A 54777-nucleotide genomic window follows, 5' to 3' on the forward strand; every position below is an offset into this window, starting at 1 on the left:
CGCACCTCGGCCGCGGCCGTGTCGGCGTCTTTTTCGAGCCGAAAGCGCACGCTGATCTGCGCCTGCTCGGGGCGGCTGATGGAAGTCAGCACGTCCACCGCGTCGATGCCGGCAATCGAGTCTTCCAGCGGCTTGGTCACCTGAGTCTCGATCACCTCGGCCGAGGCGCCGGCGTAGCGCACGCTCACGGTCACCACCGGCTCGTCGATCTTGGGGTATTCGCGCACCGACAGGCGCGTGTAGCTCACCGCGCCCACCAGCAGGATCAGCAGCGACAGCACGGTGGCGAACACCGGGCGGCGAATCGACAGCTCGCTCAGTTGCATGACGGGTCAGGAGCGGGCCGGCAGGTCGCAGGGGTTCTGGCCCGGCAGTACCGGCGCCATCGGCAAGGCGGCCGCATCGGCGGGTCGCGCCGCCGACGCACCGGACGCCGGCCCATCGGCTGGCGCCGCCACCGGCTCGCTCACGCGCAGCAGCGCGCCGTCGCCCTGAATGCGCTGCTGGCCGGCGGTGACGACCCGCTCGCCCTCAGCCAGCCCGCGCACCACCTCGACCTGCCCGCCCCGGCGCGTGCCCGTTTGCACGTCCACCCGCTCGCTGCGCCAGGCCGGCGCACCCTCGGGCCCTTCGGTCTTGATCAGGCGAATCACGCTCTGGCGCCCGCCCTGCGAGACCACCGCCTGCTCGGGGATCATCAGGGCCTGCCGGTCCTCGCCCAGGCGCGTGGCCACGCGCGCGAACATGCCGGGGCGCAAGTCCAGGCGCCGGTTGTCGATGCAGCCGCGCACGTTCAGGCTGCGGCCGTTGGCGTCGATCAGCGGATCCACCGCCTGCACCACGGCGGCAAAGGCGCGATCCGGCAGCGCCTCGACCTGCACGCGCACCCCCTGGCCCGGCCGCACGCGCGCCTGCCAGCGCTCGGGCAGGCGAAAGTCCACGTACATCGCGTTCATGTCCTCCAGGTTGACGATGTCGGCGCCGTCCTTCAGGTAGTCGCCCACGCTGATGTTGCGCAGGCCCGTCACGCCGTCGAACGGCGCCAGCACGCGCAGGCGCGCCACCGTGGCGCGCGCCAGCTCGGCCTTGGCCTGCGCCACCTTGACGGCGGCCGCGCTTTCGTCCAGGCCGCGCTGGCTGATGAAACCTTGCGCCACCAGCTCGCTGTTGCGCTTGTGGTTGGCCTCGGCAATCGACAGCTCGGCCAGCGCTTGTTGCAACTGCGCCTGTTGCAAGCGGTCGTCCAACTGCACCAGCAGCTGGCCCTTGGCAACCTTCTGCCCATCTCGAAAAGCAATGTGCAGCACGCGCGCGCTGACCTCGGCGCGCACCATCGTCCCCTGGCGCGAGCGCAGCGAGCCCACCGCCTCGACGTCATCGGCCACCGCCTGCCGACGCGCCGCAGCGGCTTCGACCGCCACCGCCGGCCCTGCCCCACGCGCCGACGCGGCGGCGGGTGCGCCCTTGACCTCGGCCGTGCCGGGCGCGCGTGTCCCCACGGGCGCGCGCTGCAGCCACCACGCCGCGCCCACGGCGCCGGCCAGCGCCACCACGGCAATGACAGAAGTCGCAGTCTTCAAGATCGGCTCATCTCCGGCGCGGCGCAGACGTTGCGCCAAAACTTTCAAAATGTAGCATCTGCCGACCCGTCCGAGCCGGTTTTTCAGTTGTAACGCACGCCGCGGTTGGCCAGCGCGTCGGCGCGCTCGTTGCCCTCGTGGCCGGCGTGGCCGCGCACCCAGTGCCAGTCGATGCGATGGCCGCTGCCGGCAACCAGTGCGTCCAGGCGCTGCCACAGATCCACGTTCTTCACCGGCTGGCCGGTGGAGGTGCGCCAGCCCTTGGCCTTCCAGCCCTTGATCCAGCTGGTGATGCCCTGGCGCACGTACTGGCTGTCCAGGTACAGCGCCACCTGGCAGGGGCGCTTGAGCGCCGACAGGCCCTCGATCACCGCGGTCAGCTCCATGCGGTTGTTGGTGGTCAGCGGCTCGCCGCCGCACAACTCCTTTTCGTGGCCGGGCGAGCGCAGCAGCACGCCCCAGCCGCCGGGGCCCGGATTGCCCTTGCAGGCGCCGTCGGTGTACATCTCAATGCGATCCAAGATTGTTTTCCTTGTGCTGGCCGGTCGGCTTCACGCGTCCGGCAACGGAGGGTTGCTTGCCCACGCTGGCGGCCATCTTGCGCCAGCTCTGGCCGATCAGCAGCGGCCCGCGCACGCGCTTGACGGCCACGATGCAGTACGTGGCCCCCAGAATCGGCCACCAGCGCTCGCCCAGCCGCTCCAGCCAGCCAAAGCGCGCCAGCGCGCCGGCGCCGCGCACGGCTGGCTGGTAGCAGCCGAACTCGGCCGACTCCAGTTCGAACTCCAGCAGCCGCAGCCAGTCGCGCAGTCGCGCGGGGCTGATGAACTCGCCGGCGGCAGGCAGGTACGGCCGGCCGCCCAGCCAGCGCGCCCGCCACTGGCGCCAGCCCCACAGGCTGACCGGGTTGAAACCGGTGATCGCCACGCGCCCTTCCGCCACCAGCACGCGCTGCACCTCGCGCAGGCTGGCGTGCGGATCCTCGCTGAACTCCAGCGTGTGGGGCAGCACCACCAGGTCCAGGCTGGCCTCGGCGAACGGCAGGGCACGGCTGTCCGCGACCAGCGCCGGGCGGCGCTCGTCCACGTCATCCGCCGGCAACGGCGTCTCGCGGGCCAGCCAACGGTGCGGCATGCGGTTGGCCCCCAGCGCGTCGATGTCCGCCAGCCCGAGCTGCAAGGCGTGATAGCCAAACACATCCGTCAGTGCCTCATCCAGCCGTGCGCGCTCCCAGGCCAGCACCTGCTGACCAGGGGGCGTCTGAAACCAGTCCTGCAGATCACCCATGGCGGGCCGACCTTGCTTCCTGGCCCCTTCGGGGAGGGGACTGGGGTGAGGTGCCGCGGGAGTTGGATGCACCCTCCGCGCAGGACTGCGCCCGGCTTCGCTCCCTCGCCCCTCTGGGGAGAGGGCCGGGGTGAGGGGCCGCTGGCGTTGGATTGTTCGCTGTTGTTTGCTTCTTCTGTGGTTCTGCATGCGCCTGCTGGCCGGGATATGCGCCCGGCGGCGCACCTACTTTTCTTTTCGTCGCCAAAGAAAAGTAGGCAAAAGAAAGGCGACCCCACTGGCCGTGTCCCTTCGCTTCGCTGCGGGCAGCCTGCGATGCTCGCGCGCGGGGCGGTGCTGCGGAACTCGCTTTGTTCGCTGCGCTCACGCCGCTCAGACAACCGCAGCAAGTCAGATCACGATGCATGGGCATGCTGCGCTGCCCATGCCCGCCCCACGCCCTGCGCTTCTCGGCACGGCCAGAGGGGAGTTGAACTCCAACACGGGCCATCGCTGCGCTCGGCCCCGCGAACAGCCAAACCCGGGGCCGAGCGCAGCGATGGCCCGTGTGGTTTTTCCACCCCCTTGAGGCTGCGCCTGCGGCGCGGCGCTTGCGGGGTGGCGCGTGCACCGCAGGATGCACGCGCTTCGTGGACTGGCTCGCCGCGGTTGTCTGAACGGAGCGCGCCAGCGCGCAGTGAGTTCTGCGGCGCACCCCGCAAGCGTTGCGGCGCAGGTTTGCCCCGCAGCGAAGCGCAGGGGTCGCAGACGTGGGGGTCGCTTTCTTTGGTTCCTTTCTTTGGCGAGTCAAAGAAAGGAACTGCGCCGCCGGGCGCACATCCCGGCCAGCGACAGCATGCAGAGGCAGCCACGAAGCAAACGACGTCGACGATTCCAACGCCAGAAGACCCCTCACCCCCACCCTCTCCCCAAAGGGGCGAGGAAGCAAGACAGGGGCGCAGGCCGGACATGGGCTCGAACCCTGCACCCGCCCGCCTGGCCTCATCCCCGATGGTGAATAAAATCCGCTCTTCATGAATCTGATCGCCCTGCCCGCTTTCGAGGACAACTACTTGTGGCTGCTGCACGACGGGCAGCGCGCGCTGGTGGTGGATCCGGGGGACGCTGCGCCGGTGCAGGAGGCGCTTGGCCGCCTCGGTTTGCGGTTGCACGGCATTCTAGTCACGCACCACCACGGCGACCACACGGGCGGCGTGGCGGCGCTGCGCGAGGCCACCGGCGCCGTCGTGTACGGCCCGGCGACCGAGCGCATCCCCGCGCCGTACCAGGCCCTGCGCGGTGGGCAGACCGTGAACGTGCTGGGCATCGACTGGCAGGTCATCGACGTGCCGGGCCACACCGCCGGCCACATCGCCTACTTCGCCGCGGCGGTGGACGGCGTGCCGCTGCTGTTTTGCGGCGACACGCTGTTTTCGGGTGGCTGCGGACGGATTTTCGAAGGCACGCCGGCGCAGATGCTGGCCTCGCTGGGCGCGCTGGCCGCGCTGCCGCCCGCCACCCGGGTGTGCTGTGCCCATGAATACACCTTGTCCAACCTGCGTTTTGCCCAGGCGGTGGAACCGGGCAACGCCGAGCTGATCGGATACACCCGCCGGTGCCAAGCGCTGCGCGAACAGAATCGGCCCACGCTGCCCTCCACCATCGGCACCGAGCGGGCCATCAACCCTTTCTTGCGCAGCCGCCAACCGGCGATCGCCAAGGCCGTGCGGGCGCATGCGCCGTCCGCCAATGACGAAGTCGCGGTGTTTGCCGCGCTTCGCGAATGGAAGAACACGTTTCGATGAAACTCCTGCATGTGCTGGCGCTGGGCGCCTGCGTCTGGCTCGCCGGTTGCGCGGCCCCTCAAAAACCTTCGGCCGACAACACCGCCGGCGCGCCTGCATCGCCCACCATCGTCAACGGCACGGCCGGCGCCATGCCCGCGGTTGCCGTCACCGAACTGCCGTCCTCCAAGGTTGCCCCGCTGGCCGCGCCCAAGGACCTGTGGGAGCGCATTCGCCGCGGCTTTGCCATGCCGGACCTGGACACCGACCTCGTACGCAAGCAGGAGGAATGGTATGTGGCGCGTCCCGACTACATCGAGCGCATGGCCGAGCGCTCGCGCATGTACATCTTTCACGTGGTCGAGGAGCTGGAGCTGCGCGGCATGCCGACCGAGTTGGCTCTGCTGCCCTACATCGAGTCAGCCTTCAACCCGCAAGCGATTTCGAGCGCCAAGGCAGCCGGGCTGTGGCAGTTCATGCCAGGCACCGGGCGCGACTTTCAGCTGACGCAAAACGTGCTGCGCGACGACCGCCGCAGCGTGCTGCAGTCCACCCGCGCGGCGCTGGACTACCTGCAAATGCTGCATGACATGTTCGGCGACTGGCACCTGGCGCTGGCCGCCTACAACTGGGGCCAGGGCAACGTCAGCAAGGCGATCGCGCGCAACAAGTCCGCCGGCCTTCCCGCCGGCTACCTGGACTTGAACATGCCGGCCGAAACGCGCAACTACGTGCCCAAGCTGCAGGCGGTCAAGAACATCATCGCCCGCCCCGAAGCCTTCGGCACCGTGCTGCCGCTGATCGGCAACCACCCCTTCTTCGACACCGTGGAGATCACGCGCGACATCGACGTCGAGATGGCGGCGCGCCTGGCCGAGGTGCGGCTGGAAGATTTCAAGGCGCTGAACCCCTCGCAGCGCAAGCCCATCATCTTTGCCGCCGGCACGCCGCAGGTGCTGCTGCCCTGGGACAACGCGGCCATCTTCAACAAGAACCTGGCCGCAGCCGACCCGACCACGCTGGCCTCGTGGACCGCCTGGGTGGCGCCGTCCACCATGCCCACGCGCGAAGCCGCCCAGCGCGTGAACATGGACGAGAACGATCTGCGCCAGCTCAACGGCGTGCCCAAGGGCATGGTCATCAAGCAGGGCTCCACGCTGGTGGTGCCACGCAATGGCCAGACGCCCGCCGCGGTCGCCTCCAGCGTGGTCAACAACGCCCAGGTGGCCTTCACGCCCGAAGTGGTGCTGCGCCGCACCGTGGTGCGTGCACGCAAGGGCGACACCATCGCCCGCGTGGCCGCGCGCTACGACTTGCCGGCCGGCACGGTGGCGGGCTGGAACAAGAGCAACGCCGGCGCCGCGCTCAAGGCCGGCCATGCGGTGGTGGTGTACCTGCCGGTGCGCGCCAGCAGCGCCGCGGCCAGCGAATCAGCGCGCCACCGCACCACGTCCCGGGCCTCGGCGCCCCCGTCCCGCAACGCCCATGCCGGCAAGGCCCGCGCCGGCGCCAGTCCCACCAAGGCACCAGCCCGCAAGGCTGCGCCGGCACGCGCCACCGTCAAGGCCGCCCCGGCACGCGCGCCGCAGAAAAAGCACCGTTGAGAGCAGCAGCGCACGTCAAGCGGAAAAGCGCTGCTTGGCCTTGAGCACGAACTCGTTGGTGTAGGTGGCCGCCGGCGCTGCGGCGCGCACGGCAGCAGGCGTGCTCAGTTGCTGAGCCACCAGGCGGTGCGCGGTCTGCACCGCGTCCTCGCTGAGGAGTCCATCCGGTGAAAACGCCTCGCGCACCTTGTCCAGCGCCGCCAGGTAGATGGCCCGGTCACCCGTCATGGCGCTCTCGGGAACCACGCGCACGATGTCGCTGGGGCCGGCGGTCTGCAACCACTTGAGCGCGCGCACCACGGCGTTGGCGAGCGCCTGCACCGTGTTGGGATAGCGCAGCACGAAACCCTGCGGCGCGTACAGGCAGCCGCCGGGCATGGGCCCGCCATACAGTTGCTGCGTGCCGCGCAGGGAGCGGGCGTCGGCGACCACGCGAATCTGCGCGGCAAATTCCAGCTGGCTGATCACCGGGTCCACGTTGGCGATGGCGCCGATGCGTCCCTCGCGCAACGCCGCGACCGCACCCGCGGCGGTGCCCACCCCGACCCACTGAACATCATCAGGCCCCAGGCCGTCACGCGCCAACACCAGGCGGGCAAACCACTGGGTGGCCGAATCGGGCGCCGAGATGCCCACGCGCTGGCCGCGCAGGGTGCGCAGCGTGCGTCCATCGGTCAGCACCTGGTTGCCGACGCCAAACACGGCTTGCGGCGCACGGCCCAGCAACGCGAAGGCACGGCAATTCACGCCCCGCTGGCGCAGCAAAATCGTATGCTCGTAAGCCCCGGCTGCCACATCGGCGTGGCCGGTGGTCAAGGCCTGCTCGGCGAGCCCGCCACCGGCGTGGTCTTGCAGCTCGACGGCAACACCCTCCTCGTTGAAATAGTTCAGTTGCGCCGCCAGGATGACCGGCAGGTAGTACAGCGTGTTCTTGCCGCCCAGCGCCAGCGTCACGCGCGCACGCTCGGGCCGCGTCTGCGCCCGCAGCGGTGTGCTCGCCAGCAGACCGAGCGCCGCTGCCGCTGCGAGAACGTCCCGGCGGCCGGGGTCGGGCAAGGGATGGAGGGCAGACACGAGGGTTCGGCAAGCGGGCTTCACAGACCTCACCGTACCCAAGCACGCCGCCCGGCGCATCGGGGCGAGCCCGCATCGGGTTTTCATTGTTGCATTGCAGCAAAAGTCGTGCAATGCAGGCTGGAGAACCGCGATTTTCTTAAGTCAAATCGGGCGTTTGCGATTTGCTGTCAAGCGCAACCAGCTATCAAAAAAAGAGTGACAAGACTCAGCGGCGATCCACCAAGGCATGCGCGATGGTGCCCAGGTCCACGTATTCGAGCTCGCTGCCCGCGGGCACACCGCGCGCCAGCCGCGTCACCATGAGGCCGCGCGCCTTCAGCACCTGGCCGATCACGTGCGCGGTGGCCTCGCCCTCGGCGGTGAAGTTGGTGGCCACGATCACCTCCTGCACCTGGCCATCGCTGGCGCGCGCCAGCAATTCATCCAGGCCGATGTCCCCAGGGCCTACACCGTCGAGCGGACTCAGGCGCCCCATCAGCACGAAGTAGCGCCCCCGGAATGCCCCCGTGCGCTCCAGCGCGGCCTGGTCAGCCGGGGTTTCGACCACTGCCAGCTTGCTGGCGTCGCGCCGCGGGTCCAGGCAGGTGGCGCACACCTCTCCTTCGGTGAAGGTGTGGCACAGCGCGCAATGGCGCACCTGCTGCACGGCGGCGTCCAGCGCCTGCGCCAGCGCCAGCGCACCGGGCCGGTCGTGCTGCAGCAGATGAAAGGCCATGCGCTGCGCCGAGCGCTGGCCCACGCCGGGCAGGCGACGCAGGGCCTGCACCAGGGTGTCGAGGCTGTGGGTGTCGCTCACGGCTTTCCGTGCGCGCCGGGGGGCCTTGAGGTAGCCTTGGCTCGCACGCGTGCGCGTATGCCGCCGGCAGCGCACCGCCCCCCAGGAAGCGACCGGCCGCGGAGCAGGCCATGCCAGCGGGCGCCGCGCACGGGCTTGCACCGGGCGCTGGCGTCGTCCCCTCGGGGGAAGGCGGCCGCAGGCCGACTCAGGGGGGGCGTCATCAAAACGGAAACTTCATGCCCCCCGGCAACCCCGGCATGCCCGCCGGCATCAGTTTGCCCATTTTCTCGTTGGAGACCTCCTCGGCCTTGCGCACGGCGGCGTTGAAGGCGGCGCCCACCAGGTCCTCAAGCATGTCCTTGTCGTCGGCCAGCAGGCTGGGGTCGATGGTGACGCGCTTGACGTCGTGCTTGCAGGTCATCAGCACCTTGACCATGCCGGCGCCGGACTCACCCTCGACCTCCACGCTGGCGAGTTCGTCCTGCGCCTTCTTCAGGTTGTCCTGCATGGCCTGGGCCTGCTTCATCAGGCCGGCCAGTTGTCCTTTGTTGAACATCGAATTTCCTTTGTGTCAAAAGCAAAACATTTCAGCGATCCATGGCACCGCACGCCACCCGCGTGGCACAAGACCGGCGCGGCCCCCGCGCGGACAGCCGCGCAAGGGCCGCCTCGCCGCGCTGGCTGCGTCCCCCTGCCCGCATTGCGCAGCAATGCGAGAGCGGAGGGAAGGCGCGAAGCGACTCAGGGGGTGTTTCATTTCAAAGCGGCTTGACGCTGCCCGGCACGATTTTCGCGCCAAAGTCGCGCATCATCGTCTGCACGAAGGGGTCGGCCATCAACATGGACTCGGCCGCCTTCTGGCGCCGGGTGTTGGCGATGGCGTTGCGCCGCGCCGGGCTGTCGTGCACGGCGCCGATTTCCACCGTGAGCTGCACCGGATGGCCGGCTTCGGCCAGCACCGCTTGCAGGCGCTCACGCGCGCCGGCGGACTGCGCCAGCGCGCTGCTCTCCACCCGCAGCGTCCAGGCGGTGTCGCTGCGGGCCACCAGCTGCGCCTGCAAGGCAAGCTCACGCGTCAAGGCGGTGATGGCCTCGGCGCCGACCAGGCGCTGCACCAGTTGATGCCACAGCTCGCCATCGGCGCTGGGCGGCAGCGCGGCGGGCGCGGGCTCCAGTGCCGGCATGCGCGGCCGTGGATGTGGCACATCGGCGCCATCGCCTCGCACCGCAACCGGCATCAAGGCCACCGGTGCCGGCCCGGCAGGCGCTGGCGCGACCGTCGCCTGGGGTATCTGGCGCACCGGCAAGGCCTGCACGGGCGGCGCGCTGGGCGTGGCGCGGACCGGCGCGGCTGGCTCCAGCGGGGCCGCCGCGGGGTCATCAAACCCGTCTTCGGGCTCAACGGCGGGGGGCAAGTCGTCCGTGCCCGCTTCGTCCCGGCGCTCATCGGCGCTGGCGGCGGCCGGCGGTTCTGGCGTCGGCGCCAATTCGGGCTCCGGCGCGGGGACGGCCGATGCAGGTGCCTCAGCCTGTGCGGGCTTCAGAGTTTTTTTTTCAGCCGGGGCACTGGCCGCATTGCCTTGCTTGAAAGGCAGCAACCGCAGCAGCACCATGGTCAGGCCCACGTACTCGTCGGGAGCAAGCCCCAGTTCGGCACGGCCGTGGATGCACAGGCTGTAGAGCAGCTGGGTTTCATCGGCGGCCAGACGCTGCGCCAGCCGGGCGATGGGTGCTGCCTCGGGGTCGGTGTCATCCACCGCCATGCCGGGCACGGCCTGGCGCACGGCCATGCGCTGCAGCACGCCGGCCATGTCCTCCAATGTGCTGGCGGCCGACTGACCGGCCGCGCGCAATTGATCGACCTGCGCCACCACCGCGCGGCCGTCGCCGTCGGCCAGCGCCTCGATCAGGCTGAACACCACGCCGCGGTCGACGCTGCCCAGCATCTGGCGCACCGCCGCCTCGTGCAACTGGCCGCTGCCAAAGGCGATGGCCTGGTCGGTCAGGCTGAGCGCGTCGCGCATGGAGCCGCGGGCGGCGCGCGCCAGCAGGCGCAGGGCGGACGGCTCCGCTGGCACGCCTTCGGTCGCCAGCACCCGCTGCAGGTGCTCCAGCACGGTCTCAGGCGCCATCGGCCGCAGGTTGAATTGCAGGCAGCGCGAGAGCACCGTCACCGGCACCTTCTGCGGGTCGGTGGTGGCCAGCACGAACTTGAGGTATTCGGGCGGCTCCTCCAGCGTCTTCAGCATGGCGTTGAAGGCGTGGCCGGTCAGCATGTGCACTTCGTCGATCATGAAGACCTTGAAGCGGCCCTGCACGGGCTTGTAGACCGCCTGCTCCAGCAGGCCCTGCACCTCGTCCACGCCGCGGTTGCTGGCGGCGTCCAGCTCGGTGTAGTCGACAAAGCGGCCGGCGTCGATCTCGGTGCAGGCTGGGCACACACCGCAGGGCGTGGCCGTGATCCCGCCCTGCCCATCAGGGCCGGTGCAATTGAGCGACTTGGCCAGGATGCGCGACACCGTGGTCTTGCCCACGCCGCGCGTGCCCGTGAAAAGGTAGGCGTGGTGCAGTCGCTGCTGCGTGAGCGCGTTGCTGAGCGCCTGCACCACGTGCTCCTGGCCGACCAGCTCAGAGAAATTGCGGGGCCGGTATTTGCGCGCCAACACCAGATAGGACATGGCGCGAATTCTACGGGCGCATCGGGCCGGTCACGGCGGGCCCGCTTTTAGAGTCCGGACTCTGAAACTGATGCATTCAGGCAACAACGACAGTCACGAGTCGCCAAAGCGCGTTATGCTGCACTGCGACATAGCTCATGATCCAACGTTTCAAGGATCGCGACCGCCTCCCCATGCTGCACCACGTCGATAGCCCCGATTTCGCCGATTCCGTGACGGCCTTGATCGAAGCCAGCCCCGAAGCTTGCGCCCTGATTCAGGCGCTGCGCGGCTGCCAGCACCCGCGCAGCGGGCGACTGATGGCGCGGCTGCGCGACTGCCAGGACGAAACGCGCATCAACGACTTGCGCGCCGAGGTTTTTCAGCTCCTGGCGCTCAGTTTTGGCCGCGCCGAAGCCGAACGCCGCCTGCAAACAGTACAATAGACGGCGACGGGCCTTCCCGCATGGTGAAGGAGCCAACCGGGTCAGGTGGGGAACCAAGCAGCCCTCACTCTGAAGTCAGTGCCGGGGTCAAGGCTCGTCACCTTTTTCACGCACCTCCTGCTCATCGGCGCCTTCGGCGCCGATTTCACTTGAGCAGATCCGGGGGCGTCCAGTCGGTCGAAGGCTGCACCACGTCGGGCCGGTCAAAGCCGTTGACGTCGCGCGCCGGGCGCGCCAGCATCAGCGTGAGCGCGCTGCTCAGCATCAGCATCACCCAGAAGATCAGGAAGGTGACGGAATAGATCGCCTCGCGCGACCAGTTCACCGTCTCGCCAAACAGGCTGAGCGATTGCGGGTCGAGCACCGCAAAGACCATCATCTCCAGCACACCCGCCACCAGGAACGCGGGCCACGCCACCCACATCCAGCTGCGCCCGCGCGCCGCTTGCGGCAGCCGAGGGATCTGCTCGCCGCTCACGGCTTGCTCGCGCCCGCGCCGCCGGTGGCCGCATGGTTGCGCACCTGCATGGCCGGAGCCAGATGCGCGTCGGCGCGTGTCACGGCGGCGCGCTGAACGCTGGGGGCGGCGTCGGTGTAGACCGGGTCGGGCCGAGTGATGGCCAGGTAGAGGGTGAAAAAACCCGCCACCACGACGATGGCCGGGCCGCTGATCACCAGCCACACATAGCCGAATTTCCACCACGGGCCGGACGTTGGGGTTTGGGCTGCACTCATCTCATCACCTTGGAACCATGAATACGGATTTCTCGCGAACTTCGCCCACACCCGGGGAGTCGACGCGGAAGTGGATCTCATGCGAGCCCGGCTTGGCACCATCATAGGGCAGGCGCAGGCGCACCGGTACCCACAGGGCGCCGGCGGCATCGATGGTGACCTTCGGGTCGCTCACCAATTGCAGGCCCGGCAGGCCTTCGACCGACAACGTGAACTCGCGCGCTTGCTCGGTCGCGTTCATCACCTGGATGCGATAGATGTTCTCGATCTGGCCGCCTTCGACGATACGCGCCAGCGTGGCGCGGTCGCGCACGATATCGACCTTGAAAGGGGTGCGCAGCACCAAGCTGGCGACGAATGCCATGGCCACGGCCGCCAGGATGGCGCTGTAGATCAGCACACGCGGGCGCATCACCTGACGCAGGATTTCGCGTTTGCCCCAACCCTGCTCCAGCGCGCGTTCGGTCGAATAGCGAATCAACCCGCGCGGGTAGCCCACCTTGTCCATCACCTCGTCGCAGGCGTCGATGCAGGCCGCGCAGCTGATGCACTCGTACTGCAGGCCGTCGCGGATGTCGATGCCGGTGGGGCACACCTGCACGCACATGGTGCAGTCGATGCAGTCGCCCAAGCCCAGGGCTTTCGGGTCGGCCTTTTTTGAGCGGCCGCCACGCGGCTCGCCACGCGCCGCGTCGTAGGTGACGATCAGCGTGTCCTTGTCGAACATGGCGCTCTGAAAGCGCGCATACGGGCACATGTACTTGCACACCTGCTCGCGCATGAAGCCGGCGTTGCCCCAGGTGGCAAAGCCATAGAAGAAGACCCAGAAGGTCTCCCACGGGCCCAGGCGCCAAGCCAGCACGTGCGCGGCCAGCTCCCGAATGGGCGTGAAGTAGCCCACGAAGGTAAAGCCCGTCCACAGGCCGATGGCAATCCATACCAGATGCTTGCCGCCCTTGCGCCACAGCTTGCCCAGTGACATGGGTGCGGCGTCCAGCCGCATGCGCGCCTGGCGATCGCCCTCGAAGCGCTTTTCGACCCACAGATAGATCTCGGTGTATACCGTCTGCGGACAGGCGTAGCCGCACCACTGGCGCCCCGCCACCGCCGTGAACAGAAACAGCAGCATGGCCGAGATGATCAGGATCGCCGTCAGGTAGATGACGTCCTGCGGGTACAGCACCAGCCCGAAAATATAGAAGCGCCGAGCGTCCAGATCAAACAGCATGGCCTGGCGCCCACCCCACTGGACCCACGGCATGCCGTAGTAAAAAATCTGGGTGGCAAAAACAAAGAACCAGCGCCAGCTGGCAAACAGGCCCTTGATGCTGCGCGGATAGACCTTCTTTTGCGCCGCGTACAGCGACACCATCACCGGGCCGTCGGTGGCCGGATCAGGAGCGGGTGCAGGGGTTTTCATGACCAAAAAAACGGCAGGTCAACCCAGCTTGCGCGGATCGACCCAGAGCCAGCCCATCAGTTGGCGGCCGGTGGCGCCACGCCGCCACCTTTGCCCCACACATAGGCCGTCAGCAGCTTGATCTGCTCGGGCGTGAATTTCTTGTCCCACGCGGGCATGACGCCGGTCTTGCCGTTGGTGATCATGGCGACGATGTGCGACTCCACCGCCGGGCCGTGCATGAACACGCCGCTGGTCAGGTTGGGCGCGCCCAGGGCCGGGTTGCCCTTGCCGTCGGGGCCGTGGCAGGCCGCGCACACCACGAACTTGGCGCGGCCCAGATTGGCACGCACCGAGTCATTGGGCGCGCCAGACAGGCTGAGCACGTAGTTGGCCACGTTGCGCACGTCCTCGGGGGAGCCCACCGCAGCAGCCATCGGCGGCATCATGCCGGTGCGGCCCTTGGTGATGGTCTCCTCGATCTGATCCGGCGTACCACCCCAGTTCCATTGCTTGTCGGTCAAGTCCGGAAAGCCCTTGCCGCCGCGTGCGTCCGAGCCGTGGCACTGGGCGCAGTTGTTCATGAACAGGCGATCGCCGATGGCCATGGCCGGTGCGTCCTTGGCCAGCTCCGGCACGCTCTTGCCGGCAAAGGCCGCATAGATGGGCGCCACCTGCTCGTTGCCCTTGGCCATTTCCTTGTCGAGCTGACCGATCTGCGTCCACTTGAGCGAGCCCTCGTAGGAGCCCAGGCCCGGGTACAGATACAGGTAGGCAAAACCGAACAGGCAGGTGATGATGAACAGGCCCACCCACCAGCGCGGCAAAGGGTTGTTCATCTCGCGCAGGTCCTCGTCCCACACGTGGCCGGTGGTGTTGTCGCTCTGCGTCATGGCCTTGGTCTTGCCACTGAACCACAGCAGCAGCAGGCAACCGACGATGCCGCCCAGCGTGATGGTGGTGATGAACACCGACCAGAAATTGCTTGTGAAGTCGCTCATTGCCGAATCCTTGTTCTGTCAGTCGCTCTCGAGCGGCAGACGAGCGGCCTCTTCGAAACGCGCCCGGTTGCGGCCCGACCAGGCCCAGATGACGATGCCCACGAAGGTGATCAGCGTGATCACCGTGACGATGCTGCGCAGCAGGTTGATGTCCATGACGGCTCGTCCTTATTTGCGGTGAATGCCCAGCACCTGCAGGTAGGCGATGACGCCATCCAGCTCGGTCTTGCCCTTGAGCTCTTCGGGCGCCTTGGCAATTTCGTCGTCCGTGTAGGGCGCGCCCAGCGTGCGCAGACCGCGCATGTGCGCCTGGATGGAGCCGGCGTCGGCGGCGGTGCGCTCCAGCCACGGGTAGGCGGGCATGTTGGACTCGGGCACCACGTCGCGCGGATTGTTCAGGTGGGCGCGATGCCAGTCGTCGCTGTAGCGCCCGCCCACGCGCGCCAGATCGGGTCCGGTGCGCTTGCTGCCCCACAGATGGGGGTTGTCGTAGACAAACTCGCCCGCCACCGAGTAGGGGCCGTAGCGCAGCGCTTCGGCGCGGAACGGGCGGATCATCTGCGAATGGCAGTTGTTGCAGCCCTCACGGACGTAGACGTCGCGGCCCACCACCTGCAGCGCCGTGTAGGGCTTCAGGCCTTCGATGGGCTGGGTGGTGGACTTCTGGAAGAACAGCGGAACGATCTCGACCAGGCCGCCCATGGAGACGACGATCAGGATCAGCACGATCATCAGGAAGTTGCTGGTCTCGATGCGGGCATGCCCGGTGACTTTTTCTTGCGCCATGTTGCGTGGCCCTCTTTCAGTTCGATCAAGCGTGCGCCACGACGGCGGGAATCTGCACCGGCACGGCACGGCCGGACGTGGCGGTCTTGATGGTGTTCCACAGCATGATCACCATGCCGCTCAGGTACAGCAGCCCGCCCATCAGGCGCAACACGTAGAACGGATAGGTGGCCTTGACCGACTCGACGAAGGTGTAGGTCAGCGTGCCGTCGGCGTTGACGGCGCGCCACATCAGGCCCTGCATCACGCCGGCGATCCACATCGCGGCGATGTAGATGACGATGCCGATGGTGGCGATCCAGAAGTGCACCTCGATGGCCTTGGTGCTGTACATCTGCTTGCGGCCGAACAGGCGCGGGATCATGTAGTAGAGCGAGCCCATGGTGATCAGACCCACCCAGCCCAGGGCGCCGGAGTGTACGTGGCCGATCGTCCAGTCGGTGTAGTGGCTGAGCGCGTTGACGGTCTTGATCGACATCATCGGCCCCTCGAAGGTGGACATGCCGTAAAACGACAGCGAGACGATCAGAAAGCGCAGGATCGGGTCGTCGCGCAGCTTGTGCCAGGCGCCCGACAGCGTCATGATGCCGTTGAGCATGCCGCCCCAGCTGGGCGCCAGCAGGATCAGCGAGAACACCATGCCCACCGACTGCGCCCAGTCGGGCAGCGCGGTGTAGTGCAGGTGATGCGGGCCGGCCCACATGTAGGTGAAGATCAGCGCCCAGAAGTGCACGATGGACAGGCGATAGCTGTAAACCGGGCGCTCGGCCTGCTTGGGGATGAAGTAGTACATCATGCCCAAGAAGCCCGCGGTCAGGAAGAAGCCCACCGCGTTGTGGCCGTACCACCACTGCACCATGGCGTCCTGCACGCCCGAATAGGCCGAGTACGACTTCATCAGGCCCACGGGCAGTTCGGCGTTGTTGACAATGTGCAGCAGCGCGATGGCCAGGATGAAGCCGCCATAGAACCAGTTGGCCACGTAGATGTGCTTGATCTTGCGCGTGCCGATGGTGCCGAAGAACACGATGGCATAGGCCACCCACACCAGCGTGATCAGGATGTCGATCGGCCACTCCAGCTCGGCATATTCCTTGCTGCTGGTATAGCCCAGTGGCAGCGAGATGACCGCTCCCACGATCACGGCCATCCAACCCCAGAAGGTGAACGCCGCCAGCTTGTCACTGAACAAGCGCACCTGGCAGGTGCGCTGCACCACGTAGTACGAGGTGCCGATCAGGCCCGTGCCGCCAAAGGCGAAGATCACCGCATTGGTGTGCAGCGGACGCAGGCGCCCGTAACTGAGCCACGGAATGCCGAAGGTGATATCCGGCCAGGCCAGCTGGGCGGCGATGAACACCCCCACCAGCATGCCCACCACCCCCCACACCACCGTCATGATGGCGAACTGGCGCACCACCTTGTCGTTGTAGACCGTCGCTTGTGCGTTGGCAAATGTCATGTCCACTCTTCCTTTTCAATCGCGCCGCAGTATCCTTGATTGGCGCATGGGCACGTTGATGTTTGTCAATCGTTCTCGAAAATCCGCTGACCTTCGCGTTCCACGTCTTCGAACTGGCCACGCCAGATGGCCCAGCCCAGGGCACCCAGCACGAAAAACACCAGCACCACCGACAGCGGAACCAGCAGGTAAAGCACGTCCATCAGACCCCCTCCAGCGCGCGACCGCCCGACAGGCGCAGCGCATTGAGAACCACCAGGAGCGAACTGGCCGCCATGCCCAGGCCGGCGGCCCAGGCGGGCATCCAGCCCAGCATCGCCAAAGGCACGCCGACCGCGTTGTAGACCAGCGCCCAGGCCAGATTCTGCTTGACAATCGTCAACGTGTGAACTGCCTGGCGCCACGCGCCGGCAATGGCCGTCAACTGGCCACCCAGCACCACGAAATCGGCCTGCGCCTGGGCCAGGGGTACGGCCTGCCCAAAGGCAAAGGACACCTGCGCCGCGGCCAGCCCCGGGCCGTCGTTCAGGCCGTCGCCCACCATGGCGATGCGCGCGCCGCTGCCCTGCAAGGCCTGCAGGTGCCGCAGCTTGTCGCCCGGCGAGCAGCCGCCCAGCGCCTCGTCGATGCCCGCCAGAGCGGCGATGCGCTGCGCCGCCTGCACGTGATCGCCCGACAGCAACTGCACCTTCAGGCCGGCCGCGTACAGAGCGGCCACCGCCGCCGGCGCGTCGGAGCGCAGGTCTTCGTCGAACTCGAAACACGCGATCGGGCCCTCCTCATCCACCAGGTGGCTGACCGGCCCGGCGTCTGACGCCGTTGCCGCGCCACCAAACGCCGCCGAGCCCAGCCTGACGCGCCGGACTTGGCCAGCCACCTCCACCACGCCCTCCACGCCCTGGCCAGCCGTCTCGCGCACCCCCTGCGCCGCGGGCAGGCGCAGATCGGCGGCCTGCGCCGCGCCGACCAGCGCGCGCGAGATCGGGTGCAGGCTGTGCCGCGCCAGGGCCGCCGCCAGCGCCAGCGCCTGTTCGCGCGTGACGCCGGGGCGCAGCGTCAGCTGGCGCAGCGCAAAGGCGTCGCGCGTCAGCGTACCGGTCTTGTCGAATACCACGGTATCGACTGCAGCCAGCGCCTCGATGGCCTGCAGGCGCCGCGTCAGGATGCCTCGGCGCGCCAGGGCGCCGGCGCTGGCCAGCATGGCCGCCGGCGTGGCCAGCGAGAGCGCGCAGGGACAGGTCACCACCAGGATGGCCACCGCGATCATCAAGGCGTGGGCCGGGTCCTGCGGCCACCACCAGGCGCAGGCTGCGCCAGCGGCCAGCAGCACGAAGATCAGGAAGGGCTTGGCCAGCCGGTCAGCCAGTTGCGCGATGGGCGGCTTGCTCACCGCCGCCTGCTGCATCAGCGCCACCACCTGGGCATAGCGCGTTTGCGCGCCAACCTGGCGCACCTGCATCTGCACCGCCTCGCTCAGGTTGTGGCTGCCGGCAATCACCGTGTCGCCCACCGCGCGCGGTACCGGGCGCGACTCGCCGGTGAGCAGGGCCTCGTCCACCGTGGTGGCACCCGCCGTGAGTGCGCCGTCGGCCGGAAAGCTCTCGCCCGGCAACACCCGCAGCACATCACCCACCCGCACGCGGCGCACCACCACGCGCGTCCACTCGCCATCCGCGCCGCGCCTCTCCACGCTGTCGGGCAGACGGTGCATCAGCACCTCGAGCGCGCCAGCGGCGCGGTCGCGCAGGCGCAGCTCCAGCCAGCGCCCGCCCAGCAGGAAAAACACGAACATCGTGAGCGAGTCGAAATACACCTCGTGGCCGAACAGGCCATCGGGCTCGAAGGTGCCCAGGCTGCTGACGATGAAGGTGATCCCCATGCCCAGTGCCACCGGCAAATCCATGCTGACCTGACGCCGGCGCACGTCGCGCCAGGCGCCGCGCAGGAACGGCTGACAGGAAAACAGCAGCACCGGCAGCGACAGCACCCATTGCGCCCAGCGCAGCAAGGCCATGATGTCGGGCGTGATCTCGCCCGGTGCGGTGAAGTACGACGGCGCGGCATACATCATCACCTGCATCATGCACAGCCCCGCCACGCCCAGGCGCCACAGCATGCGCCGGGTCTCGGCCTGGCGCAGCTCGCTGGCCTGCGGGTCGTGCGCCGGCAGCGCGCGGTAGCCCGTGCCTTGCAAGGCGGCCATCCAGCGCGAAGGTCGTGTGCGCCGCTCGTCCCACACCACGCGCCCGCGCTGGCCGGCGGCGCTGACGTCGGCCTCCAGCACGCCTGGGACGGCGCGCAGGGCCTGCTCGATGGTGCCCGCACACGCTGCGCAATGCATGCCTTCGAACGCCACCGAAGAAGCCCAGTGGCCGCTCTCCGCGCCCGCCGCGCGCTGGCTGAACGCCAGCCATTCGTCACGCTCGTCAAGCAGCGCGGCGGCATCGTCCGGCCGCGCAGCGGCGCCATCGGGCCGCTCGGGCGCGGGGCCCAGCGAAAGAACGCCCTCGGCTTGCATGGGCACCGAAGATAAGGGCTGGGCCAGCGACTCGGCTTGATTCATGTCAAGTGTCAGCGGCTTTGATCCGGATAAGGTATGGTGAAGGCATGGGGGCCGCGTTGATGTCGTCGCCACTGCCTCGCATCGTCAACACGAAAGGAGATGGAACATGTACAAGCGCATTTTGGTGGCCACCGACGGCTCGGAGCTCTCGACCAAGGCCGTCGATCATGCCATTGGTCTGGCCGCGCTATGCCAGGCCGAACTGATTGCCATGACGGTCGTGCCGCACTACCCGCGCAGCTATTTCGATGGTTCGCTGCCGCTCACCAACGACGAGGTGGAGCGCGTCGAGAAGCACTGGTCCGAGGGGGGCCACAAGATCCTCGATGCGGTGCAGGCCGCCGCCAAGGCCAAGGGCGTGGCGCTGAGCGACGTGGTCGTCAAGTCGGATCTGGTGGCCGACGCGCTGATCGAGACCGCCAAGGCGCAAAAGGCCGACCTGATCGTCATGGCCTCGCACGGGCGCAAGGGCATGTCTCGCCTGTTGCTGGGCAGCGAAACGCAGCAGGTGCTGACGCACTCGAGCATTCCGGTGCTGGTGTTGCGGTAAAGCACCCCCTGGTCGCTTCGCGCCGTCCCGCTTCTGTCACGCCGCGCGTGGCAAGCGGGCGCGGCCAGCGCGGCAGAGTAGCCTTTTCGCGACTGCCCGCGCTGGCGCCGCGTTTGTTTCATGCAAAGCGGGTGGCGCGCGCAGCGCCAACGACAACCGAGATCCCCGCTTCAGCGCTCGGGCGCAATGCTGCCCACGGGATCGGCTGGCGGCTCGGCCGCCGATGCCTCGTGGGTCACCGCCGGGCGCACGCTCGGCAGTGCGGGGCGGTAGTCGGCCAGGCCCTCGCGCAGGCCCATTTCCAGCCGATCGACGCGCGCGTGCAGGTCCCGGTTGTGGTTTTCCACCGCCTGCACCAGGCGGCCGATCTCGGCATCGACAGGGCGCTCGCGCAGGCCCATTTCGGCGCGGTCGATGCGCGAAAGCGTGTCCTGCTTCTGGCGCTCGACCGCGTCGCTCAGCCGCGCCACTTCCTGGTCCAGGTGCTGGCGCAGGTCGGTAAAGCGCGAGGCCTCGGCCTTGTCGGCCAGTTCGCGCTGGGCCGCCAGCTCGCGCGCGTGGCGGCGCGTCTCCATCAGCACCGTGCCTTGGGTGAAGGCCATCACCCCGACGAACACCAGAAAAAGCAGCACCATCAAGCCCACCAGCACCAGGCCCAGCGGCGCGGTCACGTGCGCAAAAACCAGGGACAGCTCGGTTGGCCGGTTCATCTCCGTCCAGTTCACCCCGACAAACGCGGCGATGGCGGCGCAAACCAACAGAAAAAACAAGGTTCGCAAGGACATGGGTGCTCCTGAATGGTCGGTTTCCGGTTGGCAGTTTGCAGCGGTCAGCGGTCCGCGATCCGAAGTCGGCCGACGTCTGACGCCGGCGAGCCGAAGACCGCAACTTTGTGGGAAGTGTAAGCCGCTGCCCCGTCACCCCTGCTCGAACAAGCCTTGATAGCGCTCGCGCAGCAGATTCTTTTGCACCTTGCCCATGGTGTTGCGCGGCAGCTCGGGCAGGACGAAGCAGCGCTTGGGGATCTTGAAATTGGCCAGTCGGGTCTTGAGCGTGGCCAGCAGCGCGTCCGGGTCGGGCGTGCTGCCGGCGCGGGCAATCACCACCGCCACGCCGACTTCGCCGAAGTCGGGGTGCGGCACGCCGACGATGGCCGACTCCTGCACGCCCGGCAATTCGTTGAGCACGCCCTCGATCTCGGCCGGATACACGTTGTAGCCGCCGCTGATGATCAGGTCCTTGCTGCGCCCGACGATGCTGACGTAGCCGCGCGCGTCCTGCTGGCCCACGTCGCCGGTCTTGAAAAAGCCATCAACGGTGAACTCCTCGGCCGTCTTTTCGGGCATCTGCCAGTAGCCGGCAAACACGTTGGGGCCCTTGACCTGGATGCCGCCGATTTCGCCCGCGGGCAGCTCGCGCCCGTTCTCGCCCTGCACCCGCAATTGCACGCCCGGCAGCGGAAAGCCCACCGTGCCGCCACGTCGCTCGCTCTGATTCTGGTAGCGTGGATCGGCGCGATACGGGTTGCTGGTGAGCATGATGGTCTCGCTCATGCCGTAGCGCTCGAGGATGGTGTGGCCGGTGCGCGCCTGCCAGTCGCTGAAGGTCTCGATCAAAAGCGGCGCCGAGCCGCTGATGAACAGGCGCATGCGCGCCGCCTGCTGCCGCGTCAGCGCCGGCTCGGCCAGCATGCGCGTGTACAGCGTGGGCACACCCATGAACACGGTGGCGCGCGGCAGGTCGGCGATCACCCGTTTGGGGTCGAACTTGCCGTGCCACAGCATGGTGCTGCCGTTCAGCAGCGCGCCATGAATGGCCACGAACAGCCCGTGCACGTGGAAGATCGGCAGCGCGTGGATCAGCACGTCGCCCCGGCCTTCAGGCCCTCCGGTCGCCGTCCAGCCCCAATAGTCCTTGAGCATCACGGCGTTGGACAGCAGGTTGCCGTGCGAGAGCATGGCGCCCTTGCTGCGGCCCGTGGTGCCGCTGGTGTAGACGATGGCGGCCAGGTCGTTGGCCCCGCGCGGCACCGGCGTTTGCGAGGCGCCGCAGTGGGACGCGCGCTCCAGCAGGCTGCCCGTGCGGTCGTCGTTCAGTGTGAAGACGTGGCGCGTGCCCGCCTGGAAGGCAATGGGGCTGACCCAGGCGAAGTTCTTGCCGGTGCACACCACCACCGCCGGCCGGGCATTGCCCACGAAGTACTCGATCTCGCCGCTCTGGTAGGCCGTGTTGAGCGGCAGAAAGACAAACCCGGCGCGCAGCGTGGCCAAGTACAGGATCATGGCCTCGACCGACTTGTCCACTTGCACCGCCACGCGCGGCGGCATGCCGTCGGGGTCCGTGGGAATGTCCAGCGACTGCAGCAGATTGGCCACCATGGCCGTGGCGCGGTCCAGGTCGCGCCAGGAGTAGCGCAGGCCGCTGTCGGTTTCCACCGCCAGGGCGTCCAGGTCGTCAGGGAAGGCGGCGCGCAGGGCGACAAACAGGTTGGCGTTGGGCATGGCGGTCGATTGGAGGTCCAGTGGGTGGGCGGGTGTTCAAAACCGCGGCGGGCGCTTGGCCAGAAAGGCGGCGATGCCCTCGCGGTGTTCGGCGCTGTCGGCGTAATCATAGGCGCCGGACACTATGTTTTCAATAGCTGCTTGCGCTTGTCCATCATGCGCCAGTGGCTGATTCAATGCCCGAAGCGTCTGCTTGTTCAAGCGCGCCGCGCGCGGCGCCAGCGCGGCCATGCGAGCGGCCCGCTGGCGCGCGTGCGCCAGCAGCTCGGCGGCCGGCAGCACGCCGTGCAGAAAGCCGCGCGCCTTCATCTCGGCCGCATCCAGCACGGCCGCCTGCAGCAGCATCTCGCGCGCCGTGGCCTCGCCCGCCACGCGGGCCACCAGCGCCGCCTCGCGCGGCGCCATCGGAAAGCCCAGCTTGGCGATCGGCGCGCCAAAGCGGGCGCCGTCGGCGGCCACGCGGATGTCGCAGCAGCTGGCGATCTCCATGCCCGCGCCCATGCAATGGCCCTCGATGGCGGCAATCATCGGCACGTCGCAGTCCAGCATGGCTTGCAGGCCGCCCCACACGTCCTGCTCGTGAAAGGCCCGCAGGCTGGCCACTTCGAAGCGGAACGCGGTGTACTCGGCAATGTCGCCGCCGGAGCAGAACGTCCCACCCTGGCCGTGCACGAGCACGCAACGAATGCCTTCATCGGCCTGGATCGCCGTGAAGACGGCGCGCAGGCGGCGCCACATGGCACGCGACATGGCGTTCAGCTTGCCGCTGTTGGCGATGATGACCCGTGCAAGTGCACCGTCCCGTTCAAGATGGATGTCACTGGGCATGGCGATCCGCGCAGCCCCTCAATCCAGCAGGCTCTGGACGGCGCCGGCCACGGGCACGGTGCCTTGCGCCAGCTCGCGGCGGTGCCTGTCCAGGCGCTTCAGGTCATACAGGTAGTTGACCATCAGCCCGTGCGACTGGCGCAGGCCCTTGGGCGAGGGGTCGCCCAGCCAGTTGATGCGCTCGATGCGCGCGCCGTTGCCCAGGTGAAAGCGCGCCACCGCGTCCAGCGGGCGGCCGCCGTCGGTGCTGGCGCGGGCAAGGTAGTGCGCGCCGGCGGCCAGCAGCCAGCGCGCGCGGGCCGACTTCTCGGGCCACTGGGCCACGCCCTCCAGGGCTGCCGACAGATCGGCCGGGGTGAGGTCGGCCACGTCCAGCTCGCGCGCCAGCTCGGCGCGGGCGCGGCCGGGCATGGCTTGCAGGCGGGCGTCGAGGTTCTTGGCCAGCCAGGCGCGAAAGCCGGGAATGGGCGAAAGCGTGGCAAACAGCTTCAGGCGCGGGAACTCGCCTTGCAGCACCTCGACCACGCGCTTGATCAGCTCGTCGCCAAAGCTCACGCCTTTCAGGCCGCTTTGGGTGTTGCTGATGGAGTAGAAGATGGCGCAGCTGGCCTTGTCCAGGTCGGCCGGCGCCGCCTCCTCGTCCAGCAGCGGGACGATGCCGCCAGCCATCTCGCGCAGCAGGGCCACCTCCACGAAGATCAGCGGCTCGCCCGGCATGCGCGGGTGAAAGAAGCTGTAGCAACGCCGGTCTTCGTCCAGCCGGTTCTTGGCGTCCTGCCAGCTGCGGATGTCGTGCACGGCCTCGTAGCGAATCAGCTTTTCGATCAGCGCGGCGGGCGAGTCCCAGCTGATGCGACGCAGCTCCAGAAAGCCGACGTCGAACCAGGTGGAGAACAGCTCCTGCAACTCGCCGTCCAGCGCGATCAGGCGCTTGTCCTTCTTCAGGTGCGGCAACAGCTCGGCGCGCAGATCGACCAGGAAATGCACGCCCCCCGAATAGGCCGAAAAGCGCTGCAGCAGCCGCGTGCGCGGCGCGGTGAAGGCGCGGCGCAACTGCACTTCGGCACGCGCTTCGTCGTCGGTGCCGCGCACGGCCTCATAGGCGGCGTGGGCCGATTCGATGGCGGCCACGTCGGGGGCGAAGTGCTCGCTCATCAGCACCCAGCATTCGCTGCGCTGCTCGGGCGTGGCGCCGGCGTACCACTGCGCGAACGCCGCGGCGCGGCGCCCGCCCTCGACCTCGCTCACGCTGGGGTCGAGCACGTGCTGCAGCTCGCGCAGGATGCGGCGCGAGCCCCAGGGGCCAATGGCGTCCACCCCGCGCTCGAGCATGGCGCCCAGGCGCTGGCGCATCGAGGTCACGCGGGTGGCGTCGGTATTTGCTTCAGTATTCATAGCTTACCGCGCTTGATACACAAGCGCCAGATGCCCAAATGACTTGCAAAATCGCGATCTCGAAATTGTAGGTCGGGTTGAGAAACAAAAACCCGACGGGCGTTCGGCCAACCCATGCCACCCACTCGACGCCCACGTCGGGTGACGCTGCGCCAACCCGACCTTCTATGACCTCTCCGAGGCTGTCAAGGCTTTTTGCGTTTCATCCTGGGACAGTGATCAGCAGTTGGTTCGCGTCACATCGAAGCTCTCGGTCTCTTGTACGTGGACTGAACGTCTCACCACCTTCTATCCGTTGGTTTTTGACCAACCGAATCCTGCATGCGCGTTGCGCTCAAGGTGACCTCGATTGGAGCAAACCCCATCTACTAGGGTCGGTCGCCTCGCCGGGCGACCAGGTTGGGTAACGGGCGTGCTCGACTTCCAGGCTGCGAATGCTCGACTGATCCTCTGTGTTCCTCCTTTCCTGACGACGGGCTGTTCGGGCCGTTGGTGTGCTTTTCTCAGACGCTCTTGAGCTTCGCGCCCTCGGGCATGACGCCTTGCTCGATGTAGCGCCACAGGGCAATGGCCAGCCGCCGGGCCACTGCCACGATGGCGATGCGCTTGCCCCTCTTGTTGGCCGCATTGCCTGCCGTGCGCATGGCAAACCATCGGGCAATCGCGCTCTCGCTCTGGTAGCGCAGCCACATCCAGGCCATCTCGATCAGCAGCGCCCGCACCTTGCGGTTACCCTGCTTGCTGATGCCCTGATCCACCCTTGAGGCGCCGCTGTCATAAGGTTGTGCCACCAAGCCGATACAGGAGCCCACCTGCCGTCGGTTGTGGAACTGGCGCCAGAACAGCTCGATCACCAGCCGCATCGCACCGATCCAGCCCACGCCCTTCAAGCGCGCCAGTTGCTCGATGCGCTGCTGCAGCGGTGCGGGCAGTTGGCGGCGCAGTTGCTCTTCGAGCGCGGCCAGTTGCTGCTGCGCCAGCACCAGCCGCTCGCATTCGCGCGCCAGCCGCTCACGCAGTGGCTCGGGCAACACTTGGCCGTCCCAGCATCGCAGTTTCCCGCCGTCCAAGCGCGCCTGCAAGTGTGCCTGCACATCTTCCCAGCAGCCCACTGTGCGCAGCAGCTTCCTGATGCGGTCGCGGTGCTGCACGATCTCCTTTTGCAGCTCGCCACGATCGCGTATCAGCTGGCGCTGCGCTTCGGCTTCTTGCGAGGGAATGCGCACGACATGCATGCGCTGGCGCTCTCCTCGCAGCCAGCCGAACAGGCACTCCAGCAGCGTCAGCGCATCGAGCCGGTCCGTCTTGGCTCGCCGGGCGTGGCGCGCCACCGGGATGCTGGCTGGATCCACCACGAACACCTTGATGCCCGCCGCCTGCAGGGCACGGGCGATCCAGAACGCGTCCTGGCCGGCTTCGTACACCGCATAGACCTCAGAGCCGGCCGGCAGCTGCCATTTCGCCTTGAGCTGCTCGATGCGTTGCAGCACTTGCTGCAGGCGCTCCCAAGGCGCCTTGGCCTCTGCCCCATGCAGCGCCGGCTTCTCCCGGCAGCCGTCGGAGGCGGCAATCTTCCAGCTGCCGCTGCTAAGTTCGAGAGACAACGCCAAGCCGGACGTAACATTGAATGTGTGGGTCGGTTGCATTTCGGTAGCTCCTGGTTTGGTTGGTCGAAACTCCATGCTAAGGATTACTTCGCAATCGGCCTACACCCCCAGTCATAGGATCTACGCGGTGGCCGGGCGGCGGCTGGCCCACGTCCACAAGGCAATGCCCGCCAGCACCATGGGCACGCACAGCCACTGCCCCATCGACAGGCCCAGCGAGAGCAGGCCCAGATAGGCGTCGGGCTCGCGAAAATATTCGGCGATGAAGCGAAACACGCCGTAGCCCACCAGAAACGCCCCGCTCACCTGCCCCGTCCGGCGCGGCCGGCGCGCGTACAGCCACAGCAGCACGAACAGCAGCACGCCCTCCAGCAAGAATTGATAGATCTGCGAGGGATGGCGCGGCAGCATGGAGCCGCTTTGCGGAAACACCATGCCCCAGGGCAAATCGGGCGGGGCAAAGCGGCCCCACAGCTCGCCGTTGATGAAGTTGCCCACGCGCCCGCTGGCCAGGCCCAGGGGCACGCAAGGCGCCACCAGGTCGGTCACCTGCAGCCAGGGCCGGCCGTTGCGGCGCGCCCACCCGATCATGGCCACGATCACGCCCAGCATGCCGCCGTGAAAGCTCATGCCGCCTTCCCAGATGGCAAACACCTGCAACGGGTGGGCGGCATAGAACGCGGGCTTGTAGAACAGGCAAAAGCCCAGGCGCCCACCCACGATGACACCCACCACGCCCCAGAACAGCATGTCCTCGACGTCGCGCCGGCTCCAGGGTGCGGGCTGGGTGATGCCGGCAAACTGCGGATGGCGCAGCCGGCGCGTGGCCAGAAAGTAAAACAGCCCGAAGGCCACCAGGTAGGTGATGCCGTACCAATGAATGGCGAGCGGGCCCAGGCGGATGGCGATCGGGTCGATGTGCGGGTACATCAGCATGGCTGCATTGTGCATGGCGTCCCGCGTCAGGCCGGCGCGGACCGGACAAAACCCAGAAATCGCTCCAGCGCCGGGCTGACGCGGTCGGCGCGCCAGACCAGCCGCGTCTCGCAAGCCGGCAGCTCGCGCGCGCCGCCGGGGCGCCGGTAGACCACGCCCGGGCGCTGAAACTGCTGCACGCTGCGCGGCACCCAGGCCAGCCCCAGGCCGGCCGACACCAGGTTGACGATGGTCTGCATCTGGATGGCCTCCTGCGCCACCTGGGGCGCCCGGGCGTGCGCGTGGTAGAGCGCGGCGATGGCGTCGTGCAGCGAGGGCGCGATGCGGCGCGGAAACAGCACGATCGGCTCGGCCAGCACGCGGCGCAGCGCCGGCGCGGCCGCGCGCGCCAGCATATGGCCGGCGGGCAGCGCCAGCAGCAGCGGCTCGGCAGCCACCAGGGCGTGGGCCAGGCCGGGCGGCGGCACGCCGCGCGCCAGCAGCATCAGGCCGGCGTCGATGTCGCCGCGCGCCAGCAGCTCCTGCTGCACGTCGCCGGTGGCCTCGATCAGCTCCAGGTGCACGCCGGGCGCGGCGGCGCGCCAGGCAGGCACCCAGCGCGGCAGCAGCTCAAACCCGGCGGTGGAGACAAACGCCAGCCGCACGCGCCCGGCGTCCCCCAGTGCGGCGCGTTGCGCCAGCGCGGCCAGGCCCTGGGCGCGGGCCAGCAGTTCGCGCGCCTCGGGCAGCAGGGCGGCGCCAGCCGGGGTGAGCTGCACGCGGCGGCGGTTGCGCTCGAACAGGCGCGCGCCCAGCACACGCTCCAGCCCGGCAATGGCCTGCGTCAGCGGCGGCTGGGTGATGTGCAGGCGCGCGGCCGCGCGGCCGAAGTGCAGCTCCTCGGCCACCGCCACAAACTGGCGCCATTGCCGTAATTCGATTCGAGCCAGTTCGTCATGGGCTGTCATATGCCATGCATATTACCGACGCCGACCAAATGGATTGGATCGCCGCGCGCCGGTGGCGCATACTCGCCTCCCAGCGTCCCCTTCTTCCCACGATCCAAGAGAGAGAGAACCATGGCCGATTCCAAGCCCGAGCTGCCCATCAACCGCCGCAGCGCCCACATCACGCAAGGCAAGGCGCGCGCCTCCAACCGATCCATGTTCTACGGCATGGGCTACACCGAGGCCGATTTCGACAAGCCCATGGTGGGCGTGGCCAACGGGCACAGCACCATCACGCCGTGCAACAGCGGGTTGCAAAAGCTCGCCGACGCGGCCATTGCCGGCATCGAGGAAGCGGGCGGCAACGCCCAGGTGTTCGGCACGCCCACCATCAGCGACGGCATGGCCATGGGCACCGAGGGCATGAAGTACAGCCTGGTCAGCCGCGAGGTGATCAGCGACTGCGTGGAGACCTGCGTGCAGGGCCAGTGGATGGACGGCTGCGTGGTGATCGGCGGCTGCGACAAGAACATGCCCGGCGGCATGATGGGCATGCTGCGCGCCAACGTGCCCAGCATCTACGTGTATGGCGGCACCATCGAGCCGGGCTGCCTGCACGGCTGTGACCTGAACATCGTGAGCGTGTTCGAGGCCGTGGGCCAGAACGCCGCGGGCAAGATCAGCGACCAGGAGCTGAAGGACATCGAGCAGCACGCCATTCCCGGCACCGGCTCGTGCGGCGGCATGTACACGGCCAACACCATGAGCAGCTCATTCGAGGCCCTGGGCATGAGCCTGCCCTACTCCAGCACCATGGCCAACCCGCACACCGAGAAGGTGGAGTCGGCGCGCGAGTCGGCCAAGGTGCTGATCGAGGCGATCAAGAAGGACATCAAGCCGCGCGACATCGTCACGCGCAAGTCGATCGAGAACGCCGTGGCGGTGATCATGGCCGTGGGCGGCTCGACCAATGCCGTGCTGCACTTTCTGGCCATTGCGCACGCGGCGGGCGTCGAATGGACGATCGACGACTTCGAGCGCATGCGCAAGAAGGTGCCGGTGTTCTGCGACATGAAGCCCAGCGGCAAGTACCTGGCCGTTGACCTGCACAAGGCCGGCGGCATTCCGCAGGTGATGAAGATGCTGCTGAACGCAGGCCTCTTGCACGGCGACTGCATGACCATCACCGGCAAGACCATTGCCGAGACGCTCAAGGACGTGCCGGACGCGCCGCCGGCCCACCAGGACGTGATTCACCCCATCGACAAGCCCCTGTACGCGCAGGGCCACCTGGCGATCCTCAAGGGCAACCTCAGCCCCGAGGGCGCGGTGGCCAAGATCACCGGCCTGAAGAACCCCGTGATGACCGGCCCGGCGCGCGTGTTCGACGACGAACAGTCGGCGCTGGCCGCCATCCTGGGCGGCCAGATCGTCGCCGGCGACGTGATGGTGCTGCGCTATCTGGGCCCCAAGGGCGGCCCCGGCATGCCCGAGATGCTGGCGCCCACCGGCGCGCTGATCGGCGAGGGCCTGGGCGAGAGCGTGGGCCTGATCACCGACGGGCGCTTTTCGGGCGGCACCTGGGGCATGGTGGTGGGCCACGTGGCGCCCGAGGCGGCGGCCGGCGGCAACATCGCGCTGATCCACGAGGGCGACTCGATCACCATCGACGCGCGCCAGCTGCTGCTGCAGCTGAACGTGCCCGAGGCCGAGCTGGCGAAACGCCGTGCGGCCTGGCAGGCGCCCAAGCCGCGCTACACGCGCGGCGTGCAGGCCAAGTTTGCCTTCAACGCCTCCAGCGCCAGCCGGGGGGCGGTGCTGGACGATTTTCCGCAAAACTGAAGGAGGCTTGCCATGAGCATTCCGGTTGCACTGCCCGAGCTGGGCCAGGCCATGGCCCGCTACCGCTTTGCCTACCTGCTGACAGCCAGCGCGAAAGGCGCGCCGCACGCCACCGCCACGGCAGTGACGCTGGACGGCGGCGTGCTGCACATCCCGGGCATCGGCCGACGCACGCGCGCCAACATCGAGCGCGAGCCGGCGGTGGCGCTGGTATGGCCGCCGCTGTCAGAGCAGGAGCATTCGCTGATCGTGGATGGCACGGCCACCCTCGAAGGTGAAGGCCTGCGCATCACGCCCACGCGCGCGGTGCTGCACCGCTCGGCCCCGGCGCCCGAGCCCAAGGCGCCTGGCGCCTGCGGCTCGGACTGCATCGAGCTGAATCTGCCGGGCTGACACCGCTCCCATGCAGCACCCATTTGCCGAGCTGATCGGCCTGCGCATCGACGAACAACGCGCCGGCCACAGCACGCTGAGCCTGACGGTGCGGCCCGAGCATCTGAACCCGCACGGCGTGGTGCATGGCGCGGTGGTGTTTGCCTTGGCCGACACCGGCATGGGCGCGGCGCTGTACCCGGGCCTGGCGCCGGGGCTGATCTGCGCCACCATCGACATCGGCATCAACTACTTCAAGTCCATCACGGCAGGCCGGCTGGTGTGCAGGACCGAAGTGCTGAACCAGGGCAAGCAAGTGGCGCACCTGCGCTCGGAAATCTTCGTGGATGAGCGGCGAGTGGCCGCGGCCACGGGCAACTACGCGATCTTCGCGCCGCGCGGCAAAGCCGCGCCTTGAGCCCTGGGGCCAGCGCCACCCAAAAGACCCCACCCCGCGCAGACCCAAAAGTCGGGCAAGGCAAGCCACATGCCAGGCTTGCGCACAATCGACCGGTCAACAACCCAAGGAGATTTCGCATGGCCGACGCTTGGCTCACCTCGCTTATCACCGCCACCCCGCAAGAAGGTTTCGAGCTGGCCATCACGCTCAGCCGCCGCGGCGTGAAATACACCCAGCCCGATCCGGCGGTGCTGCACAAGCTGCGGCCCGAATACTCCAACGATGCGCATGAGCTGACGGCCGCCTCGCAGGTCATCGCCACCAACTTCCAGACCGTGGCGGCAGCCAACAACTACTGGCGCAAATGAAGTGAGCAGCCCGTAGGTCGGGTCCGCGCAGCGAACCCGACGGTTCATGCAACCCACCGTGACGATCGACGCGCCGCGGTCGGGTTTTCGTTCCTCAACCCGACCCGCGGGTGCCGCTCGGCAGACAGCGCTACCCCTCAAGCATTGACGCGCGCCACGATGCGCAAGTCCGGACCCACGCGCCCCACGGTCTGATACTCGAGCCGCACGCCCTGCGCCAGCTCGGTGAAGGGCCCCAGGGTGGCCAGTCCGGGGCCTTCGCCCAGCAGCAGCGGCGCCTGATACAACAGCAACTCGTCCACCAGACCGGCGCGCCACAGGGCGGCGTTGAGTTGCGCGCCGGCTTCCACGTGCAGCTCGTTGACCTCGCGGCGCGCCAGTTCGGCAAGCAGCGCCGGCAGCTCGACTTGGCCGTCTGCGCCAGGCAGCGGCAATACATCGGCACCGCGGCCACGCACCGCCCTCTCGCGCGCGGCATCGGCCCCTGCGCAGGCAATGCAAACGCGCCGCTGCGGCACATCCCACAGCCGCGCATCCAGCGGCGTGCGCAAGCGGCTGTCCACGATGACCAGCATGGGCTGGCGCGCGATGCCGGCCAGGCGCACGTCCAGCCGGGGGTTGTCGCGCAGCACGGTGCCGATGCCCGTCAGCACGGCCCCCGCACGCGCGCGCCAGGCGTGACCGTCGGCGCGCGCGGCGTCGGACGTGATCCATTGGCTGACACCGCTGGGCAGCGCCGTACGCCCGTCCAGCGAAGCGGCCACCTTCAGGCGCACCCAAGGGCGCTGGCGGGTCATGCGGCTGAAAAAGCCGATGTTCAGTTCGCGCGAGGCCTCGGCGCCCGGCCCCACCACCACCTCGATGCCCGCGGCGCGCAGGCGATCGAACCCCTGACCCGCCACGCGCGGGTTGGGGTCCTGCAAGGCCGCCACCACCCGCTGCACGCCGGCCGCGATCAGCGCATCGGCACAGGGCCCCGTGCGACCCTGATGCGCGCAAGGCTCCAGGGTGACGTAGGCCGTGGCACCCTGGGTGGCGTGCCCGCGCGCTGCCGCATCGCGCAGCGCCATCACCTCGGCATGGGCCTGGCCCGTCGCTTGCGTGTGGCCCTGGCCGATTACCTGGCCGTCGGCGCGCACCAGCACGCAACCCACGGCCGGGTTGGGCGGGCACACGAGGCATGCCTGCTCGGCCAGGGCCAGGGCCTGGGACATGAAGGTGTCCATGGCAGCACTCATGAATGGCTTGACATCAGGTGGATCGAAACCGGGCAACTGTAGCGGTGTTGGCCGGCGGCAACGGCAGCGCCGTCTTGTAGCGCACCTGCTTGAGGGCGAAGCTGGACCGGATCTTCTCGATCTCGGCCATCGGCGTGAGCTGCTCCAGGATAAAGCGCTCCAGCGCCGCGATGTCGGGCAGGGCGACGCGGATCAGGTAGTCCGAGTCGCCGCTCATCAGGTAGCACTCCATCACCTCGTCGTGCTCGGCGATGCGGCGCTCGAATTCGGCCAGCGCCTCGCGGCTCTGGGTCTTGAGGCTGATGCTGATGAAGACGTTCAGGCCCAGCCCCAGCGCCTGGGCGTTGACCAGCGCCACGTAGCGCGCGATCATGCCGCTGGACTCCAGCGCCTTGACGCGCGCCAGGCAAGGCGAGGGCGACAGGTGCACCCGCCGGGCCAGCTCCACATTGGACAGCGAGCCGTCGGCCTGCAGCTCGGCGAGGATGCGCAAATCGATGACGTCCAGCTTCATGTACTGCAATCATTCAAATGATCCGCAGATTGTGCTGCAAGCCGACGCACAAGGCCGCAGATCAGCAGCCTGTTTTTCGTTCATCGGCATACAGTGCCTGGCATGAGCGCCCCCCTGCCCTCTTTCGCCAGCACCACACCCGGAGCACCCATGGACATCGACCCGCAGGAAACCGCCGAATGGCGCGATGCCTTTGCCGCGCTGGTGACCGCCCACGGCCCGGAGCGTGCGCGCTTCATGCTTCATGAACTGGTGCGCGCCGCCCATGCGCAGCAGGTGGGCTGGCGGCCCGAGTTGAACACGCCCCACGTCAACACCATTGCGGCGTCCGCGCAGCCGGTGTTTCCGGGCGACTTGGCCGTCGAGGAACGCCTGGCCTCGCTGATGCGCTGGAACGCGCTGGCCATGGTGGTGCGCGCCAACAAAGCCTATGGCGAACTGGGCGGGCACATTGCCAGCTATGCCAGCGCGGCCGACCTGTTCGAGGTGGGGTTCAACCATTTCTTTCGGGCGCGCGAAGGCCTGGGCGCGGCCCAGCACCGAGGGGATCTGGTGTTCTTTCAGCCGCACAGCGCTCCCGGCGTGTATGCCCGCGCCTTTCTCGAAGGCTTTCTGAGCGAGGCCGACCTGCTGCACTTTCGCCAGGAGCTCACCGCCCCAGAGCAGGGCGCGCGCGGCCTGTGCAGCTACCCGCATCCGTGGTCGATGCCGGACTTCTGGCAGTTCCCCACCGGCTCGATGGGCATTGGCCCCATCAGCAGCATCTACCACGCGCGCTTCATGCACTTTCTCACCGACCGGGGGCTGCTCGATTGCGCGGGCCGAAAGGTCTGGGGGGTGTTTGGCGATGGCGAGATGGACGAGCCCGAGAGCACCAGCGCGCTGACGCTGGCCGCGCGCGAGGGGCTGGACAACCTGGTGTGGGTGGTCAACTGCAACCTGCAGCGGCTGGATGGCCCGGTGCGCGGCAACGGCAGCATCGTGGGCGAGCTGGAGCGCCTGTTCACCGGCAGCGGCTGGAACGTGATCAAGCTGCTGTGGGGCAGCGACTGGGACGGCCTGTTTGCGCGCGACGTCACGGGCGCCCTGGTGCGCACCCTGGGCGACACCGTCGATGGCCAGATGCAGACCTTTGCCGCCAAGGACGGGCGCTTCAACCGCGATCACTTTTTCGGCCAGAACCCCGAACTGGCCGCGCTGGTACAGGGCCTGACCGACGAGCAGATCGACCACTTGAAGCGCGGCGGCCACGACCTGGTGAAGATCCACGCCGCCTACGCCGCAGCGGCGGCGCACAAGGGCCAGCCCACCGTGATCCTGGCGCACACCAAGAAGGGCTATGGCATGGGCGCGGCCGGCCAGGGCCGCATGACCACGCACAGCCAGAAGAAGCTGGACGATGCGGAGCTGATCGCCTTTCGCGACCGCTTCAAGCTGCCGCTCAGCGACGAGCAGGCCACCGGCCTGGCCTTCATCAAGCCCGCAGCCGACAGCGCCGAAATGCAGTACCTGCAGGCGCGCCGCCAGGCCCTGGGCGGCCACCTGCCGCGGCGCCAGACCACGTGCGACACCGTGCCCGTGCCGGCGCTGGCCGGCTACGCCCAGTTTGCGCTGCAGGCCGCCGGCAAGCCCATGAGCACCACCATGGCCTTCGTGCGCCTGCTGGGCAACCTGCTGAAGGACGCCACGCTGGGCCCGCGCATCGTGCCCATCGTGGCCGACGAGGCGCGCACCTTCGGCATGGCCAACCTGTTCAAGCAGGTGGGCATCTACAGCCACGTCGGCCAGCGCTACGCGCCCGAGGACATCGGCTCCATCCTGTCGTACCGCGAGGCGCGCGACGGCCAGATCCTGGAAGAAGGCATCAGTGAGGCCGGCGCCATCGCCAGCTGGACGGCGGCGGCCACCAGCTACAGCGTGCACGGCCTGGCCATGCTGCCGTTTTTCATCTACTACTCGATGTTCGGCTTTCAGCGGGTGGGTGACGCCATCTGGGCCGCGGCCGACCAGCGCGCACGCGGCTTTCTGCTGGGCGCCACCAGCGGGCGCACCACGTTGGGCGGCGAGGGCCTGCAGCACCAGGACGGCGCCAGCCACCTGGCGGCCGCGCAAATCCCCAACTGCAAAGCCTGGGACCCGGCCTTTGCCGGCGAACTGGCCGTCATCGTCGAAGCCGGCATGCGCGAGATGTTGATCGAGCAGCGCGATGTCTTCTACTACATCACGCTGATGAACGAGAACTACGCCCAGCCCGACCTGCCCGCGGAGGCGCACCAGGGCGTGCTGCGCGGATGCTATATGTTCAATAGCTGCTTGCGCATGTCGGACGGGCGCGAGAGCCTGATTTCATCTGAAAGCCAGGTCACACTGCTGGGCTCGGGCGCGATCCTGACCGAGGTGATCAGGGCCGCCGAGCAGCTGGCCGCGCAAGGCGTCACCGCGCACGTGATCAGCGTCACCAGCTGGAGCGAGCTGGAGCGCGACGGCCAGGCCTGCGCCAGTCGGGGCAAGGCCACGCCCTGGATCGCCCAGGTGCTGCAGCGCACGCAGGGCCCGGTGATTGCCGCCACCGACTACGTCCGCGCCGTGCCCGAGGCCGTGCGCGCCTTCATGCCCGCAGGCCGGCGCTACGTCACGCTGGGCACCGACGGCTTTGGCCGCAGCGACACGCGCGCGGCGCTGCGCCGGCACTTTGGCGTGGATGCGGCCAGCGTGGCGCAGGCCGCGCTGGCGGCCTTGCGCTGAACCTGGAAACGGCAGTTGACCGCTTGTCATCTTCCTGGACACCACGCCATGCTTGACTTCACTTAGCTCCGACCACGTTCACCTGTGGGGTGAGCGCGCTATGCACTTGCCAGCACCGCTCTCGACGCGCCATGCGGTGTTGCTCCACCTTGCGGGCAGTAGCCCGCTGCGTTGTCGCGCCTTGCCTGGCACGCCGAGAGCGGCACTGGCAAGCGCATCCAACTGCCGTTTCCAGGCTGAAGCAGCGGGTGGTTGTGGGCCGCACCAGCGCGGCCAGGCAAAGAAAAAGGACCTGATCAAGGATCAGGCCCTTCTTGAGCTTTGGCGGAGTGGACGGGACTCGAACCCGCGACCCCCGGCGTGACAGGCCGGTATTCTAACCGACTGAACTACCACTCCGCGTCGGTGTCGCGTTCGGCTCAAAGCGAGCCCAAGTGCGACAAAACTTGGCGACCCTACGGGGATTCGAACCCCGGTACTCACCGTGAAAGGGTGATGTCCTAGGCCTCTAGACGATAGGGTCAAAACCTTGGAACAACTGACCGATTCTCGACACTTTGATGGTGGAGGTAAGCGGGATCGAACCGCTGACCTCTTGCATGCCATGCAAGCGCTCTCCCAGCTGAGCTATACCCCCGTTTTTGGGTGTCGAGCCTCGCATTATATGCTGGATTTCACGGCCTTCTCAAGCGCGCCAAAACTTTTTCGCGCTGATGCAGGGCCAGCACCGCGTCGACCGATGGCGTCTGCGGCGTGCCCATGACCAGCACGCGCACCGGCATGGCCAGTTGCGGCATCTTCAGGCCGTGTTCGGCCAGGGTTTGCTTGAGCGCGGCGGCGATGTCGGAGGCCGTCCAGGGCGTGGCCTCCAGCCGCCCGGCCAGGCTGGCAATGGCCGGCCTGACGGCGTCGGTGAGGTGCTTGGCCAGGTCCTCGGCGCTGGGTTGCACGTCGGTGTAGTACGGCATCAGCCAGTCGGCCAGTGCCACCGTGGTATCAACGCGGTCCTTGAACAAGTCGCACAGCGCGGGCAGGCGATCGTCACCTTCGACGCCGCGCTTGTGCAACTGCGCGGCCACCAGGGGTGCCAACGCCGCGCCCCCCAGCATCTTGATGTGCTGGGCGTTGACCCAGCGCAGCTTGGCTTCGTCGAAGCGGCCGGCGCTGGTGCCCAGGTGATCAAGGTTGAACCACTGCAGGAACTGCGCACGCGAGAAGATTTCGTCGTCGCCATGGCTCCAGCCCAGGCGCGCCAGGTAGTTGACCATGGCGTCGGGCAGAAAGCCCTCGTCGCGATACTGGGTGACGGCCTTGGCGCCATTGCGCTTGCTCATCTTCTCGCCCTGCTCGTTGAGCACGGTGGGCAGGTGGGCGAACACCGGCACGCTGGCGCCCAGCGCCTCGAAGATGTGGATCTGGCGCGGCGTGTTGTTGACGTGGTCGTCGCCGCGGATGACATGGGTGATGCCCATGTCCATGTCGTCCACGCAGACGCAGAAGTTGTAGGTGGGCGTGCCGTCGGGCCGCGCAATGACCAGGTCGTCCAGCTCGCTGTTCTGAAATTCGATGCGGCCCTTGCACTTGTCGTCCCAGCCGACCACGCCCGAGAGCGGCGTCTTGAAGCGCAGCACGGGCTTGACGCCTTCGGGAATCGGCGGCAGTGTCTTGCCCGGCTCGGGGCGCCAGGTGCCGTCGTAGCGCGGCTTTTGCTTGGCGGCCATCTGGCGTTCGCGCAGCGCATCCAACTCGGCCACGCTCATGTAGCAGGGGTAGACGTGGCCGGCGGCCTGCAGTTGCGCGAGCACCTGCTTGTAGCGCTCCATGCGCTGCATCTGGTAGTAGGGGCCTTCATCATGGTCCAGCCCCAGCCAGGCCATGCCTTCCAGGATGACGTCCACCGAGGCCTGCGTGGAGCGCTCGAGGTCGGTGTCTTCGATGCGCAGGATGAACACGCCGCCCTGCGAGCGCGCAAACGCCCACGGATAGAGCGCCGAACGGATGTTGCCCAGATGGATGAAGCCGGTGGGCGACGGCGCAAAGCGCGTGCGCACGCGGGCGGTGGATGGATCGTGAGTTTGAGACATTTTCGTGCTCTGGCGCCCGCCTGGTGTGCGCGAGCAGCTATTCAATTGATAGTGTTCAGGTGATGCGACCGCAGCTATCCAGCCCGTGCGAGAGGTCGCGCAGGATGTCGGGCACGTGCTCCAGCCCCACCGACAGGCGCAGCAGGCCCTGCCCCACGCCGGCGGCCTGGCGCTGCGCTTCACTCAAGCGCCCGTGCGAGGTGCTGGCCGGGTGGCTGATGAGGGTGCGCACGTCGCCCAGGTTGGTGGCGATGGAGCACACGCGCGTGCTGTCGATGACGTGAAAGGCGCGCGCGCGGCCCTGCTCGGGGCTGGTGGCCTTGACGCTGAAGGCAATCACCGAGCCGCCCACGCCGCCCTGCTGCGCCATGGCCAGCTGGTGCTGCGGGTGCGAAGGCAGGCCGGGGTAGAACACGCGCTCGACGGCGGGGTGCGCCTCCAGCCAGCGGGCGATCTGCAGCGCGTTGGCGCTTTGCGCGGCCACGCGCAGGCTGAGCGTTTCCATGCCCTTGTGCACCACCCAGGCATTGAAGGGCGAGAGCACCATGCCGGCGGTGCGGATCAGCGGGGCAAACACCTCGTCGATCAGCTTGCGCGAGCCGCAAATGGCGCCGGCCATGACGCGGCCCTGGCCGTCGAGAAACTTGGTACCCGAATGGATGATGAGATCGGCCCCCAGTGCCAGCGGCTTTTGCAGCGCGGGCGTGGCAAAGCAGTTGTCCACCGCCAGCAGCGCGCCGGCTTTCTTGGCGATGGCGGCCAGCGCGGCGATGTCGCACACCTCGGTCAGCGGGTTGGTGGGCGTTTCGGCAAACAGCAGGCGCGTGTTGGGGCGCAGGGCCGCGCGCCACTGGCCCACGTCGGTTTGCGATACGAACGAGGTCTGCACGCCAAAGCGCGCGAACTCGCTGCCCAGCAGCTTGATGGTGGAGCCGAACATGGACTGCGAGCAGATCACGTGGTCGCCGCTTTTCAGCAGGCCCAGGGCCATCAGCAGGATGGCCGACATGCCGGTGCTGGTGGCAATGGCGGCCTCGGCGCCTTCCAGCGCGGCCAGGCGGCGCTCGAAGGCGGTGACCGAGGGGTTAGCCGTGCGGGTGTAGGTATAGCCCTCTTCCTGCATCGCAAAGCGGCGCGCCGAGGTCTCGGCGTCGGGCTGGATGAAGCAGCTGGTGAGGTACAGCGCCTCGGAGTGCTCGCCGTAGTGGCTGGGCGCGATGGACACGCGCACGGCCAGGGTGTCGGGGTGCAGGCCCTCGGGCAGGGCTCGTTCGTTCGGTTCGTGGCTCATGGTCGGGGCTTTCTTCAGGCAACGTCCTCGGGCGCAGTCGAGGGCTGCGGCCGGGCGGCGCGCAGGCGGGCGATGTCGTCTTCGGTGATGTCGCCCGTGACGTACTGGCCGTCGAAGCAGGACGCGTCAAAGCGCGTGACCTGCGGGTTGACGCTGGACACGGCCTGCTTCATGGCCGCCACGTCCTGGTAGATCAGTGCATCGGCACCGATGATGCGGCGCACCTCGTCGACGCTGCGCCCGTGGGCCACCAGCTCCTCGCGCGTGGGCATGTCGATGCCGTAGACGTTGGGGTGGCGCACCGGCGGCGCCGCGCTGGCCAGATACACCTTGCGCGCGCCGGCATCGCGCGCCATCTGCACGATCTCCTGGCTGGTGGTGCCGCGCACGATGGAGTCATCGACCAGCAGCACGTTGCGCCCGGCGAATTCGCTGGCGATCAGGCCCAGTTTTTGCCGCACCGAGCGCTTGCGCACGGCCTGGCCGGGCATGATGAAGGTGCGGCCCACGTAGCGGTTCTTGACGAAGCCCTCGCGGTAGGGCTTGCCCAGCGCGCGCGCCAGCTCGTTGGCACTGGGGCGGCTGGACTCGGGGATGGGGATGACGACGTCGATCTCGCTGGGCGGCACGGTGGAGATCACGCGCTTGGCCAGCGTCTGGCCTAGGTTCAGGCGCGCCTGATAGACCGAGATGCCGTCCAGCACCGAGTCGGGCCGCGCCAGATAGACGAACTCGAAGATGCACGGCGACAGCACCGGCCGGTCGGCGCACTGCCGCGCATGCACCTTGCCGTCCAGCGTGACGAACAGCGCCTCGCCGGGCGCCACGCAGCGCTCCATCACGTGGCCGGTGCCCTCCAGTGCCACCGACTCGCTGGCCGCCATGACGGCGCCATCCGCCGCACGCCCGAAGCACAGCGGGCGAATGCCGAAGGGGTCGCGAAACACCAGCATGCCGCAGCCCGCGATGTGCGCGATCACGGCATACGAGCCGCGCAGGCGCCGATGCACCGCCGCCACCGCGGCAAATGCCTGCTCGGGGCCCAGCGCGCCGTCGCGCGTGGCCTGCGCCAGCTCGTGGGCCAGCACGCCCAGCAGCACCTCGGAATCGCTGTCGGTGTTGATGTGGCGATGATCGCCCTGCAGCAGTTCGCGGCGCAAGGCCTGGGCATTGGTCAGGTTGCCGTTGTGCACCAGCACCAGGCCGAAGGGCGCGTTGGTGTAGAAGGGTTGCGCCTCTTCCTCGCTGTCGGCGTTGCCGGCAGTCGGATAGCGCACCTGGCCCAGGCCGCTGGTGCCCGGCAGCCCGCGCATGTTGCGGGTGCGAAACACGTCGCGCACCATGCCCTTGGCTTTGTGCATGAAGAACTTGCCGTTCTGCTGCGTCACGATGCCGGCGGCATCCTGGCCGCGGTGCTGCAGCAGCAGCAACGCGTCATAAAGCGTTTGATTGACCAGCGCGTTGCTGACCACGCCGACGATGCCACACATGATGAAATGATCCTGAATTGAGCGAGCCCGGTGGCCCGATTGTCACGTCGAAAGATATTGCCCGAGGGTGGCGGGCAAAATGGGCCGCAGTTGCGCAAGTGCCTGGTTCAACCAGGGGCCGCTGACCGATTCGCGCCACCAGGGTTCACTGCCCTGCCCCGCCACGTGGAGCGCGACGGCCAGCAACAGCAGCAGCAAGGCCCCGCGCAAAGCGCCGAACACCGCGCCCAGCAAGCGGTCCACCGGCCGCATGCCCAGCGAGCGTGCGGCGCCGCGCACGGCCCATGCCAGCATGCCGCCGGCAAAGGCCACGGCGATGAACACCAGCACGAAGCCCGCCGCGGCGCGCCACACGGTGGACGCATCGCCCATCGGCAGCGCTTGGCCCAGCGGCTCGGCGGCCCAGCGGGCGGCAAAGTACGCCAGCACCCAGCCGCCCAGCGACAGGGCCTCGTACAGCAAACCGCGCCAGGCGCCCAGCACCAGCGAGGCCAGCACGATGCCCAGGCAAATCCAGTCGAACGGGTGCATGGCCAGCCCAGCGCGACGTGTCAGCCCCTCAAAGGCTGAAGATGCCGCCCGCCAATCCGGCTTTCTTGAGGGCGTCGGCGGCTTTCTCGGCCTCGGCCCGGCTGGCGAACGGCCCCACCCGAACACGCGTGCGCTTGCCGTCCTTGGTGTCCACCACCTGGGTGTAGGTCTTCAGGCCGGCGCGCTCGGCCTTCTGGCGGGCTTCCTGCGCCTTGTCGGCCTCGGCAAACGCGCCGATCTGCACGATGAAGCGGCCCGTATCGCCACCGCCCGCCGATGCCGCGGGCTTGGCGGCAGGGGTGTCGCCGGCCAGGGCGGCGCGGGCGCGCGCGGCATCCTCGCGCTGCTTGCGGGCGTCGGCCTCGCGCCGAGCCTTGGCGTCGGCCTCCTGCTGCGCCTTGGCCTTGGCCTCTTTCTGAGCCTGGGCCTTGGCCTCTTGCTGGGCCTTGGCCTGTTCGTCGCGCCGGGCCTTGGCGCGGGCTTCATCCTCGGACGCGGCCTTGGCCTTGGCGTCGTCGTCGCGCGCCGGTTGCGCGGGGGCGGGCGCCGGCGTGACGTCTGGCGTGCGCGCGGCGCTGGCGGGCGCCGGCTTGGGCGCGGCGGCGTCGCCGCCGGCCGGCCTGGCCGCGGCGGGCGGTACCACTTCCTCGCGCTCGCTCAGGCTGGCCGGGGCCGCGACATCGGCCGCTTTGGGCGCCTTGGGCGCTGCCAGGGGCGCGGCGCTGTCGCGATCGGGGATGGTGATGGGGGCGTTGATGGCCACCGGCCGCGGCTGGGTGTCGAACAGCAGCGGAAAGCCGATGACCGCCACCAGCACCAGCACGACGGCGCCGATCAGGCGATGACGCGCGCGCCGGCGCAGGCTCTCGACCGTCTCGGTCGATGCATTGGCGGCCGCCTCGGCGGTGCGTGGGGACGTCTTGGCAGGGCTGGCGTTGCTCTGGCGGAACTTGAAAAATGCCATGGTGCAGGGTCAGCAGTCAGCGGTCGGCATGCTGCCAGGGCGCGTCGGAGTCGAGGTGCGGTACACCCTGCTCGAGCACGCCGCCGACGGTGAAAAACGAGCCAAAGCAAACGATTCTATCAGTGGGCTGCACGCGCGCGGCCGCCGCGTTGAAGGCCTGCATGGGCGAGCCGAACAGCTCGGACGCGGCGCCGGCGCGCTGCGTGATGGAGCGCCACAGGGCTTGCAAGTCCTGCGCCTTGGCGGCGCGCGGCGTGGGCAGGTCGGTGAAGTACCAGCGGTCGATGATCGGGTCCATCTGCCGCAGGATGGCCGCGATGTCCTTGTCGGCCATGGCGCCGAAGACGCCGTGCGTCATCAGAAAAGACCCCATGGCGTCCAGGCTTTGCGCCAGCGCCGCTACCGCGTGCGGGTTGTGCGCCACGTCCAGGATCACCACCGGGTGGCCGGACACCACCTGAAAACGCCCGGGCAAATCCATCAGGCCAAAGCCGTTGCGCACGGCCTGCGCCGTCACCGGCAGGCGCGCGCGCAGCGCGTCCAGCGCGGCCAGCACGCCCGAAGCGTTGATGAGCTGGTTGGCCCCGCGCAGCGTGGGATAGGCCAGCCCGCTGTAGCGGCGCCCGCGCCCGGCCCAGGCCCATTGCTGCGGGTTGTTGCCCTGGTAGTTGAAGTCGCGCCCCAGCAGCCACAGATCGGCGCCGATGGCCTTGGCGTGGTCAATCACGCTTTGCGGTGGCACCGGGTCGCTGACGATGGCGGGCCGGCCGGCGCGCATGATGCCGGCCTTCTCGAAGCCGATCTTCTCGCGCGTGTCGCCCAGCAGCGCGGCATGGTCGATGTCGATGCTGGTGATGATGGCACAGTCGGTATCGATGATGTTGACCGCGTCCAGTCGCCCGCCCAGGCCGACTTCGAGGATCACCGCGTCCAGCCCCGCGCGCGCCATCGCCTGCAGGATGGCCAGGGTGGTGAACTCGAAATAGGTCAGCGAGATGTCGCCGCGCGCGGCCTCCACCTGCTCCAGGCAGCCCACCAGCTCGGCCGCGTCGATGGACTGGCCGCGGATGCGACAGCGCTCCTCGAAGTGAATCAGGTGCGGCGAGGTGTAGACCCCCGTGCGCCAGCCCGCCTGCAGCAAGATGGCCTCGAGCATGGCGCAGGTAGAGCCCTTGCCGTTGGTGCCCGCCACGGTGAGGACGGGGCAGTCAAAGCGCAGCTTCATGCGTTGGGCCACGGTGCGGACGCGATCGAGGCCCAACTCGATGGCGGTGGGGTGCAATTGCTCGCAGTAGGCGAGCCAGTCGGCAAGTGTCTTCATGGAAGGCGCAATTGTCGCGCCAAGCAAGGATGCCATGGCATCATCCCGGGCCATGACTGCCCCATCCGTCACGCTCTACGGCATTGCCAACTGCGACACCGTGAAGAAGTCGCGCGCGTGGCTGCTCGAGCATGGCGCGGCGGTGCACTTTCACGACTTCAGGAAGGCCGGGGTGCCCCCCGATCACCTGCGGCACTGGATCGATGCCGTCGGCTGGGAGCGGCTGCTGAACCGCCAGGGCACGACCTGGCGCAAGCTGGATGCGGGCACGCAGGCTGCCGTGGTCGACGCCGCCAGCGCCGCCGCCCTGCTGCAGGCGCACGCCAGCGCGATCCGCCGCCCGGTGATCGAATGGGATGTCGGCGCGTCCGCCGTCACCGTCGGCTTCGCGCCCGCCGACTGGCGGGCGCTGCTGGCCCGCTGAAGCCCCCATGTCCGCGCTCACCGTCGCCGGCCACCCCTGGACCTTCTGGCTGGGCTGGGCCTGGAGCGTCTCCAGCGTCATCGTCACCACCTGGATCGTGATGCAGCGGCGCGCGCCGCAGTCCACCCTGGCGTGGATCATCGTCGTCAACCTGCTGCCGGTGATCGGCCTGCCGGTGTACGCCTATTTCGGGCCGCAGCGCATCACGCGCCAGCGCCTGAAGCGCTGGCACACGCAGGCGTCGCTGATGTCGCAGCGCGACTTGCAGACCCTGCGCGCGCACCGGCCCGAGCCGCCGCTGTGGGCGGTGCAGCACGCGCGGCTGATCGAGGCCAGCTGCGGGCTGCCGATCTGCAGTGCGTACGGGATCGAACTGCTGGTCAGTGGCGGCGCCAAGCTTCAGGCGCTGTTGCGCGAGATCGCTGCCGCGCGCAACCACATCCACCTCGAGTACTACATCTTCGAGCCCGACCACAGCGGCGGCGCGGTGCTGGACGCGCTCGCGGCGCGCGCGCGCGAAGGCATCGCCGTGCGACTGCTGGTGGACGCGATCGGCTCCGGGCGCCTGCTGTCGCGCCGGCACCGGCACGTGCTCGATCCGCTGGTGCAGGCCGGCGGCGAGCTGGCGGTTTTTCATCGCGCGCGGATCGATCTTCTGCGCCCGCTGGTCAACCTGCGCACGCACCGCAAGATCGCGGTGATCGACGGGCGCGTGGGCCTGGTCGGGGGCATCAACGTCACCGACGACGAGAACGAGCAGGTTCGCCCGCAGGACGCCTACCGCGACACGCACCTGCTGCTGCGCGGCAGCGCGGTGCGCTGGCTGCAATACGTCTTTTTGCAGGACTGGTACTACGCCAGCGGACGCCAGCCCGCGCACGACGGCCACATGCTGCCGCGGGGCGAGCCCCCGGGCCAGTTGCCGGTGCAGATCGTGGCCTCGGGGCCGGACAACGACGGCGAGGCCATCCACCGCGCCATGCTCGACGCCCTGAGCCTGGCCAACGAACGCGTGTGGCTGTCCACGCCCTACTTCGTGCCCACCGAGCCGGCCATCACCGCGCTGACCAACGCGGCGCTGCGCGGCGTGCAGGTCAAGCTGATCGTGCCCGAACGCAGTGACTCGCGCATCGTCACCGCTGCCGCGCGCTCCTACTACAAGGAGCTGCAAGACGCCGGCGTGCTGGTGTTCGAGTACCGCGGCCGCATGTTCCACCCCAAGACGCTGTTGATGGATTCGCTCTACAGCATGGTCGGCAGCGCCAACTTCGACAACCGCAGCTTTCGTCTGAACTTCGAGGTGGCCGCGGTACTGTACGACCGCGCGCTCAACCAGCAACTGGCCGACCTGTTCGAAGCCGACCTGTCGCACTGTCGCCTCGTGCCGCGCGATCGGCGCACGCCGGTGCACCAGCAGTTCTTCGAGGCGGTGGCGCGGCTGGGCTCGCCATTGCTCTGAAAATCAGAGCATCAGTCCAACACCAGACAGTCGCGCAGGCCCGATCCCGAGGCCAGGTGGTCGAACCCTTCGTTGACCTGATCGAGCGTGAAGGCGCGCCCCAGCAGGCGATCCACCGGCAGCTTGCCCATCTTGTACAGGTCGACGTAGCGCCCGATGTCGGCGGCCGGCACGCCCGAGCCCAGGTAGCTGCCCAGCACGTCGCGCTCCTCGCCCACCAGTTGGGCGATCGGCAGCGAGAACGCAGCCTTGGGGTGCGGCAGGCCCGATGTCACCGTCAGGCCGCCGCGACGCGTGAGCTTGTAGGCCGTCTCGAAGGCCGGCACGCTGCCCGCTGCGTCATAGCCCACATCCACCGCGCCGCCGGCGGCCGCCAGCAAATCGGCGTCGCCCTTCATCTCGCGCGGGTCGATCAGGTGCGTGGCGCCCAGCGTGCGCGCCAGCTCGCGCTTGCCGCTGTCCAGCTCGACGGCGACCACGCGGCGCGCGCCGGCGGCCACCGCCGCCAGCAGGCCGCTCAGGCCCACGCCACCCAGACCGACGATGGCCACCGTATCGCCGGGCTTGACCCGCGCCCGGTTGATGATGGCGCCCGCGCCCGTCAGCACCGCGCAGCCGAACAGCGCGGCCTCGCGGTGCGACAGCTCGGCTTCGATCTTCACGCACGAGCGCCGCGAGACCACGGCGTACTCGGCAAAGCAGGACACGCCCAGGTGATGATTCAGCGCCTCGCCGCCCGCGTGCAGGCGCCGCGCGCCGCCCAGCAGCGTGCCCTGGGTGTTGGCGCGCGCCCCGGGCTCGCACAGCGCCGGGCGCCCGCCCATGCAGGGCGCGCAGCCGCCGCAGCTGGGCACGAACACGCTGACCACGTGATCGCCCGGCTTCAGGTCGTCCACGCCCGGCCCGACCTGCACCACCTCGCCCGAGGACTCGTGCCCCAGCGCCAGCGGCATCACGCGCGGGCGGTCGCCGCTGATGACCGACAGGTCGGAATGGCACAGCCCGGCCACCTTGATCCGCACCAGCACCTCGCCGGTGCCCGGCGGGTCCAGCTCGACCTCGGTGACCTGAACCGGGCGGCTTTGGGCATAGGGCGCGGGCAGGCCCATTTCACGCAATACGGCGGCACGAACTTTCATGCGACATCTCCTTCTGGATGCCGGCATTGTGCCCGCGCACCATGGCCGGGCGGCGGTCGCCAAAGAGACACAACACCCGTGGTGTAGTGAAACGCTACCATCGGCTGAACGCGATCGCCTCAACCCCTGACCAAATGGAGCCCCCTCATGGACGCCCGCACATCTCCCCTGGCCCCACTCAATGACCCCAGCCTGCTCAAGACCGACAGCCTGATCAACGGCAAGTGGGTCAAGGGCGCCAGCCGCTTCGACGTGCACGACCCGGCCACCGGCCGCAAGCTGGCCGATGTGGCCGACCTGGGCGCCAAGGAGACCAAGGCCGCCATCACCGCCGCCAACGCCGCCTGGCCCGCCTGGCGCAACCAGACCGCCAAGCAGCGCCACGCGCTGTTGATGAAGTGGTTCGAGCTGCTGATGGACAACCAGGACGACCTGGCGCGCCTGATGACGGCCGAGCAGGGCAAGCCCCTGGCCGAGGCCAAGGGCGAGGTGGCCTACGGCGCCAGCTTTGTCGAGTGGTTTGCCGAAGAGGCCAAGCGCGTGCACGGCCAGACCCTGCCCACCTTCGACAACAACAAGCGCCTCACCGTCATCCAGCAACCCATCGGCGTGTGCGCCGCCATCACGCCGTGGAATTTTCCGCTGGCCATGATCACGCGCAAGGTGGCGCCGGCGCTGGCCGCCGGCTGCACGGTGGTCATCAAGCCGGCCGAGCTGACGCCGCTGACAGCGCTGGCCGCGGCCGAGCTGGCGCAGCGCGCAGGCTTTGCGCCGGGTGTCATCAACGTCATCACCGGCACCGACGCGCCGGCCATCGGCCAGGCACTGTGCGAGAGTGATGTCGTGCGCCACCTGTCTTTCACCGGCTCCACCGAGGTCGGCCGCATCCTGGCGGCGCAGTGCGCGCCCACGGTCAAGAAAATGTCGCTGGAGCTGGGCGGCAACGCGCCCTTCATCGTGTTCGACGACGCCGACCTGGACTCGGCCGTCGAAGGCGCGCTGGCCAGCAAGTACCGCAACGCGGGCCAGACCTGCGTGTGCGCCAACCGCCTGTATGTGCAAGACGGCGTGTATGACGCGTTCGTCAAGAAGCTGGCCGCCAAGGTCAAGGCCATGAAGGTGGGCAACGGTTTTGACGAGGGCGTGACGGTGGGCCCGCTGATCGAGCCCGCCGCCCTGAGCAAGGTCGAGAAGCACGTCAAGGACGCCGTCAAGAAAGGCGGCAAGCTGGTGACGGGCGGCAGCCGGCTCAAGGGCCAGTTCTTCGAGCCCACCGTGATCTCCGGCGCCACCGCGCAGATGCTGGTGGCGCGCGAGGAGACCTTCGGCCCGCTGGCGCCGGTGTTCCGCTTCAAGACCGAGCAGGACGCCATCGACGCCGCCAACGCCACCATCTTCGGCCTGGCCAGCTACTTCTACGCGCGCGACATCGGCCGCATCACCCGCGTGAGCGAAGCGCTGGAATACGGCATCGTGGGCATCAACACCGGCCTGATCTCCAGCGAGCACGTGCCCTTCGGCGGCGTCAAGCAGTCGGGCCTGGGGCGCGAGGGCTCCACGCACGGCATCGCCGAATATCTGGAGATGAAATACCTATGCACCGGCGACGTCTTGAAATGACCCGCCGGCGCCCGCCCCGCCAAAAGGGGCGCGCGCTTTTACAATCCCAGCCCCGTCACCGCCTGAGCGCCGCCACCATGCAAACACGCCGCCTCCTCCTGTCCGCCCTGCTCGCCACGGGCGTGCTGGCCGCGCTGCCCGCCGCGGCGCAAAGCAAGGACCGCGAATACGTGGTGGCCTCCAGCGCCACCTACACGCCGTTTGCCTTCGAGAACAAGGACAAGCAGATCGTCGGCTTCGACATCGACATCGTCAACGCCATCGCCCAGAAGGAGAAGATGAAGCTGCGCATCGTGAACACGCCGTTCACCAGCATCTTCGCCTCGCTCAACAACGGTGACGTGGACTTCGTCATTTCGGGCGTCACCATCAACGACAAGCGCAAGCAGAGCTTCGATTTTTCGGCGCCCTATTTCGACGCGCGGCAGCTGATCGCCGTGCCCAAGTCCAGCACCGTCAAGTCGCTGCAGGACCTCAAGGACAAGAAGGTGGCCGTGGTCAGCGGCTCCACCGGCGACGACGTCATCAGCCGGGTGCAGGGCAAGACCAGCGCCAACATCCGCCGTTTCGAGAGCACGCCGCTGATCATGTCCGAGCTGTCGGGTGGCGGCGTGGACGCGGCCATCGGCGACAACGGCGTGATCGCCTACCGCGCCTCGCTCGACCCCAACCTCAAGACCGTGGAAGACCCCAACTTCCCCAAGGAGCACTTCGGCATCGTGGTGCGCAAGGGCGACAAGGCGCTGCTTGACCGGATCAACGCGGGCCTGGCCGCGATCCGCGCCGACGGCACGTACAACACCATCTACAAGAAGTGGTTCAAGACCGACTACGTGGCGCAGTAAGCTCGCCCTGTCCCTCTCCTCTCAAGGCCGCCCCGCGGCCTTTGCATTTTTTGCCCGGAGCAAGCGATGGATGACGCCAAGCCCGTGACCTGGTTCGGGTGGTTCCGCCCCGACATCCTGGTCGAGTACAAGCAGCTGTTCTGGTCCGGCGCGCTGGTGACGGTAGGCATGACGATTGCCTGCATCGCCATGGGCATCTTCCTGGGCCTGCTGCTGGCGCTGGCGCGCCTGGCCGACGCGCGCCACCAGCCCTGGAAGGGCATCTTCAAATACGCGCTGCGCTGGCCCTCCACGGTGTACGTCAGCTTCTTTCGCGGCACGCCGCTGTTCGTGCAGATTCTGCTGATGCACTTTGCGGTGATGCCGCTGTTCATCCACCCCGTCAACGGGCTGCTGATCAGTGGCGAGCTGGCGCGAACGCTCAAGCAGGACCACGGCGCGCTGATCTCGGGCGTGGTGGCGCTCACGCTCAACTCGGCGGCCTACATCTCGGAGGTGTTTCGCGCCGGCATCCAGTCGATCGCGCGCGGTCAGCAGCAAGCCGCGCTGTCGCTGGGCATGACGCACGGGCAAATGCTGCGCTACATCGTCATCCCGCAGGCCTTTCGGCGCATGCTGCCGCCGCTGGGCAACAACATGATCTCGCTGCTGAAGGACACCTCGCTCGTGTCCGCCATCGGCCTGGCCGAGCTGGCCTACGCCGCGCGCACCGTGGCCGGGGCCTACGGCCGCTATTGGGAGCCGTACCTGTTCATCGCCCTGATCTACTGGCTGATGACCTTCGGCCTGGCCGTGGGCCTGCGCCGGCTGGAGAACCATCTGGGGCGCTCCGACCGCGTGTAGCGCGAGGCCAAACGCGCCGCCGCTATCATGGTGCATGACACCCCGCCACCCGCGGTGCCAACGACCGCCCCCGATTCAGCAGCACTCCCGCACGATGTCCGTCTTCCGCGTGGCGGCGCGCCGCGCCCTCCCCCTCGTTTGCGCCAGCGGTGTCTGGCTGGGGCCAACGCCGCCGGCCTGGGCCGACGCGCTTTGGCTGGACGGCTCCGGCCGGCCGCTCGCCGCAGCGCACACGGTTGTCGACTGGCTGACCCACGCCGAACGCGACGGCCTTCAGCCGGCCGACTACGGCGCCGCCGACCTGGCCCGCGCCGTCGCGGCGGCGCAGGCGCAGGCCCCGAGCGCCGATGAGGTCGCGCGGCTGGACACCGCCCTCACCGACGCCGCCACCCGCTACCTGCAGCAACTGCGCTACGGCCGGGTGGACGCCACCCGCCAGCTCAACGCCCACTACGACAGCGCCACCGCAGCGCCCACCGACCTGCCGCTGCAGCTGCGCGAGGCCGTTGCCCGCGGCACGCCCGACGAGGCCCGGCGCGCGGCCACGCCGCCCTGGCCGCAGTACGCAGCCTTGCGCGACGCACTGGCCCGCTACCGGGCGCTGGGCGACGACCCGGCCTGGCAGCAGGCACTGCCGCCGCTGCCGGGGGGCAAGCTCGGCCCCGGTCAGCGCTGGGCCGGCGTGCCGACCCTGGCCGAGCGCCTGAGCGCGCTGGGCGATCTGCCCAAAGGCACGCCCGCGCCGCAGGACTACGACGCTGCGCTGCAAGCCGCGGTCAAAGCCTTCCAGGCGCGGCATGGCCTGGCCGACGACGGCGTGCTGGGCAAGGCCACGGTCGATGCGCTGAACGTCGCGCCCGCCGCCCGCGCACGCCAGATCGCGCTGGCGCTGGAGCGCCTGCGCCTGACGCCGCTGCCCGCGGCCCCGCGCTTCATCACCGTCAACATCCCCGAGTTCGAGCTGCGCGCCTTCTCGCAGGACGCTGCCATGTCCGCCAGCGCCACGCCGGCCGTGCGCCAGGATCTGCAAATGCACGTCATCGTCGGCAAGGCGCTGGACACGCGCACGCCGCAGTTCGACGAGGACATGCGCTGGATCGAATTCAGCCCGTACTGGAACATCCCGGCTTCCATCGCGCGCAAGGAAACCGTGCCCAAGCTGCGCGCCAACCCGGGCTACCTGGCCGCGCAGGGCATGGAATTCGTCGGGTCGGACGGCGCCAGCACCGCGGTGACGCCCGAGGCGCTGGACGCCGTGCTGGCCGGGCGCCTGCGCATCCGCCAGCGGCCGGGGCCGCGCAACGCGCTGGGCAACGTGAAATTCATCCTGCCCAACAACCAGGCGATCTACCTGCACGACACCCCGACGCCGGCCCTGTTCGGGCGCCCCCGGCGCGACTTCAGCCACGGTTGCGTCCGCGTGGAGCAGCCGGTGTCGCTGGCGCACTGGCTGCTGCACGACCAGCCGCAATGGACCGAGGCGCGCATCCAGCAGGCCATGCGCCAGGCGCGCCCGACCACCGCGACGCTGACCGAGGGCGTGCCGGTGCTGATCGTCTACCGCACCGCCATCGCGCTGCCCGATGGGCGCGTGGGCTTCGTGCCCGATCTGTACGGGCTGGACGAGCGCCTGGCCCGGGCGCTGGCGGCAGGCCGCACGCGGGGCCAGGCGCCGCAGGCGCAGAGCAGCCCCGCGCTGTTGCATTTTTCCGCTGGCGCTCCGTTCCTGATAGCTGCACAATGAGCCTGCACGCCCGCCGGTCGGCCCTTTTCCCCATCGCATTGAGCACGCCATGAAGAATCCGCATCGTCGCCTGTTTCTCGGTCGCAGCCTGGGCGCCGCCCAAGTGGCTGCCGCGGCGGTGCTGCTGCCGGGGGCCGCGCGCGCGCTGACGACAGCACCGGCCGCGCCGTCCGACGTGCGTGCGCTGTCGTTCAACCACCTGCACACCAGCGAGCACATCGCCCTGGTGTACGCGCGCGGCGCGCAGTTCGTGGCGCCGGCGCTGACCAGCCTGAACCACTTCCTGCGCGACCACTACAGCGGCGACGTCGGCGTGATCGACCCCGAGCTGTTCAACGTGCTGCACCAGGTGCGGCGCGTGCTGGGCACCGAGCAGCCGTTTGACGTCATCTCCGGCTACCGCAGCGCGCACACCAACGAAACCCTGCGCACCACGCGCGGCGGCGGCGTGGCCAAGCACAGCCTGCACATGGACGGCAAGGCGATCGACGTGCGCCTGCCCGGTGTGGCCCTGGCCGATTTGCGCGACGCGGCCATCGAGCTCAAGCTGGGCGGCGTGGGCTTTTATCCGCGCGAGAACTTCGTGCACATCGACACCGGGCGCGTGCGCACCTGGTGAGCCCGCTCTCAGGCCGGGGCCGAGCCCAGACGCCGCAGCACCCCGCGCGCCGCGCACACGCCGCTGGCCAGGCTGGCCGTCAGCAGATAGCCGCCGGTGGGCGCCTCCCAGTCCAGCATCTCGCCGGCGCAGAACACGCCGGGCAAGCCGCGCAGCTCCAAGTCGTCCGTCAACGCATCCAGCCGCACGCCGCCGGCCGTGCTGATGGCCTCGGCCACCGGGCGCGGCGCGCGCAGGGTGATGGGCAGCGCGCCGATGGCCTGCGCCACGGCCTGCGGGCTCTTGAGTTGCTCTGGCGACAGCCGCTCGTGCAGCAGCGCCAGATGCACACGGCCCAGGCCCAGCCGGCTCTTGAGGTGCGAGGACAGGCTGCGGCTGCCGCGCGGGTGCGCCACCGCGGCCAGCACCTGCGCGGGCGAGCGATCGGGTTGCAGGTTGAGGTGCAGCGTCGCGCTGCCATGGCGCGCGATCTCATCGCGCAGCAGGTGGCTGGCGGCATAGACCAGGCTGCCCTCGATGCCGGTAGCTGTCAGCACGAACTCGCCGCGCCGCTCGAAGCACCGGCCCAGGCTGTCGGCAAAGCGCAGCACCACATTCTTCAGCGGCTGGCCGGCAAAGCGCTGTGCCAGATAGGGCGACCAGCCCACACCATCACCCGCCGCCGGCGCGCTGACGTCGGTCGCGCCCACCGGCCCGCCGCGCGGCGCCACGTCAAAGCCGCAGTTGGCCGGCAGCAAAGGCGCCACCGCGGCCCCCGCCTGCGCCAGCCAGGGCGTCCAGGCGCCGTCCGAGCCCAGGCGTGGCCAGCTGGCACCACCCAGCGCCAGCACGGCCGCGCGCGGGCGCACGGTCACAGTGCCGACCGACGTTTCAAGGCAAAAAGTGCCCCCAGCGCTTTCTGGACAAGCGTCAGCAGCTATCGAATCGGAAGTATTCGGCGCCGCCCACCCCACCCAGCGGTGCCGCATATGAAAGCGCACCGGTGCGGCGCCCGGCGCCTGCGGGTTGCGCAAGCGATGCAGCCAGGCGCGCAGCAGCGGCGCCGCCTTCATCTCGGTCGGAAACACCCGCCCCGACGTGCCCACGAAGGTCTGCACCCCCAGCCCCGCCGCCCACTCGCGCACCGCATCCGGCCCGAATTCGCGCAGCCAACCGGCCACCGCATCGGCCGCGCCCGCATCGCCATCGCCCTGCCGAAAGCGCCCGATGAACGCATCGAGGTGTTCCGAATGCGTCAGGTTCAGCCCCCCGCGCCCGGCCAGCAGGAACTTGCGCCCGGCCGAGGGCATGGCGTCAAAGACATCCACCGCCACCCCGGCGCGCGACAGCACATCCGCCGCCATCAGGCCGGCGGGACCGGCGCCGAGAATGGCGACGTCGGGCATTTCGATCGCTGGGGCAGAGGTCACGGGCACGGCAGTCTGAAAGCCGGCGATTGTGCCGCGCCCGCGGGCCGGCGCTTGCGGCCGACACCGGACGGCCATGGAATAAAACCGCTGCCGCGGCTGTTCACGCCCATGTCCTTGGCACTTTGCACCGGCGCGCCCACCTGAACCCAGGCCGGCGTGCGCAGCGCGGCGCCGCGGACGCGACCTCGTCAACCTCCAACATCCAGGAGCCTGCTCATGATCCGCCATGCCACCCTCGCCATCCTCGCATCGACCGCGCTCGCCGCCTTTTCGGCCGCCGCTGCCGACGCCCCCGCCACCCCGATGAACGGCATGCTGGTGGGCCCCAACCAGATGACGCTGTACGTGTTCGACCGCGACATCGCCGGCTCCGGCAAGAGCGCATGCAACGGCGGCTGCGCGACCAACTGGCCGCCGCTGATGGCAACGTCGGGCGCCGCACCCGCCGGCGACTGGAGCGTGGTCCAGCGCGACGACGGCGCCACCCAATGGGCCTACAAGGGGCGCCCGCTCTACTACTGGTCCAAGGACGGCAAGCCCGGCGACACCACCGGCGACGGCATGCTCAACAATGCATGGCACGTGGCCAAGCCCTGAGCCGCTTGTGGTGACCCGAGCCGCGACCACCGCCACGCACCCCGCTTGAACATCGACGCCGCGATCGTCCACATCCCGCGCCTGCGCCGCTACGCGCGGGCGCTGGTGGGCGACGCCGCGCGCGCCGACGACCTGGTGCAGGACACGCTGGAGCGCGCCTGCCAGAAGTGGAGCCTGTGGCACCCGCCCGCCGCCGCGCCGGCCGAGCATGTGCACAAGGCCCTGCGCGGCTGGTTGCTGGCCATCATGCACAACCTGCACGCCAACCAATGGCGGCAGGCCGCGCGCCAGCCTCAGGCGCCGTGGGACGAAAGCCTGGACCCGGGCCACGATCCCGGCGCGCAGACGACGCTGCGGCTGGACCTGGAGCGCGCGCTGGCACGGCTGTCGCCTACCGCGCGCGAGGTGCTGCTGCTGGTCGGCATGGAGCAGCTGAGCTATGCCGAAACGGCCGACACCCTGGGCGTGCCGATCGGCACCGTGATGTCGCGGCTGTCGCGCGCGCGGGCGCAGCTGCGCCAGCTGATGGAAGGCGGCGCGCCCGCCCGCGCCGTGCTCAAGGCCGTCAAGTAAAGGAGAGGCCCTCGATGTCCGCCCGCGCCCCCGACGAAGCCACGCTCCACGCCTGGGTGGATGGCGAACTGGCGCCCGACGCCGCCGCCGCCGTGGCGCAGTGGCTGGCCGAGCACCCCGAGGCCGCCGTACACGCCGCGGCGCTCCAGGCGCAGCGCGCCAGCCTGCAAACCCTGCACGCCCAGGTGCTCGACGAGCCCGTCCCGCCGCGCCTGCGCCGCGCGCTTCGCCCGCCGCCTGTGGCCTGGCACTGGCCGCACGCGCTGGCCGCGGCCGTCATGCTGGCGGTGGGCCTGGGCCTGGGTTGGGGCATCGCCAGCCCGGGGGTCGGCGCCCGCCCGGCGCCGCGCGCGGGCAGCACGGCCGCCCTGCCCACGTTCGTGCGCGAGGCGGCGGCGGCGCATGCGGTGTACGTGCCCGAGCAGCGCCACCCGGTCGAAGTCGCCGCGCAACAGCAGGCCCAT

53 protein-coding genes, 3 tRNA genes and 1 other RNA gene (2 of these 57 running past the window's edge) are annotated in these 54777 nt (G+C 68.7%); 20 read left to right on the plus strand and 37 right to left on the minus strand.

The window, feature by feature from the left end:
- The 4 genes from U1F38_RS13140 to U1F38_RS13155 all read right to left on the minus strand — a co-directional run.
- Positions 1-326, minus strand: partial view of an efflux RND transporter permease subunit gene (locus U1F38_RS13140; protein WP_409987527.1) — the 5' portion only. 2761 nt of this gene lie to the left of the window's left edge; only the first 326 of its 3087 coding nucleotides appear in the window; its start codon is at positions 324-326; its stop codon lies off the left edge, out of view.
- A 6-nt stretch (positions 327-332) separates the two neighbouring features.
- Entirely contained in the window at positions 333-1580 is a 1248-nt protein-coding gene (locus tag U1F38_RS13145) for an efflux RND transporter periplasmic adaptor subunit (RefSeq protein ID WP_409987528.1), read from the minus strand.
- A gap of 83 nt (positions 1581-1663) precedes the next feature.
- On the minus strand, positions 1664-2086 hold the full coding sequence (rnhA, locus tag U1F38_RS13150) for a ribonuclease HI (RefSeq protein WP_409987640.1): 423 nt from the start codon (positions 2084-2086) through the stop codon (positions 1664-1666).
- Position 2087: 1 nt separating this feature from the next.
- Positions 2088-2867: a class I SAM-dependent methyltransferase gene (locus U1F38_RS13155; RefSeq protein WP_409987529.1), complete on the minus strand. Its 780-nt coding sequence runs from the start codon at positions 2865-2867 to the stop codon at positions 2088-2090.
- Positions 2868-3880: 1013 nt separating this feature from the next.
- Here U1F38_RS13155 and gloB point away from each other — a divergent pair.
- Positions 3881-4651 (plus strand): hydroxyacylglutathione hydrolase, encoded by a 771-nt coding sequence (gene gloB / locus U1F38_RS13160; protein WP_409987530.1) that lies wholly within the window; start codon positions 3881-3883, stop codon positions 4649-4651.
- A complete protein-coding gene (locus tag U1F38_RS13165) occupies positions 4648-6234 on the plus strand; it encodes a transglycosylase SLT domain-containing protein (RefSeq protein WP_409987531.1) in 1587 nt (528 codons plus the stop codon). The genes gloB and U1F38_RS13165 overlap by 4 nt, the downstream gene beginning before the upstream one ends.
- A gap of 15 nt (positions 6235-6249) precedes the next feature.
- Here the strand turns inward: U1F38_RS13165 and U1F38_RS13170 are convergent, their stop codons facing one another.
- The 4 genes from U1F38_RS13170 to dnaX all read right to left on the minus strand — a co-directional run bounded on the left by U1F38_RS13170 (position 6250) and on the right by dnaX (position 10767).
- On the minus strand, positions 6250-7308 hold the full coding sequence (locus U1F38_RS13170; RefSeq protein ID WP_409987532.1) for an ABC transporter substrate-binding protein: 1059 nt from the start codon (positions 7306-7308) through the stop codon (positions 6250-6252).
- 208 nt (positions 7309-7516) lie between these two features.
- Positions 7517-8107, minus strand: coding sequence for a recombination mediator RecR (gene recR / locus U1F38_RS13175; RefSeq protein WP_409987533.1), 591 nt, complete (start codon positions 8105-8107; stop codon positions 7517-7519).
- A 202-nt stretch (positions 8108-8309) separates the two neighbouring features.
- Complete coding sequence (locus U1F38_RS13180) at positions 8310-8645, minus strand: YbaB/EbfC family nucleoid-associated protein (RefSeq protein WP_409987534.1); 336 nt, start codon at positions 8643-8645, stop codon at positions 8310-8312.
- A 202-nt stretch (positions 8646-8847) separates the two neighbouring features.
- Positions 8848-10767 carry a DNA polymerase III subunit gamma/tau gene (dnaX, locus tag U1F38_RS13185; protein ID WP_409987535.1) on the minus strand — a complete coding sequence of 640 codons (1920 nt, stop codon included), beginning with the start codon at positions 10765-10767 and terminating at the stop codon, positions 8848-8850.
- Positions 10768-10904: 137 nt separating this feature from the next.
- Here dnaX and U1F38_RS13190 point away from each other — a divergent pair, with 137 nt between their 5' ends.
- Together U1F38_RS13190 and ffs are read left to right on the plus strand one after the other, a co-directional pair.
- The gene (locus U1F38_RS13190) at positions 10905-11192 is read left to right on the plus strand and encodes a hypothetical protein (RefSeq protein ID WP_409987536.1); all 288 of its coding nucleotides are present in this window, start codon (positions 10905-10907) and stop codon (positions 11190-11192) included.
- A gap of 5 nt (positions 11193-11197) precedes the next feature.
- Positions 11198-11294, plus strand: an RNA gene (gene ffs, locus U1F38_RS13195) — signal recognition particle sRNA small type.
- A gap of 43 nt (positions 11295-11337) precedes the next feature.
- Here the strand turns inward: ffs and U1F38_RS13200 are convergent.
- From U1F38_RS13200 to U1F38_RS13240, 9 genes are all read right to left on the minus strand, one after another.
- Positions 11338-11670, minus strand: a complete 333-nt coding sequence (locus U1F38_RS13200) for a hypothetical protein (RefSeq protein WP_409987537.1) — start codon at positions 11668-11670, stop codon at positions 11338-11340.
- Positions 11667-11927, minus strand: a complete 261-nt coding sequence (locus U1F38_RS13205; RefSeq protein ID WP_409987538.1) for a nitrogen fixation protein FixH — start codon at positions 11925-11927, stop codon at positions 11667-11669. Before U1F38_RS13205 ends, U1F38_RS13200 begins: the two co-directional genes overlap by 4 nt.
- A 4-nt stretch (positions 11928-11931) precedes the next feature.
- Entirely contained in the window at positions 11932-13347 is a 1416-nt protein-coding gene (gene ccoG, locus U1F38_RS13210; protein ID WP_409987539.1) for a cytochrome c oxidase accessory protein CcoG, read from the minus strand.
- Between the two features lie 56 nt (positions 13348-13403).
- On the minus strand, positions 13404-14327 hold the full coding sequence (ccoP, locus tag U1F38_RS13215; protein WP_409987540.1) for a cytochrome-c oxidase, cbb3-type subunit III: 924 nt from the start codon (positions 14325-14327) through the stop codon (positions 13404-13406).
- Positions 14328-14345: 18 nt separating this feature from the next.
- Positions 14346-14483, minus strand: coding sequence for a cbb3-type cytochrome oxidase subunit 3 (locus U1F38_RS13220; RefSeq protein WP_409987541.1), 138 nt, complete (start codon positions 14481-14483; stop codon positions 14346-14348).
- A 12-nt stretch (positions 14484-14495) separates the two neighbouring features.
- Positions 14496-15113 (minus strand): cytochrome-c oxidase, cbb3-type subunit II, encoded by a 618-nt coding sequence (gene ccoO / locus U1F38_RS13225; protein WP_409987542.1) that lies wholly within the window; start codon positions 15111-15113, stop codon positions 14496-14498.
- A gap of 25 nt (positions 15114-15138) precedes the next feature.
- Positions 15139-16575, minus strand: coding sequence for a cytochrome-c oxidase, cbb3-type subunit I (gene ccoN / locus U1F38_RS13230; protein ID WP_409987543.1), 1437 nt, complete (start codon positions 16573-16575; stop codon positions 15139-15141).
- Positions 16576-16640: 65 nt separating this feature from the next.
- Positions 16641-16778, minus strand: a complete 138-nt coding sequence (gene ccoS, locus U1F38_RS13235; RefSeq protein WP_409987544.1) for a cbb3-type cytochrome oxidase assembly protein CcoS — start codon at positions 16776-16778, stop codon at positions 16641-16643.
- Positions 16778-19093 (minus strand): heavy metal translocating P-type ATPase, encoded by a 2316-nt coding sequence (locus U1F38_RS13240; protein ID WP_409987641.1) that lies wholly within the window; start codon positions 19091-19093, stop codon positions 16778-16780. The genes ccoS and U1F38_RS13240 overlap by 1 nt, the downstream gene beginning before the upstream one ends.
- Positions 19094-19244: 151 nt before the next feature.
- Here U1F38_RS13240 and U1F38_RS13245 point away from each other — a divergent pair, with 151 nt between their 5' ends.
- Entirely contained in the window at positions 19245-19688 is a 444-nt protein-coding gene (locus tag U1F38_RS13245) for a universal stress protein (RefSeq protein ID WP_409987545.1), read from the plus strand.
- A 170-nt stretch (positions 19689-19858) separates the two neighbouring features.
- Here U1F38_RS13245 and U1F38_RS13250 read toward each other — a convergent pair whose 3' ends face one another.
- The 7 genes from U1F38_RS13250 to U1F38_RS13280 all read right to left on the minus strand — a co-directional run bounded on the left by U1F38_RS13250 (position 19859) and on the right by U1F38_RS13280 (position 27902).
- Entirely contained in the window at positions 19859-20473 is a 615-nt protein-coding gene (locus tag U1F38_RS13250) for a LapA family protein (protein ID WP_409987546.1), read from the minus strand.
- A 132-nt stretch (positions 20474-20605) separates the two neighbouring features.
- A complete protein-coding gene (locus U1F38_RS13255) occupies positions 20606-22189 on the minus strand; it encodes a malonate--CoA ligase (RefSeq protein WP_409987547.1) in 1584 nt (527 codons plus the stop codon).
- Between the two features lie 36 nt (positions 22190-22225).
- Positions 22226-23017 (minus strand): enoyl-CoA hydratase/isomerase family protein, encoded by a 792-nt coding sequence (locus tag U1F38_RS13260; protein WP_409987548.1) that lies wholly within the window; start codon positions 23015-23017, stop codon positions 22226-22228.
- Positions 23018-23035: 18 nt separating this feature from the next.
- Complete coding sequence (locus tag U1F38_RS13265) at positions 23036-24412, minus strand: malonyl-CoA decarboxylase (RefSeq protein WP_409987549.1); 1377 nt, start codon at positions 24410-24412, stop codon at positions 23036-23038.
- A gap of 503 nt (positions 24413-24915) precedes the next feature.
- Positions 24916-26058 carry an IS110 family transposase gene (locus U1F38_RS13270; RefSeq protein ID WP_409985584.1) on the minus strand — a complete coding sequence of 381 codons (1143 nt, stop codon included), beginning with the start codon at positions 26056-26058 and terminating at the stop codon, positions 24916-24918.
- Between the two features lie 81 nt (positions 26059-26139).
- Positions 26140-26955 (minus strand): prolipoprotein diacylglyceryl transferase, encoded by an 816-nt coding sequence (lgt, locus tag U1F38_RS13275; protein ID WP_409987642.1) that lies wholly within the window; start codon positions 26953-26955, stop codon positions 26140-26142.
- A 26-nt stretch (positions 26956-26981) separates the two neighbouring features.
- A complete protein-coding gene (locus U1F38_RS13280) occupies positions 26982-27902 on the minus strand; it encodes a LysR substrate-binding domain-containing protein (protein ID WP_409987550.1) in 921 nt (306 codons plus the stop codon).
- 111 nt (positions 27903-28013) lie between these two features.
- Between U1F38_RS13280 and ilvD the strand changes: the two genes are divergently transcribed.
- From ilvD to U1F38_RS13300, 4 genes are all read left to right on the plus strand, one after another.
- Positions 28014-29723: a dihydroxy-acid dehydratase gene (ilvD, locus tag U1F38_RS13285; protein WP_409987551.1), complete on the plus strand. Its 1710-nt coding sequence runs from the start codon at positions 28014-28016 to the stop codon at positions 29721-29723.
- A gap of 12 nt (positions 29724-29735) precedes the next feature.
- On the plus strand, positions 29736-30116 hold the full coding sequence (locus tag U1F38_RS13290) for a pyridoxamine 5'-phosphate oxidase family protein (RefSeq protein ID WP_409987552.1): 381 nt from the start codon (positions 29736-29738) through the stop codon (positions 30114-30116).
- Between the two features lie 10 nt (positions 30117-30126).
- A complete protein-coding gene (locus tag U1F38_RS13295) occupies positions 30127-30513 on the plus strand; it encodes a PaaI family thioesterase (protein WP_409987553.1) in 387 nt (128 codons plus the stop codon).
- A gap of 119 nt (positions 30514-30632) precedes the next feature.
- Entirely contained in the window at positions 30633-30863 is a 231-nt protein-coding gene (locus tag U1F38_RS13300) for a hexameric tyrosine-coordinated heme protein (RefSeq protein ID WP_409987554.1), read from the plus strand.
- Between the two features lie 137 nt (positions 30864-31000).
- On the opposite strand, the gene ribD is transcribed toward U1F38_RS13300, so the two are convergent.
- Both ribD and U1F38_RS13310 read right to left on the minus strand, forming a co-directional pair.
- Complete coding sequence (gene ribD, locus U1F38_RS13305; protein WP_409987555.1) at positions 31001-32101, minus strand: bifunctional diaminohydroxyphosphoribosylaminopyrimidine deaminase/5-amino-6-(5-phosphoribosylamino)uracil reductase RibD; 1101 nt, start codon at positions 32099-32101, stop codon at positions 31001-31003.
- A gap of 13 nt (positions 32102-32114) precedes the next feature.
- Positions 32115-32615, minus strand: a complete 501-nt coding sequence (locus U1F38_RS13310; protein WP_409987556.1) for an Lrp/AsnC family transcriptional regulator — start codon at positions 32613-32615, stop codon at positions 32115-32117.
- 102 nt (positions 32616-32717) lie between these two features.
- Between U1F38_RS13310 and mdeB the strand changes: the two genes are divergently transcribed.
- Positions 32718-35360 (plus strand): alpha-ketoglutarate dehydrogenase, encoded by a 2643-nt coding sequence (gene mdeB / locus U1F38_RS13315; RefSeq protein WP_409987557.1) that lies wholly within the window; start codon positions 32718-32720, stop codon positions 35358-35360.
- Positions 35361-35682: 322 nt separating this feature from the next.
- Here mdeB and U1F38_RS13320 read toward each other — a convergent pair.
- From U1F38_RS13320 to folC, 9 genes are all read right to left on the minus strand, one after another.
- Positions 35683-35759, minus strand: a tRNA-Asp gene (locus tag U1F38_RS13320).
- Between the two features lie 48 nt (positions 35760-35807).
- Positions 35808-35883 (minus strand) — tRNA-Glu (locus tag U1F38_RS13325).
- Between the two features lie 38 nt (positions 35884-35921).
- Positions 35922-35997 (minus strand) — tRNA-Ala (locus U1F38_RS13330).
- A gap of 37 nt (positions 35998-36034) precedes the next feature.
- On the minus strand, positions 36035-37444 hold the full coding sequence (gene gltX, locus U1F38_RS13335) for a glutamate--tRNA ligase (protein WP_409987558.1): 1410 nt from the start codon (positions 37442-37444) through the stop codon (positions 36035-36037).
- 55 nt (positions 37445-37499) lie between these two features.
- Positions 37500-38735 carry an O-succinylhomoserine sulfhydrylase gene (locus tag U1F38_RS13340; RefSeq protein WP_409987559.1) on the minus strand — a complete coding sequence of 412 codons (1236 nt, stop codon included), beginning with the start codon at positions 38733-38735 and terminating at the stop codon, positions 37500-37502.
- A gap of 14 nt (positions 38736-38749) precedes the next feature.
- A complete protein-coding gene (gene purF, locus U1F38_RS13345; protein WP_409987560.1) occupies positions 38750-40225 on the minus strand; it encodes an amidophosphoribosyltransferase in 1476 nt (491 codons plus the stop codon).
- Between the two features lie 42 nt (positions 40226-40267).
- Complete coding sequence (locus U1F38_RS13350; RefSeq protein WP_409987561.1) at positions 40268-40756, minus strand: CvpA family protein; 489 nt, start codon at positions 40754-40756, stop codon at positions 40268-40270.
- Between the two features lie 28 nt (positions 40757-40784).
- Positions 40785-41720, minus strand: a complete 936-nt coding sequence (locus tag U1F38_RS13355) for an SPOR domain-containing protein (protein ID WP_409987562.1) — start codon at positions 41718-41720, stop codon at positions 40785-40787.
- 16 nt (positions 41721-41736) lie between these two features.
- Positions 41737-43041 carry a bifunctional tetrahydrofolate synthase/dihydrofolate synthase gene (folC, locus tag U1F38_RS13360; protein WP_409987563.1) on the minus strand — a complete coding sequence of 435 codons (1305 nt, stop codon included), beginning with the start codon at positions 43039-43041 and terminating at the stop codon, positions 41737-41739.
- Positions 43042-43093: 52 nt separating this feature from the next.
- Here folC and U1F38_RS13365 point away from each other — a divergent pair, with 52 nt between their 5' ends.
- Together U1F38_RS13365 and cls are read left to right on the plus strand one after the other, a co-directional pair.
- On the plus strand, positions 43094-43465 hold the full coding sequence (locus U1F38_RS13365) for a Spx/MgsR family RNA polymerase-binding regulatory protein (protein WP_409987564.1): 372 nt from the start codon (positions 43094-43096) through the stop codon (positions 43463-43465).
- Positions 43466-43472: 7 nt separating this feature from the next.
- Positions 43473-44924, plus strand: coding sequence for a cardiolipin synthase (gene cls / locus U1F38_RS13370; protein WP_409987565.1), 1452 nt, complete (start codon positions 43473-43475; stop codon positions 44922-44924).
- Positions 44925-44935: 11 nt separating this feature from the next.
- On the opposite strand, the gene U1F38_RS13375 is transcribed toward cls, so the two are convergent.
- Positions 44936-46063, minus strand: a complete 1128-nt coding sequence (locus U1F38_RS13375; RefSeq protein WP_409987566.1) for an alcohol dehydrogenase catalytic domain-containing protein — start codon at positions 46061-46063, stop codon at positions 44936-44938.
- Between the two features lie 147 nt (positions 46064-46210).
- On the opposite strand from U1F38_RS13375, the gene U1F38_RS13380 reads away from it, so the two are divergent.
- From U1F38_RS13380 to U1F38_RS13400, 5 genes are all read left to right on the plus strand, one after another.
- Complete coding sequence (locus U1F38_RS13380; RefSeq protein ID WP_409987567.1) at positions 46211-47683, plus strand: NAD-dependent succinate-semialdehyde dehydrogenase; 1473 nt, start codon at positions 46211-46213, stop codon at positions 47681-47683.
- Between the two features lie 77 nt (positions 47684-47760).
- Positions 47761-48528 (plus strand): basic amino acid ABC transporter substrate-binding protein, encoded by a 768-nt coding sequence (locus U1F38_RS13385; RefSeq protein ID WP_409987568.1) that lies wholly within the window; start codon positions 47761-47763, stop codon positions 48526-48528.
- A gap of 66 nt (positions 48529-48594) precedes the next feature.
- Positions 48595-49371 carry an amino acid ABC transporter permease gene (locus tag U1F38_RS13390; protein ID WP_409987569.1) on the plus strand — a complete coding sequence of 259 codons (777 nt, stop codon included), beginning with the start codon at positions 48595-48597 and terminating at the stop codon, positions 49369-49371.
- 94 nt (positions 49372-49465) lie between these two features.
- Positions 49466-51115, plus strand: a complete 1650-nt coding sequence (locus tag U1F38_RS13395) for a murein L,D-transpeptidase (protein ID WP_409987570.1) — start codon at positions 49466-49468, stop codon at positions 51113-51115.
- Positions 51116-51164: 49 nt separating this feature from the next.
- Positions 51165-51734 (plus strand): YcbK family protein, encoded by a 570-nt coding sequence (locus tag U1F38_RS13400; protein WP_409987571.1) that lies wholly within the window; start codon positions 51165-51167, stop codon positions 51732-51734.
- 8 nt (positions 51735-51742) lie between these two features.
- On the opposite strand, the gene U1F38_RS13405 is transcribed toward U1F38_RS13400, so the two are convergent.
- Positions 51743-53119, minus strand: a complete 1377-nt coding sequence (locus U1F38_RS13405; RefSeq protein ID WP_409987643.1) for an NAD(P)/FAD-dependent oxidoreductase — start codon at positions 53117-53119, stop codon at positions 51743-51745.
- A gap of 240 nt (positions 53120-53359) precedes the next feature.
- On the opposite strand from U1F38_RS13405, the gene U1F38_RS13410 reads away from it, so the two are divergent.
- The 3 genes in view from U1F38_RS13410 to U1F38_RS13420 are tightly spaced (at most 45 nt apart) and all read left to right on the plus strand, a layout consistent with a single transcriptional unit that may run on beyond the window.
- On the plus strand, positions 53360-53740 hold the full coding sequence (locus U1F38_RS13410) for a hypothetical protein (RefSeq protein ID WP_409987572.1): 381 nt from the start codon (positions 53360-53362) through the stop codon (positions 53738-53740).
- A 45-nt stretch (positions 53741-53785) separates the two neighbouring features.
- A complete protein-coding gene (locus tag U1F38_RS13415; RefSeq protein WP_409987573.1) occupies positions 53786-54313 on the plus strand; it encodes an RNA polymerase sigma factor in 528 nt (175 codons plus the stop codon).
- A gap of 14 nt (positions 54314-54327) precedes the next feature.
- Positions 54328-54777, plus strand: partial view of an anti-sigma factor family protein gene (locus U1F38_RS13420; RefSeq protein ID WP_409987574.1) — the 5' portion only. Its footprint extends 348 nt past the window's final position; the window shows 450 of its 798 coding nt (coding positions 1-450); the start codon lies at positions 54328-54330; its stop codon lies beyond the right edge, outside the window.

This window comes from Ottowia sp. (assembly GCF_046348305.1).
Taxonomy (GTDB): Bacteria; Pseudomonadota; Gammaproteobacteria; order Burkholderiales; family Burkholderiaceae_C; genus Ottowia.

Excerpts from the sequence above, each read along its gene's own strand:
- U1F38_RS13220 (WP_409987541.1), bottom strand. The coding sequence starts at position 14,483 with ATGGACATCAACCTGCTGCGCAGCATCGTCACGGTGATCACGCTGATC.
- gltX (WP_409987558.1), bottom strand. The coding sequence starts at position 37,444 with ATGTCTCAAACTCACGATCCATCCACCGCCCGCGTGCGCACGCGCTTT.
- U1F38_RS13165 (WP_409987531.1), top strand. The coding sequence starts at position 4,648 with ATGAAACTCCTGCATGTGCTGGCGCTGGGCGCCTGCGTCTGGCTCGCC.
- U1F38_RS13270 (WP_409985584.1), bottom strand. The coding sequence starts at position 26,058 with ATGCAACCGACCCACACATTCAATGTTACGTCCGGCTTGGCGTTGTCT.
- U1F38_RS13155 (WP_409987529.1), bottom strand. The coding sequence starts at position 2,867 with ATGGGTGATCTGCAGGACTGGTTTCAGACGCCCCCTGGTCAGCAGGTG.
- dnaX (WP_409987535.1), bottom strand. The coding sequence starts at position 10,767 with ATGTCCTATCTGGTGTTGGCGCGCAAATACCGGCCCCGCAATTTCTCT.
- U1F38_RS13260 (WP_409987548.1), bottom strand. The coding sequence starts at position 23,017 with ATGCCCAGTGACATCCATCTTGAACGGGACGGTGCACTTGCACGGGTC.
- mdeB (WP_409987557.1), top strand. The coding sequence starts at position 32,718 with ATGAGCGCCCCCCTGCCCTCTTTCGCCAGCACCACACCCGGAGCACCC.
- gloB (WP_409987530.1), top strand. The coding sequence starts at position 3,881 with ATGAATCTGATCGCCCTGCCCGCTTTCGAGGACAACTACTTGTGGCTG.
- U1F38_RS13380 (WP_409987567.1), top strand. The coding sequence starts at position 46,211 with ATGGACGCCCGCACATCTCCCCTGGCCCCACTCAATGACCCCAGCCTG.
- ccoP (WP_409987540.1), bottom strand. The coding sequence starts at position 14,327 with ATGAGCGACTTCACAAGCAATTTCTGGTCGGTGTTCATCACCACCATC.
- ccoS (WP_409987544.1), bottom strand. The coding sequence starts at position 16,778 with ATGGACGTGCTTTACCTGCTGGTTCCGCTGTCGGTGGTGCTGGTGTTT.
- U1F38_RS13385 (WP_409987568.1), top strand. The coding sequence starts at position 47,761 with ATGCAAACACGCCGCCTCCTCCTGTCCGCCCTGCTCGCCACGGGCGTG.
- U1F38_RS13265 (WP_409987549.1), bottom strand. The coding sequence starts at position 24,412 with ATGAATACTGAAGCAAATACCGACGCCACCCGCGTGACCTCGATGCGC.
- U1F38_RS13390 (WP_409987569.1), top strand. The coding sequence starts at position 48,595 with ATGGATGACGCCAAGCCCGTGACCTGGTTCGGGTGGTTCCGCCCCGAC.
- U1F38_RS13365 (WP_409987564.1), top strand. The coding sequence starts at position 43,094 with ATGACTGCCCCATCCGTCACGCTCTACGGCATTGCCAACTGCGACACC.
- ribD (WP_409987555.1), bottom strand. The coding sequence starts at position 32,101 with ATGAGTGCTGCCATGGACACCTTCATGTCCCAGGCCCTGGCCCTGGCC.
- U1F38_RS13375 (WP_409987566.1), bottom strand. The coding sequence starts at position 46,063 with ATGAAAGTTCGTGCCGCCGTATTGCGTGAAATGGGCCTGCCCGCGCCC.
- U1F38_RS13180 (WP_409987534.1), bottom strand. The coding sequence starts at position 8,645 with ATGTTCAACAAAGGACAACTGGCCGGCCTGATGAAGCAGGCCCAGGCC.
- U1F38_RS13205 (WP_409987538.1), bottom strand. The coding sequence starts at position 11,927 with ATGAGTGCAGCCCAAACCCCAACGTCCGGCCCGTGGTGGAAATTCGGC.
- ccoG (WP_409987539.1), bottom strand. The coding sequence starts at position 13,347 with ATGAAAACCCCTGCACCCGCTCCTGATCCGGCCACCGACGGCCCGGTG.
- U1F38_RS13295 (WP_409987553.1), top strand. The coding sequence starts at position 30,127 with ATGCAGCACCCATTTGCCGAGCTGATCGGCCTGCGCATCGACGAACAA.
- U1F38_RS13350 (WP_409987561.1), bottom strand. The coding sequence starts at position 40,756 with ATGCACCCGTTCGACTGGATTTGCCTGGGCATCGTGCTGGCCTCGCTG.
- purF (WP_409987560.1), bottom strand. The coding sequence starts at position 40,225 with ATGTGTGGCATCGTCGGCGTGGTCAGCAACGCGCTGGTCAATCAAACG.
- U1F38_RS13400 (WP_409987571.1), top strand. The coding sequence starts at position 51,165 with ATGAAGAATCCGCATCGTCGCCTGTTTCTCGGTCGCAGCCTGGGCGCC.
- lgt (WP_409987642.1), bottom strand. The coding sequence starts at position 26,955 with ATGCTGATGTACCCGCACATCGACCCGATCGCCATCCGCCTGGGCCCG.
- U1F38_RS13280 (WP_409987550.1), bottom strand. The coding sequence starts at position 27,902 with ATGACAGCCCATGACGAACTGGCTCGAATCGAATTACGGCAATGGCGC.
- ccoN (WP_409987543.1), bottom strand. The coding sequence starts at position 16,575 with ATGACATTTGCCAACGCACAAGCGACGGTCTACAACGACAAGGTGGTG.
- U1F38_RS13405 (WP_409987643.1), bottom strand. The coding sequence starts at position 53,119 with ATGCCCGACGTCGCCATTCTCGGCGCCGGTCCCGCCGGCCTGATGGCG.
- U1F38_RS13290 (WP_409987552.1), top strand. The coding sequence starts at position 29,736 with ATGAGCATTCCGGTTGCACTGCCCGAGCTGGGCCAGGCCATGGCCCGC.
- U1F38_RS13190 (WP_409987536.1), top strand. The coding sequence starts at position 10,905 with ATGATCCAACGTTTCAAGGATCGCGACCGCCTCCCCATGCTGCACCAC.
- cls (WP_409987565.1), top strand. The coding sequence starts at position 43,473 with ATGTCCGCGCTCACCGTCGCCGGCCACCCCTGGACCTTCTGGCTGGGC.
- U1F38_RS13410 (WP_409987572.1), top strand. The coding sequence starts at position 53,360 with ATGATCCGCCATGCCACCCTCGCCATCCTCGCATCGACCGCGCTCGCC.
- U1F38_RS13255 (WP_409987547.1), bottom strand. The coding sequence starts at position 22,189 with ATGCCCAACGCCAACCTGTTTGTCGCCCTGCGCGCCGCCTTCCCTGAC.
- U1F38_RS13250 (WP_409987546.1), bottom strand. The coding sequence starts at position 20,473 with ATGTCCTTGCGAACCTTGTTTTTTCTGTTGGTTTGCGCCGCCATCGCC.
- rnhA (WP_409987640.1), bottom strand. The coding sequence starts at position 2,086 with ATGTACACCGACGGCGCCTGCAAGGGCAATCCGGGCCCCGGCGGCTGG.
- folC (WP_409987563.1), bottom strand. The coding sequence starts at position 43,041 with ATGAAGACACTTGCCGACTGGCTCGCCTACTGCGAGCAATTGCACCCC.
- U1F38_RS13240 (WP_409987641.1), bottom strand. The coding sequence starts at position 19,093 with ATGCAAGCCGAGGGCGTTCTTTCGCTGGGCCCCGCGCCCGAGCGGCCC.
- U1F38_RS13395 (WP_409987570.1), top strand. The coding sequence starts at position 49,466 with ATGTCCGTCTTCCGCGTGGCGGCGCGCCGCGCCCTCCCCCTCGTTTGC.
- ilvD (WP_409987551.1), top strand. The coding sequence starts at position 28,014 with ATGGCCGATTCCAAGCCCGAGCTGCCCATCAACCGCCGCAGCGCCCAC.
- ccoO (WP_409987542.1), bottom strand. The coding sequence starts at position 15,113 with ATGGCGCAAGAAAAAGTCACCGGGCATGCCCGCATCGAGACCAGCAAC.
- U1F38_RS13310 (WP_409987556.1), bottom strand. The coding sequence starts at position 32,615 with ATGAAGCTGGACGTCATCGATTTGCGCATCCTCGCCGAGCTGCAGGCC.
- U1F38_RS13245 (WP_409987545.1), top strand. The coding sequence starts at position 19,245 with ATGTACAAGCGCATTTTGGTGGCCACCGACGGCTCGGAGCTCTCGACC.
- U1F38_RS13355 (WP_409987562.1), bottom strand. The coding sequence starts at position 41,720 with ATGGCATTTTTCAAGTTCCGCCAGAGCAACGCCAGCCCTGCCAAGACG.
- U1F38_RS13300 (WP_409987554.1), top strand. The coding sequence starts at position 30,633 with ATGGCCGACGCTTGGCTCACCTCGCTTATCACCGCCACCCCGCAAGAA.
- U1F38_RS13340 (WP_409987559.1), bottom strand. The coding sequence starts at position 38,735 with ATGAGCCACGAACCGAACGAACGAGCCCTGCCCGAGGGCCTGCACCCC.